Below are 55737 nucleotides of genomic sequence, written 5' to 3'. Positions count from 1 at the left end.
GTTCGAGGCCGATGGAACGTATTATCAAACCGAAGCGCAGAACTCGAGCTGGAACTTTCGCGATCCCAGTCCGTTCATTGATCCCAATGACGGCAAGTTGTACATGGTGTTTGAAGGCAATGTCGCCGGTGAACGCGGCTCGCACACAGTAGGGGCTGCCGAACTTGGCCCTGTGCCGCCGGGTCATGAAGACGTGGGGGGTGCCAGATTCCAGGTGGGTTGTATCGGTCTGGCGGTTGCAAAAGATCTCAGTGGCGAAGAGTGGGAAATACTTCCGCCATTGGTGACGGCCGTCGGCGTGAACGATCAGACAGAGCGCCCGCACTATGTTTTTCAAGACGGCAAGTATTACTTGTTCACCATCAGTCACAAGTTCACGTATGCCGATGGTATTACAGGGCCAGACGGGGTGTACGGCTTTGTCGGCGAACATTTGTTTGGTCCGTACCGGCCAATGAACGCTTCCGGCCTTGTGCTCGGTAATCCGCCCGAGCAGCCTTTCCAGACGTATTCGCACTGCGTCATGCCGAACGGTCTGGTAACTTCTTTCATCGACAGCGTGCCCACCGAAGGCGAGGATTATCGTATCGGCGGGACCGAAGCGCCGACGGTGAGAATCCTGTTGAAGGGGGATCGCTCGTTCGTGCAGGAAGAATATGACTACGGTTATATTCCTGCGATGAAAGACGTGCAACTGAGCTGACACGCCGCTCCCATACGATGCCTGAAGAACGCCTGTGAGAGCAGGCGTTCTTCGTTCACTCAGAACCCTGTACAAAGGAGAAACCACAATGGCAACTGCGAACAAAAACCTCAAGGCGACTTGGGTCGCGACAGTTACGAATCTTGACTGGCCGTCAGTCTCATCTGTGGCCATCACTGATGAGGCTGCACGTGTCAGTAAACAGAAAGAAGAATTGACCGGCATTCTTGATGAGATTGTGGCAATGAAAATGAATGCCGTCATATTCCAGGTTGTTCCCTGCGCAGATGCATTCTACGCATCAGATCTGCTTCCATGGTCGAAGTACCTGACGGGTACGCTCGGAAAAAACCCCGGCTTCGACCCACTGGCTTATGCTGTTGAGCAGGCGCATGCTCGTAATATTGAGCTGCACGCATGGGTGAACCCGTACCGCATATCGATGAGCGCCAGCGATGGCACAATGGAAGAACTGAATAACTCATCATCTGACTCGCCAGCCAGCGTGTTTAATACGCATCCTGAGTGGACTGGGGCCGCAGCGAACCGCTTTGTTCTCAATCCCGGCATACCTGAAGTTCAAGCGTGGGTTGGTAGTATTGTTGAAGAAATTGTCACCAAATACGATGTTGATGCGATTCAGTTCGATGATTATTTTTATTATGAAACCGCGGATTCCCTGCTGCAGGATGATGCCACCTATCAGAAATACAATACGAACTTTACCACGAAGGCCGACTGGCGGCGGAATAACACTTATTCGCTGGTTGATACATGCCATAAAAAAATAGCCGCCGTAAAAGCGGATGTCTTGTTTGGCGTCAGCCCGGCAGGCGTCTGGCGGAATAAATCTGACGACCCGCTGGGGTCTGATACGCAGGCCGGTGCGTCTAATTACGATTTTGCGTATGCAGACACACGGAAATGGGTCATTGACGGCATCATTGATTATATCGCCCCGCAGGTATACTGGCCGTTTGCTCGTGAGGTTGCGTGTTATGATGTCATCACACAGTGGTGGGCGGATACCGTCAGCGGAACTGGCACAGCGTTATATATTGGTATGGCTCTGTATAAAGTGGGAACGGCATCAGAAACCGAGCCCGACTGGACTGTCGAGGGGGGCGTGCCTGAAATTACCCGTCAGCTTGACCTGAATGATTCTCTGACTGAGATTTCCGGGTGCATGTTATTTCGACATATGTTTCTGCGGGCCTCACAGACTCAGCAGGTGGTCGACTACCTGAAGCTTCGCTGGGCTGACGTCTAATATTGTATTGTCGGGGGCTTGGGGAATAACGTAACAGAAAGTGCACTTAAGCCCAGCCTGTCCGTCCCCCCTAATGCAGCCTGGCCAATACGATAAAACCACGTTTTATGATACCGCTTCAGCGAGCGCCACGACAGGTGATATCACCCTGAAAAGCGGTGCCATAAACTCGTTCAGAAAATCAAAGTTCGCTAATCCCCGCAATCTGAGAGGATTAGCAAACTCTAACCATGCCTTACGTTGGTTTTCAGTTCCATTGCTTGTTGCCGCTGATGCAGAATTGACCCATGTGTCGAAATTTCGCTGACCCAAGCTTCTACTCCGTAAAGCGTTAGCAGGTCTGACTTTGGGCTGAATACTTATGGGGCAAAGCCAAGTCGTCACATGGGTCAATTCTGCATCAGCGGTAACAGCCTGGTCAACAATGCCCACAGCATCGCGCAATTGAGTTACGTGCCGGCCTGATACGGGAGAGGTGCGTCCAAAATCTGGAAAAGGTACAGAAAAGTCGCTTTCAATCCATTTTTCGGCGTGGGTGATGGGTGAAAAAAGCTTTTTGCCGACATCGACGCCACGTTGGCATCACACAGAGGGTGCCTTTTTAGGAGGATTACCCTGTATAGGAATTATTGAAATTCCTATACATGAACCCTCTAAAAAACTGCCCCGACACCGCCAAAGGCCCCGTCGGTGCAGCTACTCACTCGTTCACATCAGCCATTCAGTTTCGGCGGTCGATGATGTAGAGCATTTTGCCTCGCTCCGAGACGGCGTAGTCTCTGGCATCCTTGCGCAGGACCGACACGCTGCCTTGGTCTTTCTGATACGCCTCGTTGATGTCGGGGATATCAGCGATGGCTGTTTCGATTCTGGCGCGTTCGTCTTCATCGACTTCGGAGGCCTGAACGAAAACGGTCACCAGCTCCTTGCGCGCTTCGGTCACTGACAGGTGGACCTGCATTTCCAGCGATCGGCCCAGTGTCTGTTTAATGGCTTGCTGAATGATGCCCAGCCCGATGAGGTTGCCCATGAAGTTGAAGCTCATGTCCTCCCGCTGGATATCTGTCAGGTAGAGCTTGTCGCCTTTCATTGAAAGGGTTGCGGTGTCTCCTAGGCGATACCTCAGCAGCGGCGTGAAGTTCTCTCGGGTCAGCGAGGTGATGAGGATGCTGTCGCCTTCTTTTTCGATGAAATACTTGTCGGACAGAAACTCATATTCCGTGTGGCACGGGCTGTTGGTGAAACCCAGAATGCCGCCCTCGGAACTGCCATACACACCGACAATGGAAACCTGTTCGCCAAAGGCTTCCCTGATGATTTTCTTCTGGAAGGTTTTCAGGCCTTCGCCATTGAAGACGACCTTTTCGATGTCAATGTGCACGCCGTGCTGTTGCATGGCGTCGATGAACTGCAGGATGGTCGATGGTACGCCAAGCAGTACGTTGAGCTTGATCGAGTTGAGTGCCTCAAAGTGACTCTTGGTCAGCAGGGTAATGTCGCCCACCGACACTACATGCGCACCGCAGTTGCCGGCCATCATGGTGGTGATATTGTTCAGGGCAGAAAACAGGTTGATTGTGAACAGGTTGGCGCAGCGATCACCGGGTTGAATAAAGCCGTTGCTGCGGAAGACGTTGGAGCGTGAGCTATCTTCATCGACTTCGCAGTCGTAGTAGTAATAACAGCGCTTGAGGTTGCCGCTGGTGCCACTGGTAAAGCCGATCAGGCAGTTTCGCTCGTTGCGTTCCAGACAGCGTTCGGTCTGCGCCGTGAAGCCTTCCTTGTCCATGATCGGTACATGTGTTCTGAAGTCCTGGTAGGTGAAACCTTCAAAATCATTGTTCTGGTGGGTCTTAGCGGCAGTATTGGAAATTCTGCTCCATTCCTTTTCTACATCGTAGGCAGTCATGCGAGTCCTCTATAGTCTGTTTTTTTGATTTTCTGCACATCCTGCTCCCCCCCCCCGACAGCCAGGCTAGGGGGAGGCAAAACGTGGACTATGAGTTACCCCGGTGGAGGGATCGGTTCCCTATTGAATGAATTTCGATGTCCAACATCTTTTTCATGAGCAGATGCGCGAGCCAGCAGGCACAAAAGGCCACTATGGTGTTACCCATCAACTGCCCGAGCATTACCCCGACGCTGCCAAATTTATGTGCCCCATACCACACGAACGGCATGGTTCCCAGGCTGGCGCGCAGCCAGCCGAACAGTGTGACGTACGCAGGTCGCCCCATACTGAGGAAGACTGAGGTGGCAATAAATTGCAGCCCAATCAGCGTCCAGAGGACGCCACCCCATCGACAGAACGCGAAGAACACGACCAGACCTTCACCGGCGACATGAAACAAGCTGGCTAATGGCTCAGCGAGCAGAATGAGTAACAGCGAGGTCACTGAGCCGTAGGCGATCAACAATCCGTACGTTATCTTTATGGCTTGCGACACGCGAGCAGTGTTCATTGCGCCCAGGTTTTGCCCCAGTATAGGGATCAGCGCACCGGGCAAGGCGAACACGACACAAAAAGCAACCTGAATAACCCTGTCGATCACCCCGATAGTCGCCAGCGCCTGAGACCCGAACGGCGCCATCGCAGCCATTACGTATGCCATGCCCACTGGAGTCGCCAGGTTGCCAATCACCGCTGGCAAGGCGGTTCGCCCGATATTTCTGATGTCACCTGACAGGTTCTTCAGGCTGACCCGACAGGTCAGATGGGCGACTCGGTGAACGTAGTAAAACCCCAGACAGGCCGATACCAGGCTCGATATCAGGTAGGCGATGCCAGCCCCCACCAGGCCCAGATCGAACACCAAAATAAGCAGCGGATCTGCGATGGCAACGGCGGCCGTCGCCGTCAGCAGGGTCCACATCGCCTGTTTGCCGAAGCCTGCACTGCGCAGTATCTGCACCCACAGCTGCTCGACAGCGACCAGCACCGAAGCCGGAAGGGTTAGCCACAGATACTCACGCGCCGCTGTAAAACTGTTGCCCTCTGCGCCCAACATGCGGATGGCTTGGTCGAGAACTACCAGCTCAAGCGCAGCACCACAAACGGTAGCCATGCTGCCAAGCAGCACACCACTACTGGCGAGGCGTCTAGCTTGATCCGGCACGCCGCTACCCAGGCTTCTCGAAACCGTTGTCGAGACCGCCACGGCGATGCCCAGGATCATCGAAATGAGGAAAAACATCAGGGTTTTGGCTACAGCGAACGCAGCCAGCAAACTGTCGTCACGCAGCATCGCGATGTAAACCACGGTCAGCACTTCGATCAGAAAGATCGACAGCAGGCTGGTCGCACTGGTGCTGGTCATGAATACTACATGCCGCAACATCGACCCCTTGGTGAAGACTGCTTTGGTAACTGCCATTGATCCTTCTCTTCTCACTGATTTCAGATGAGCAACGGCATTGCGTCACCTAAAGCCCTGTACGAAAAGTGGCTGCGCATCCGTGATGCTGCGTTAAAAACAAGCTCGGAATACTCATACAATCCGTAGAATCCGCTTCCTCGCCTTTTTTGCCTTGCATGAACCCCATGGACTTTTCGTACATGGCCTAATATGTGGTCATCAGCGCTTATGGGTTCCGAAGAAAGATTCAAAACTGGCGGATATGTCGCTCAAGAAGCTCCACGCTGATGTGGACATATGGCCATCCTGATTTGTCATTGCTTCCGCATAAATGATCTGTTGGAGCAATTCGACGCTAGGCCAATCAGGTCAAAACGCTGCTCACTAACGTGTTCATCCGCCTGCGCTTGAGCTGCACGAAAAAATGCTCGCGGCTGACTTGCCGATCTGCTTCGCTCATTTTCATTCGCAGCTAATGTGAGCCAGAGGACTGCGTCAGTCGCAGTTAATCTGAGCCGAAAAGTGCGCTGATTGCGAGCACGGCCGTTTTCGATTGCAAACCGCTACATCTAGGCCGGTACCGGCCCAGGACAGGACAGCCCCAACACAAAACAGCTTCAGACCGTTGCTTTATCATCGAGGCTGGCCGGGATATCTTTACGATACACTTGGCCAGGCTGCTAGGGTTTGTCTGAAAAGTCAGCCCGCAAGCATTTTTCGATGCAGGCCAGTGTGACCATGGCTTTAAAGCTGCTGGCCAGTTTGTCGTAACGCATAAAGATCCGACGTTTTTCCTTAAGCCAGCTGAACACCCGCTCAATAACGTTGCGTTTTTTGTACTGAGGCCTGTCAAACAGCCGAGGCAGGCCGGGTCGAGGCTTGCGATGCATCTTGCGCAGCGGAATCACCGGCTGCATGCCGTAGCGGTCGCAGTACTGACGTATAACCTGGCTGTCATAACCCTTGTCGGCAAGCACATAACGACAACGCTTGCGCGGGCGACCCCTGCTTCCAGGAAGGCTGATCTGATCCAGCAACGGCATGAAGTAGCGCGAGTCAGCCTGCTCGCCGGGCGACAGCATAATGGCCAGCGGGATGCCATGACTGTCGCAGGCGAGGTGTATTTTGGTGGTCAGTCCGCCCCTGCTTCGGCCGAGACAGTGGTGTTGCGGTTCCTGCGGGCCCCTTTTTTTCCAGCACCGCTGGCAGCCCGGCTGGCCCGGATTGACGTGGAATCGACCATCCAGGTATCCAGATCGATGAATCCGTCCTCTCGCAAACGAAGATGAAGGTGGCGCAGAACCTGCTCGAACTTGCCGTTGTCACGCCATTGCCTGAAGCGCTGGTAAACGGTCTTCCAAGACCCAAAACGCTCTGGAAGATCCCGCCATTTGGCGCCAGAGCACAAAATCCAGAAGATTCCATCAAGCATCTGACGATCATCGCGCCTTGGCCGCCCCATGTGTTGAGGAGGCGAAATAATGGCTTCAATGATCGCCCAACGCTCAGATGAAATTTCATAACGGTCTGTCATGACGGCTCTCCTGGCAACCAGAGGGCATCATTCTGGCGAAAGCGACTTTTCAGACAAACCCTAGGAGCGACGGGTTAAGAATACCAGCCTGTTTCAGTAGCATCTATTTCGAAAAATTCGCATTTAATTCGAAAACCTACACATGCTGATAAGGGTTGTGTAGCGTTAACAGCAAATCAGTCGATGACACAGCCCGCTCTGTTACGGGACCAATAAGACTGAAAGCTTTCGGCGGTGCACAGGTCTTTGAAAGCGTAGGTTTTCAACAGCCAGCGGGACGCCGCACTTTCAGGGTTCAGAATGTCGATCTTTTCCCGGTTGTGCAGACCGTCCTGATTGGCGAAGGTCAACAGGTCGCCAGTCAGTATGCGGTGGCGCTTGCAGTGCGAACGTGTCATTGCATTTTTGAATGCGATGAACGCATCGCGTGCTTCGACAGGGGCTTGTTCGGCAACGCAGGTCATGGTGTCGAGAAAGCGGATGGAATGGTCGTTGCTCAGAATGGCATGTTTTTCAGAGGTGCTGAGTTGCTTGTTCATGTCACGGGAAAAGATATCGAACACGGTATAGAAATGCGGCTCACGCAAGCAGGCAATGTGCCGGGGCTCCAGGTTTCTGACGATGTCGACACCATCGATATAACCGGTATAGATCAGGTCATCTTCCGGGCAACGCATGCCCAGCAACGTGATGTAGTCGGCCCTGACTTTATGCGCGGTACGATCATTGTGGAACACCAGTTCACTGTCACTGAAGCCGGTCAATTGCCCGCTGTACTTCTTGATGGCAATAACATCGGTGAAGAAATCACCTTCATTTCTGGTCTCATAAGACAGTAACGGTGTGCCGGTAAGTTGCGCAAACAGCTCAAGAAAGGCCTCACTGACAAACTGTGTTTTCTTGACGTGTTTATCCTTTACCGGATCCTCCGGATCAAGCTCGGGAATCAACCTGTCCATAGGGCAGTTGCGAATAACGTGAATCCTTTGCTGATGATTCGCTCTTTCGCTGCGGATAATCTGACAGGCACTCAGGAAACGAGCGGGCACATCGGAGTGCAAGCGCCGTATGCCTTCCGAGAAACCTGTGTAGCTTTTATAGGGGGATAAATCTAGCGGTTCCAGAAGATTCAGCAGGTGTGCTTTCTCTTCAGGCTCAAAAGTAAATAGCGGGATCATGCCTCTCCTCCATGGAAAGAGTTCAGTTCAATTAAGAAAGCGTCAGGCCGGTGGCGTCTATCGTCAGTGCGAGGGCGTGCCGCTCAAACTAGTTGGCAACACGGTTTACAACAGCGGTCAGCAGGGGAATCGGTCTCAGGTTGAACGGGGTGCCAGTGCATAGCTTTTTTCAACGCGCGGGAACAACGGCACCGTCAACAGCGCGCAGAAGGCTGCTGCCAGCCACACCACTCCCCAGGAAAAGTGAGTCATGAGAGAGGATGCAGCGATGGGCGTTGCGAACAGCACCACAAACACGCAGGTATTGCCCATGGCCAAGGCTGTACCCGCCCGACTCGCACCCGCCAGTGTGGCAAGTTCGGTATAGGCGACACCGTGCCAGGCGGACACGCTGATTCCAGCAATGATCATGACGCCGATAATCAGACCGCTGGCCAGCGCAGTTTCACTCAGGCCATAAAACCCCGCTGCCGACACCAAGGTGCCCAGCGCCAAAAAAGTCAGGGTGCTTAACCAGGCACACGTCTTGAGGTAGGCACGTCGGTTTTTGTTTTTGTCGGTCCAGCGTCCGCTCCATATTCTGCTGACAATCGCGCCGACCTGGATAATCGCCAACGTGGTTGAAATCAGCGTGATGTCCATCTTGCTGAAATCATGGAAGAACACCGCCGCATAGGTGAGGATCGCGAATTGAGGCGCGCATAACAGACCGATGGCTAATACGATGCGCCAGACCCTCAGATCCTTTAACGGGCTCGCACTTGTCTCCATGCTCTGTTTTTTTGCAGCGCTGCTGGAGAAGTCGGGTTCATAGAGCCAGAACCCGGCGAACAACGCCGCTATCAGGCAGAACAAGGCTGATGCAGTAAAGACCTCTACAAACCCGTAGGTATAAGCGAGATAGGGCAGCACGATGGCCCCCAAGGCGTAACCGCCCGGAACGGCCGTCTGGCGAATGCTCATGGCCAACCCCCGTTCACCCTCTTTGAACCAGGCCATGATCGCTCGCCCACTGGCTCCGTTGACGCTGCTGCCAAGCAGGCCCACTACGAACAGGCCCAACGCCAGCAATACGACCGTCGGTGCGTAAGAGGCCAGCATGGCCGATATCAGCAATGCAATCCCCGAACTGAGCAGGCCAGTCAGCAGTACGGGACGGTCTCCCCAGCGGTCAGTCAGCAGCCCCCACGGGATCTCGCTGATGGCGATACCCAATCCTAAAACGCCGAGTACAAGCCCCAGCTCGCTGTTATCCAACTGGTAGGTGGCACGCATATAGACCGCCGTCGCGGGCAGCCCCCCTACGACGCTTGAAAAGCTCGCATTGGCGGCCACGCCGACGCCAAGCGCTTTCCAACGGTGACCGTTATCGACAGTCATAAGTATCCCACTATTTAATTGGTTGTGGGTCGCAAGATTCTCATGAGAGTATCGTCTCGAATATCAAATTATTTTGCGTGTTCGTCCCAAAAAGCAGGATTGTTATGAGACCGGTGAATTTCGATTTGGATGTCATGCGCAGTTTTGTAACAGGGGTCGAATTGGGCAGTTTTGCCAAGGCCGCGCAGAAACTTGCCCGCTCTACGTCAGCCATTAGTGCCCAATTGAAAAAACTGGAAGCTCAGGCAGGCTCTCCACTCTTCAAGAAAGCCGGACGCAAGCTGGCGTTGACGGACACCGGGGAGGTGTTACTTAACTATTCCAAGCGCCTCTTGAGCCTTAACGACGAGACCATAACGGCAGTGTCGGAGCTCAAACTCAAGGGCTGGGTACGCCTCGGGCTTCAGGAAGACCTGGGCAGTTTCTTGCCGACAGTGCTTGGACGATTCGCCAGAGCCCACCCCGATGTTCGAGTCGAGGCACGTATTGCACGTAATGCAGATCTGTTGAACCGCATCGAAAATGGTTCTCTCGATCTTGCGGTGGCGTGGGGGGGGTGTAAAAAAGAATGGGTACCAAGAAACGATCGTAGAGCTGCCCATGCAATGGATCGGATCGTCACACCGGTATCTGGACTGGCGTGTCGAGTCAGGCAACCCACTTCCTGTGATTGCATTTGATGCGCCTTGTCCCTTCCATTCAAAGGCCACTGACGCATTGAACCTTGCCGGGATCCCTTGGCATCTGTCCTTTACCAGCTCGAGTCTCAATGGTCTGTCTGCGGCCACCGAGGCTGGATTGGGCTACACCATCAGAACGGCTCTTGGTCTTCAATCGGGCACTGAGCTTCTGAATATAGAAGACCGGGGTTTGCCGGCTCTGCCTTCGATAGCCCTGACGTTGCACAGGCACGAGGCGAATCCCAATCCTCTGACCGAGCGATTGTCGAGCATGGTGGTACAAGCGATCAGAAGCGAGATCGCCTGATCGCAATGGCCTGACGACCGGCGAAGATATCAGGCCAGGAATTACTCGGCCTTTTCAACACCGCCAGCCTTCTCTTCCAGCTCGGCCATCTTGGCCTCCAGCGCTTCCAGGCGGGCGCGGGTGCGGGCGAGGACGGCCATCTGGCTATCGAATTCTTCACGGCTGACCAGGTCCAGTTTGCTGAAGCCGCTTTGCAGCAGGGCCTTGAACTGGGCTTCGAATTCGCTGCGGGGTACTGGCGTTTCGCCATTGAAAAGACGGGAAGCGTGGCCGCTGAGGGCGTCAAGAAAGGCTTTGGGCGCGAGCATGATGATTTTCCTGAATCAGAAGCCGGCAGTGTAACACGCAGTGTCTATAGTCAATTTGACGGGGCGAGTCGCACGCTTATGGAGCGCTGCGGCGTGCACATGAGCACCATTAGTGTGCATTACCTTGGTCGCGAAGCCGGTTTGACCCGGCAAAACCTGCCCAAGAGCCTGTATTCAATGAATATTCACGAGATGGCAAGCTTTCTGCTTAGTGGCTTATGACCCATGCACTGATGCAGTCGCTGTGACGAATGCAGTGCGGCAGGCGGAGCGGGGAAGTGTTTCGTCAGAAGCGGTTTTCTGGAGTTGGCCTGGCCTGATCAGGCGGCCGACACGTTACAAAGCCAGGCACTGCGCTTAGACTTGAGTCGGGTTTGTTTTCCAGGGGCAAGTCCACCAAATTCGGGAGAAAGTTTTCATGAAGCTAGTCACTGCCATCATCAAGCCGTTCAAACTGGATGACGTTCGCGAGTCGTTGTCTGAAATCGGCGTGCAGGGCATCACCGTCACTGAAGTCAAAGGCTTCGGGCGTCAGAAGGGTCACACTGAGCTTTATCGCGGTGCTGAATACGTCGTCGACTTCCTTCCCAAAGTGAAGATCGATGTCGCCATTGATGACAAGGATCTGGATCGTGTCATCGAAGCCATAACCAAGGCCGCCAACACCGGCAAGATCGGTGACGGCAAGATTTTTGTGGTCAATCTGGAACAGGCCATTCGCATCCGTACCGGCGAGACCGATACAGACGCTATTTAAGCCGCCAAACCCAACGCCCCAGGAGAAAACAATATGACTCTGCGTCAATTCGCAGGGCTCGGTGCCCTGTTGTCCCTCGCATTACCTGGTCTTGCCCTGGCGGCTGACCCAGTGGCCGAGCCGGTGCTGAACTCTGGCGACACTGCATGGATGCTGACCTCGACCGCTCTGGTCCTGTTCATGACCATCCCCGGTCTCGCGCTGTTCTACGGCGGCATGGTTCGCTCGAAGAATATTCTGTCCGTGATGATGCAGTGTTTCGCCATCACCGGTCTGATCAGCATCCTGTGGGTCGTGTACGGCTACAGCATTGCGTTCGATACAACCGGCATGGAAGCGGGCGTCGTCAACTTCAATTCCTTCTTTGGCGGTATGGGTAAAGCGTTCCTGGCAGGCATCACGCCAGCAAGCATTACCGGTCCTGCGGCGTTGTTCCCTGAGGCGGTGTTCGTCACCTTTCAGATGACCTTCGCGATCATTACCCCTGCCCTGATTGTCGGCGCTTTCGCAGAACGCATGAAGTTCTCAGCAATGCTGGTGTTCATGGGTATCTGGTTCACTCTGGTCTACGCGCCAATCGCCCACATGGTCTGGGGTGGCGTCGGTGGCCTGATGTGGGACTGGGGCGTTCTCGACTTCGCTGGTGGCACCGTGGTGCACATCAACGCCGGTGTAGCCGGTCTGGTGGCCTGCCTGGTACTGGGCAAGCGTAAAGGCTTCCCGACCACGCCGATGGCTCCGCACAATCTGGGTTACACCCTGATCGGCGCAGCAATGCTCTGGGTCGGCTGGTTCGGTTTCAACGCCGGTTCCGCCGCTGCGGCCAACGGCACTGCCGGTATGGCGATGCTGGTGACTCAAATCGCTACCGCTGCCGCCGCACTAGGCTGGATGTTCGCCGAGTGGCTGACCCACGGCAAGCCAAGCGCTCTGGGCATCGCGTCGGGCGTGGTTGCCGGTCTGGTCGCTATTACCCCGGCTGCCGGTACAGTCGGCCCGATGGGCGCTCTGATCATCGGTCTGGCGGCAGGCGTGATCTGCTTCTTCTGCGCTACCAGCCTCAAGCGCAAGCTTGGCTACGACGACTCCCTGGATGCGTTCGGCGTTCACGGTATCGGCGGTATCGTCGGCGCGATCCTGACCGGCGTGTTCGCAGCACCTGCACTGGGCGGCTTCGGCACTGTGACTGACATCGGTGCCCAGGTCTGGATTCAGTTCAAGGGCGTCGCGTTCACCGTCGTCTACACCGCGATCGTGACCTTCATCATCCTTAAAGTACTGGATGCAGTGATGGGTCTACGCGTCACCGACGAGGAAGAGTCTGTCGGTCTGGACCTTGCGCAACACAACGAGCGTGGCTACAACTTGTAAGCAGCCGCAGATGCAAAAAAGAATGCCCGGTCTCCGGGCATTTTTTTTGTCTGACGTTTGCGGATATACCGCGGATTTTTGCTGTCATTGACTTTGCCCGCGTCAATGATTTCGGCACCGTGACGCAGCGCAGGTAACGATGTATCGCCAGTCTTCGTCAACTTGCAGGGAAGCCGGTTTATTGCGCGCGTTGCTTTTTTCTCAGTCGAGTTAGAATGCGCGCCGAAGGTGCGGAGAACGGTATGTGGCATCAATCCAGAATTGCCTTGCGGGCCAGGCCCCGCGGGTTCCATCTGGTGACTGACGAAATAGTCGCGGGTTTGCCCCCGTTGCGCGATTGTCGTGTCGGGCTACTGCATGTGTGGCTGCAACATAGCTCGGCTTCGTTGACCATCAACGAAAATGCCGATCCGGCGGTACGTCGTGACTTTGAGCGTTTTTTCAACCGTCTGGTGCCCCAGGGCGTGGACGGCTACGAACATGACGACGAAGGCCCTGATGACTTGCCAGCGCATTTCAAGGCCAGTCTGCTGGGCTGCCAGTTGGTTCTGCCGGTGACGGCAGGGCGACTGGCGCTGGGCACCTGGCAAGGTATTTACCTGGGCGAACATCGAGACGCTGGTGGGTCTCGTAACGTCCTCGCCACCCTTCAGGGTGAGTGGATATAACCGCTGGAGTCAGCGGTTATGGAATTTTTCCGATCGCCTTAGCATTTCCGGGCGGTTGGGCTATAACTAATCAGCTTTCGCAAGTCATGAGGTAGAACATGAGCGACGACGACGATACTAACGACGATCTGGTAGACGATCTGGAAGGCGAAGACGATGGGGAGCTTGCAGCAACCTCCCCGGAAGACGACGCAGCCGAGCCAGACGATTCCGACGTTCCGGCAGCACCCGCAAAAGGCAAGGCCAAGGCCGCTGTCTCGGTCGATGAACTGCCTAGCGTAGAAGCCAAGAACAAAGAGCGCGATGCTCTGGCGCGTGCCATGGAAGAGTTCCTGGCGCGTGGTGGCAAGGTGCAGGAAGTGGAGGCCAACGTGGTCGCCGATCCGCCCAAGAAGCCTGACAACAAATACGGTAGCCGCCCGATTTAAGGCTGCAGACGCTGTATGAGAAAAAGCCCGCCGTCGCTGCGGGCTTTTTCTATTGAGCGAACATCAGACCGTTTTCAGGCCCAGCGTGCCAGGACTTCCGGCAGCTGCGACAGGTTGTGGATCTCGGCATCCGGCAGCCGGTCTGCGTCCCAGGCCTTGCCTTGCGGGTTGTACCAGATGGCGCGCATGCCCGCCTGCTGGGCACCTGCGATATCGTCTTTCGGGTGATCGCCTACGTGCACGGCTGCGCTGGCATCGACTTTTGCGCGCCGTAACGCTTCCACAAACGGTGCCGGGTCGGGCTTGCCGATACCCATGTCCTCGGCGCACAGCGCGAAGGCAAAATAGTCAGCCAGCCCCAAACGACGCACATCGGCATTGCCATTGGTAATCACGCCCAGCGTGAAGGTCTTGGCGAGAATTTCCAGCATGGGTTGCACCTCAGGGAAAATCTGCACTTGATGGCGGCCATGCAGGAAGACTTCAAAGCCGCGGTCGGCAAGGTCCTGCGCCTCGTCCGGGTCGTAGCCGGCATCTTCGAGCGCATGGAACAGCACGCGGCGTCGCAAGGCGCTGATGCGGTGCTTGAAGGACGGGTCTTCAGCCACAAGGCGCGAGCGAATTTCCCACAGGTGCTCGACAGGAATCGCCCCCAGCTTTGGCGCGTGTTCGGCCAGCCAGTCACGCAGTGTGACTTCGGCACCAGCAATGGCAGGGGCGGTGTCCCAGAGCGTGTCGTCAAGATCAAACGTCACCAGCTTAATCATCTGCAGCTCCTTTACGTTTGGCTCGGGGATGGGCGCTGTCATAAACAGTAGCCAAATGCTGGAAGTCCAGGTGCGTATATATCTGCGTGGTCTTGATGTCCGCATGACCCAGCAGCTCCTGCACGGCGCGCAAGTCCTGTGACGACTCCAGCAGGTGGCTGGCGAACGAGTGACGCAGCATGTGCGGATGCAGGTTCTGCCCTAACTCCCTCTCACCAGCCGCCTTGAGCCGCACTTGAATCGTGCGCGGGCCGAGGCGCTTGCCTTGCTGGCTGACGAACACGGCGTCGTCCTGCGGATTGGTCAGGGCACGCAGCGGCAACCATATTTCCAGCGCCTGGCGAGCCTTGCTGCCGACCGGCAGTACGCGGGTCTTGCTGCCTTTGCCCAGGACCTGCACCAGACCGTCGCGCAGGTCCAGTTGGTCCAGGTTCAGGCCCGTCAGTTCGGACAGGCGCAACCCTGATGAGTAAAGCAGTTCCAGAATGGCTTGATCGCGATGAGCCAGAAAATCATCTTCAACGCCACCGTCCAGTAATTGTGCGGTGCGGTCGGTGTCCAGCGTCTTGGGCAGACGCCGTTCGCCCTTGGGCGGTGACAGGCCGTTTGCCGGGTCGTGCTGGCAGATGCCTTCGCGATTGAGGTATTTGTAGAAACCGCGCACCGCCGACAGCATGCGGGCCAGACTGCGTGAAGACTGGCCCTGTTGGTGCTGGCGGGCGGTAAAGCTGCGCAGGTGCTGGATATCCAGATCATTCCAGCTCGACAGTTGCGCCTTCTGGCAATATGCCAGAACCTTGCCCAGATCGCGTCGGTAGGCTTCAAGCGTATGAGGCGACACCTGGCGCTCACTGCGCAGGTGCATGCAGTAGGCGTCCAGATGCTGTTCCATGGCTAGCGAACCGAACGTAAAGAGTGAGCGAAACGCGGCAGCAGGCGGCTCAGGACGTCGGCGATGTAACTGAGGAACAGAGTGCCGACCGAGCTTTTGTAATGCTGCGGATCACGGCTGCCGATGGCCAGCACGCCATGCAGGCCCAGGTGATTAAGACTGGCGATGGCGGTAGAGCCGACTTCCTTGCCTTGCTCTGCGCCAAACAGGAACGCCAGTTCATGCTCACGCAACGCGCCGCAGATGATCTTCTCGCCAATCAGGCCGCCGATTGCTTTCTGTGCTTCGGCGCTGCTGACCCATCGCCCCACTTGCATCGGGCTGTCACTGAACAGGATCAGGCTGACGAAGGGCACCTGAAAGTCCTGACGCAGGCTGTCTTCGACAGCGATGACCAGCTCGTCCAGGCTGGTGGCATCCATCAGGGCGAGGTTCAGGCGTCGGGTCTTTTCGAACAGGCGGTCGTTGTCCCGTGCGACGTCCATCAGCTGCGACAGGCGATGACGCATTTCGATGTTGCGCTCGCGCAGCAGCTTTAGCTGACGCTCGACCAGCGAAACGGTATTGCCACGCTGGTGCGGGATGCGCATCGACACCAGCAGCTCGTCGTGCTCGGCGAAAAAGTCCGGGTGCTCAAGCAGGAAGGCGATGACCGCCTCTGCTTCAAGGTCTGGCGCTGCGCTATCGACAGGCGATTCGCAGGGTGTGCCTGTTGAAGCGGGAGGTTGATCGGTCATGGCAGTTACTCACTCAAAGACGAACTTGGCCTTCATAAACCCTGACGGCGGGGCCGGTCATCATGACAGAATGTCCCGGGCCAGCCCATTCGATGGACAGGCGACCTCCGGGCAGGTCGATCAGCAGCGGCGAATCCATCCAGCCCTGGCTGATGGCAGCAACCGCTGCCGCACAGGCACCGGTGCCACAGGCCTGGGTTTCCCCGGCACCACGCTCCCAGACACGCAACTGCGCACGCTGACGGTCCACCACGTGGAGAAAGCCCACATTGACCCGTGCCGGAAAGCGCGGGTGATGCTCGATCTTTGGCCCCAGCTCGTGGACCGGCGCGTTATTGATGTCATCGACACGCAGTACGGCATGCGGGTTGCCCATGGACACAGCAGCCAGTTCGATATTCTGCCCGTCTACTTCGACGTTGTAACGGGTGGCCTGCTCTGCGGCCTCGAAAGGTATTTCTTCCGGGACAAACCTGGGTGGCCCCATATCGACGCTGATCTGCCCGTCGCTGCGGATATCCAGCTCAATGATGCCGCTCTTGGTCTCGACGCGTATCTGCTTCTTGGCCGTCAGGCGCTTGTCGAGTACGAAACGGGCAAAGCAGCGCGCGCCGTTGCCGCACTGTTCGACTTCGGAACCATCGGAGTTGAAGATTCGGTAGCGAAAGTCCACATCCGGATTGTTCGGCGCCTCGACCAGCAAAAGCTGATCGAAACCGATACCGGTGTGGCGGTCGCCCCATTGTTTGGCATGCTTGGGCAAGATGTGCGCGTGCTGACTCACAAGGTCCAGGACCATGAAGTCGTTACCCAGCCCGTGCATCTTGGTAAAACGCAGCAGCATGGGATTACTCCGGCAGCAGGCTTTCGCCAGCGAACAGCTCGGCCACGGTTTCGCGACGACGCACTTCAAAAGCCTGGGAACCGTCGACCAGTACCTCAGCAGCACGGCCACGGGTGTTGTAGTTCGAACTCATGACGAAGCCATAGGCACCGGCCGAATGGACCGCCAGCAGATCGCCTTCGGCCAGCGCCAGCTCGCGCCCTTTGGCGAGGAAGTCGCCGGTCTCGCAGATCGGCCCGACGATGTCGTACGCACGAGGTTCGCTGTCACGCGGACGCACTGCTGTGACGTCCATCCACGCCTGATAAAGCGCTGGGCGGATCAGATCGTTCATCGCCGCATCGACGATGGCGAAATCCTTGTGCTCGGTGTGCTTGAGGTATTCGACGCGGGTCAGCAGCGCGCCTGCGTTGGCCACGATGAAGCGCCCCGGCTCGAACAACAGCCCCAGATCACGACCAGCCAGTCGCTCACGCACGGCTTTGATGTAGTCGGCCGCCAGCGGAGGCTCTTCGTCGCGATAACGCACACCAAGACCGCCACCCAGATCGATATGGTGCAGGTGAATGCCGCAATCGCCCAGGCGATCAACCAGGTCCAGCAGGCGATCCAGCGCATCAATGAACGGCTCGAGCGTGGTCAGTTGCGAGCCGATATGGCAGTCGACCCCGATCACCTCCAGGTTTGGCAGTTGCGAGGCGCGAATGTAAACGTCTTCGGCATCTGCAATGGCGATGCCGAATTTGTTTTCTTTAAGGCCGGTGGAGATGTAAGGGTGAGTGCCTGCATCCACATCCGGGTTGACCCGCAGCGATATCGGCGCACGAACGTCGAGCTCGGCGGCCACTTCCTGCAGGCGCTCAAGCTCGTCGGTGGATTCGACATTGAAGCAGTGCACACCAACTTCAAGAGCGCGACGCATGTCTTCACGGGTCTTGCCGACGCCGGAAAACACGATCTTCTCGGCTTTGCCGCCTGCGGCCAGCACACGCTCCAGTTCGCCGCGCGAAACAATGTCGAAACCGGCGCCAAGACGCGCCAGGACATTTAGCACGCCCAGATTGGAGTTGGCTTTTACGGCGAAGCAGACCATATGCGGCATGCCGCTCAGCGCATCGGCGTAGGCACGGTATTGCGCCTCTATATGAGCGCGCGAGTAGACATAGGTCGGCGTGCCGAAGCGCTCGGCAATGGCAGACAATGCTACCCCTTCCGCGAACAGCTCACCGTCGCGGTAGTTGAAGGCGTCCATTGAACTCCCTTAAAGGTGCTTGTGCGATTGCGATTTGGCTTGTTCATCCGGAGTTTTGGTGTCATCCGGCAGATACAGCGGGCCTTTCTGGCCGCAGGCTGTAACAAGACAAGCGACCGCGACAAGCGCAGCAAGCGAAGAGATCAGGCGCTTCATGGCGAAATCCTTTGTAAAAGCATTAATTGCGCCCGAGTATACCGACCACCCGGCAGCTTGCCTATGCGAGCGGCGTCCCGTCTGGCGTGCCTTTGACGTGAAAGCCGCAGCAGAGCGGTGGTTGATCGGGATTAAAGTGCTCGTGCATCGTCAATGATGAGTAAGCTTTGCATTTGCCTGGCTGCGTCCGTATCTTGCCCCTCTGCGCTATTTGCAGACACTTATCGAGGTTCCCGCAATGAGTTTGACCGAAGCCCGTTTTCACGACCTCGTCGATGCGACGCAGCAGGTGCTGGAAGATGTTTTTGACGAGAGCGGCCTGGATGTCGACCTGGAAAACTCGGCCGGCGTCCTCACCGTCAAGTTCGAAAACGGCTCGCAACTGATCTTCAGTCGTCAGGAGCCGCTTCGTCAGCTGTGGCTGGCAGCCCGCTCCGGCGGTTTCCATTTCGATTATGACGAAGAGAACAGCCGTTGGGCATGCGACACCAGTGATGAGCTGCTCAGCGAAATGCTTGCGCGCATCACCCTTGAGCAAGCCGGTGTCGAACTGGATTTCGACGAGATCTGATCGTGAGCCAGTCCCCCGTTCGACCGCCCAAACCGCTTTTCAGCAACGTCAGCCCGGCTGTACCGTCGCCCTGTATCAGCCTGTGCCGGCTCGATGAGCAGAAGGTTTGCCTCGGGTGCTTCCGTCATGTCGAAGACATCCGCGAATGGCGCTCGGCCGATGACCATCGTCGTCGACAGATTCGCCATGAAGCGGAACAGCGTCGAGCCAGCGCGGGCCAGACCGCAGGCTGATGCCGCGTCGGGTTGTGTATTTACTGCGCTGTGTTAGTGTCGGCCCCTGCTTCTCCAGATTGAGAGGCCCGTAGAACCCCGCCCACCCCGGCGGGGTTTTGTTTTATTCATGGAGAATAAAGGAGTCTGCCCAGACCATGACCACAGCACCTTCGATCATCCTCACCCGCCTCGACGTACAGCGTCTCGAGAGTTTTATCGCCAGCCAGGACGAAGACACGCCGGGCATCCAGGCGTTGCAGGCCGAACTGGACCGCGCCGATCAGGTAGTGGGCCACGATGAAGTGCCTGCGGGCGTTGTGACCATGAATTCGCGTGTGCATTGCCGTGAAGAAGTCAGCGGCAAGGATTACCATCTCAAGCTGGTTTATCCACAGGATGCAGGCGCAGACGGCACCGTCTCGGTCCTCGCGCCAATGGGCTCGGCGTTGCTGGGTTTGCAGGTTGGCCAGCACATCGACTGGCCAGCACCGGGCGGCAAGACCCTCAAGCTGACCTTGCTGGCGGTGGAGTATCAGCCGGAAGCAGCGGGCGAGTACGAGTAATCGAAGGCGCTGCATCCGTAAAGCGCCTCCGCATTCAAGAGCGGACGCAGAGCGTCCAGAACGGCATTCCCACGCTGGAGCGTGCGGAACGATAGGCGCACCAGAGAATACCTATCGTGCCAATGCTCGGCGTTGGCATGCATTTCGTGACGCTCTGCGTCACAACTCTGCGCCACACCACACATTCAGGATCGGACGCGGAGCGTGCGGAACGAGAGGCGGCCCACAGAACACCTATCGTGCCAATGCTCCGCGTTGGCATGCATTTCGTGACGCTCTGCGTCACAACTCTGCGCCACACCACACATTCAGGATCGGACGCGGAGCGTCCGGAACGAGAGGCGGTCCAGAGAACACCTATCGTGCCAATGCTCGGCGTTGGAACATTAGGCGCGCGGGGCAGAACAAGCGTACGTCAGGCCTGGTCCATCGCCTCGTTCAACAGCTTTTCCAGCTCGGCCTTGTGATGCAGGAAGAGGATGCTTTGTCCATGCCGGTCATCCAGCAGCCCGGACAGGTCCAGGTCGGTGATGTAACAGCGATAGCGCTGGGGTTCCAGGCGCTTGCCGAGAATTTGCCGGGCAACGGCGGCATACAGCTGATCGCCATATTCCAGCTCGGAAAACTCGCAGTTATCGCAGTACAACGTGGCGCTCAGCTGTCCGGGCGAGGTTTCTTCGATGATTGCCTGTACGTCATAAAACGCCTTGTCCGCCGCAGTCGGTGCCAACCGATGTTCGACACGCCGGGCAAGCCCAGGGCCAGAAGGCAGCACTTGGTAATAAAGGGTTTCCAGCGAAACCGGCTCGGACGGGTCGTCCAGCGGCAATGACGCGCCTCGGCGATAAACCAGCGAGTGAAGAAAACGCTGCAGTGGCGTCAGCAGGCTTTGTTCGTCGTGATACGGCAGGCGCTGGTGCCAGAGCGAATTGTGTTCGTCCAGCACATACACGTCGGCATCCGGCTCGTTGATTCGGTAGAACCCCTGAATGCATTCAGGCTGACCAAGTGGCAGGATCAGGGCCAGATCGTGGCCATCGAGTGCCTGTGGGTCCAGATGCAAAGGGCTGTACAACGGCAGCTCTTCACCCAGGTACTTGAACAGGCCTGGCAGGCTGTTGACCACTACATGACCGACCTGCCCGGGTTTGATCTCCAGCACGTGATACTGCTGCTGCACTTGAATCAGATAACGATGGTTCAACCGCCTGGCGAGTAATAACCGGGCCGTGCTGATCAGTTCTTCAACCCGCTGAGCGATGGCAGGTGCCCGGTTATGACAGAAGCAGCGCACGCGAATCTGCGGCTGCTTACCGCTCTGCGGCAGGCTGCCGAGCAGTTCGCTCATGCAGTCGAGCAGGGCATGCGGGCCGTCATAGCGGCTGACCAGCGTTTCGTTCCAGGTATTGAGGGTGATCTGGTCCAGCGTCAGCACCAGATTCTCCCGGACACCCGCGTAACTGAGCGAGTCGGTGCGCTCGGTGGTCATCAGAATATTAAGGTCGCGGTGATGCCTGAGCGGGTCGACACCGACATTGACCAGCAACAGTATCTCGCTGGGTGTACTGGGCATGAGCAGCTCATCGTCGCTGACCTCGGGCAGCGGCAGTTCAATACTCTGCTGCAAGGCACCGAGCAGGTTGAACAACTCGAACTCGCTCAAGTCACTGGTGCCCGGATGCAGCGCCACGCGGGTCGTGGTGTCGATCACGTTGTTGCGGTGGCACCAGGTCAGCAGCTCGAGCAATTCCCGGCTGCGCTTGATCGGCGGAAAGTTCGGCCACTCGTGAATACCCAGGTTGCCGTTGTACAGGGCCCACTGATGTTTGCCTGGCTCGCGCTTATCAGGGGAATGCACCAGCGTCAGCGTATCTTCTGCAAGGTCCGGAGCGATGCCCGGATTGATGAACTCGACCTTGCCCGCCTTGCGCTCGAAAGCGGCATACAGGCGCCGACCGAGTATGGTCAGGTCACGAGCATTGAGCGCGTCGGCGGTGCTTTGCGTGCTGGCGAACCGGGTCTGAAAGCGATAGCTGTAATTGAGCTCGTTAACCAGTGCACGACGCTCGCTGGCCACCTGGCGCACTTTCCACTGGCTGCGGCTGTCGAGCAGCGCCAGTTGTCGTTCATCCCAGCCCCACTCAGAGGTCAGGCGCTCCAGCAGCAGGCGTTGCCAACCGGTGTTGCGCTGACGGCTCGAGCCGGTGAGCTTTTTGTTGACCTTCAGGTACAGGCTGCGCCGCACCAGTTCGAGGCGCTCTTGCTCGTTGCGTGCCTGCAGATGCTCTTCGATACGCCGGTACACAACCACGTACGGGTCCAGCTCATCCAGGTCCAGTTGGTTGGCAAACACCGCTTGCTTGAAACGCAGGCTCAGGCACTGCACGCGGGGATGTTCACTGGAGTAAACCTCGATCAGCAGCAGCTTGAGAACAGACTTATAGGGCGACTCGATACCCTTGAACAACTGCCACAAGCCGGCACCGATAAATTCCGCCGCAGGAATGTGCGACATTGGCCCGAGGTCGAGCACTTCGCTGGCGCGGATGAAGCGTTTGCTCAGCAGGGTATGGGTGTAATCCTCATAGTTCTGCTCTTCATAGACTGGCACCAGCCACCACATCGGGGTGCGCCCTGCGAGCCAGATCGCCGTGCGATAAAACTCATCGAGCAACAGGTAATGCTGGGTAGTGCCGCAGTCGTCAGAGCTGAGCTGCGAGTCGCGGTCCCCGCGCTTGAAACGTTGCGGGTCGATCAGGAAAAAGTGCGCTTCTGCCCCCATAGTGGCGGCCCAGGCTTCAAGGGCATGGCATTTCCTGCGCAGTTCGGCGATGGCCTCCGGCTCCAGTTCGCTGTCGTGGCAGACCCATACGTCCATGTCGCTTTGTTCAGCCTGGGCCAGCGTACCGAGGCTGCCCATCAGGAACAGGCCGTGAATCGGCTGAGGAGCGTTACCACGCCGGACCTTGTAAGAGAAGGAGCGTGTCAGGCGTTGCGCCTCGGCCAGCGCCAGCGTGTCCGGTTCGTACTGCGAGACGCCAGCAGGCGTACCACCGGAAACGTAACCGGGCAGCAGAGGGTGGTTGACGTGAAAGAACAGCGGCAGCAGGGTCAGAACGCTTTGCTGGCGGGTCGACATGCCTTCGAGGGCACGCGCATATCGCCCGTCATTGAGTGACAGGAAACGGTTGCGCAACTGGCTGAGAACCTTGCGGTCGATGCCCTCATCCAGGTCGGGGCGAATTTCAGGATTACGCGTCATCGCAACTCAAGGCATCTGGCCTGTGCAGGCGTGGAATTACTGAGCAAAGATGGCGGAGAAGGTTTGCAGCCGAGAGAAAAGGATTCAGTCGGGTTGTTATTCTGACGCCAGAATCCTGTATCGACCGGCGTTCAGATAAGTGAAGGGCCTGCCACGCTTTTTTGTGCGCAGGCCCTGCGCCTGTCAGGCAGCTTGTTTGGAAACGTTGAGGATGGTCAACAGTGATTGGGCATGTTGAGCGGCCTCAAGCCCGAGGCTGGTCAGATAACCGCCATCGACCTGGGTCGTCAGTCCTTTATCGAAGAGTCTTTTTGCTGCTGCAACGGCAGTGGGTGCCGCTACATGGTGGACTTTCAGGCCTTCCTGGGTGTTTCCCAGATTGAACAGTGCAAGGATTTCCAGTTCGGCAACCAACTCAGGGGTATACGACATAGGTACTCCAGACTTTTTGTAGTAGTACGACCTCGCCGGCTGGCGGGTGTGCTCTGGAATCGACGTGTCCAATCTGCGCTCGTCGGTTCTGGATGACCGTTGAAGCCGGTTTGGCGTGGCAGCCCCGGAGGATCATGCGGCAGCGGGGCATTTGCAGTGTAGTCAGCGTCTGGAGTGTTTGCAGCATATATCTTGCTGGCACGACCTGACCGCAAGGTTACTTTTCCGGGGGCAGATCGGGCAGGGCCCGCAGGGCTGCTTCGTACCATTGCGTATCGAACGGACGGTCCTGCTCCAGCAAGGCGTCGATTTCGATGGCCAGGACGTGCGCCATCATTTCGAGAATGTCTTCACGCTCGTACTTAACCAGGGTAAGCATGTTGAAAACAGCCTTGGCCGCTGGCGGATTACCGGATTCGATCTGGTTCTCGATGGCTTCGATCAGGGTCGAGGCGGCAAATTCTTCTTCGTCATTGTCGAGTGCGTCGTTCATGTTCATTCCTCTGGTAAGGCAGGCAGTCTAACCGGCGACCTGAAAACAACAAACCCCGGAGGTCCGGGGTTTGTCAGCACATTGGCGAAGATCAGTCAGCCGTCGGCTGGCCCATCGGTACAGGTTCCTTGCTGCGCCAGTGCGGCAGGGAGTTCCAGTAGCGCTCGCCCTTTTCATCGTCGTACATGCCTTCCCAGCGCGAGATGACCAGTACGGCCAGCGCGTTGCCGATCACATTCAGGGCCGTACGCGCCATGTCCATGATCCGGTCGACACCGGCAATAAACGCCAGGCCTTCCAGCGGGATACCGGCGCTGCCCAACGTTGCCAGCAGTACCACGAAGGAAACACCCGGCACACCCGCGATACCTTTGGACGTGACCATCAGGGTCAGAACCAGCATCAGCTGCGCGCCAATCGACAGGTCAATGCCATACAGCTGGGCAATGAAGATCGCCGCAATGCTCTGATAAAGCGTAGAACCGTCGAGGTTGAACGAGTAGCCCGTCGGCACCACGAAGCTGCAGATCGCCTTCGGCGCGCCGTAGGCTTCCATTTTCTGGATCACGCGTGGCAGTACGGTTTCGGAGCTGGCGGTGGAGTAGGACAGAATCAGCTCGTCCTTGAAGATGCGCATCAGCCTGATCACCGAGAAGCCGAACGCCCGAGCGATCAGCCCCAGCACCACGAAGGCAAAGAAGGCGATGGCCACGTACACCAGAATCACCAGCTTGGCGAGCGGCAACAGGGAGGCGAAACCGAAGTTGGCGACGGTCACCGCAATCAGCGCGAACACGCCGATCGGCGCGTAGTTCATGATCATGTGCGTGACCTTGAACATGGTTTCCGAGACGCCCTGAAACAGCTTCACCAGAGGCTCACGGACCTCTGCCTGCAGGCTGGAAAGCCCGAGACCGAACAGCACTGAAAAGAAGATGATCGGCAGCATCTCGCCACGCGCCATGGCAGCAAAGATGTTGGACGGGATCAGGTTGAGAATGGTCGCGATAAACGCGTGATCATGCTGAACTTCGGCCGTTGTCTGCTGGTATTTGGAGATATCCACCGTACCCAGCGTGCTCATGTCGATACCCGTGCCCGGATGGAACACATTGGCCAGCACCAGGCCCACCAGAATGGCGATGGTGGTCACGACTTCGAAATAGAGGATGGTCTTCAGACCGATGCGCCCCAGTTTCTTGGCGTCGCCCACACCCGCGATGCCTACAATCAGCGATGCGACAACGATAGGGATAACGATCATCTTGATCAGACGAATGAAGATATCGCCCGCAGGCTGCAGGAGATTGGTGATCCACCAGGCCTTCTCGGCGCTGAAATGGTTGAGCAGCGCACCCACCGCGATACCCAGTACCAGTCCGATAAGAATCTGCCAGGCCAGACTCAGCTTTGCCTTCTTCATATTATTACCCTTGTTCAAAGTGGCTTGGGCAAGTCCAAGACCGATGCGCCGAGCGTGCTTTTCAAAGCAGTTTCAGGGCAGGGGATCCCTTTGGAAATGTCCCGAGAAGGTCACCGCAGACGAGCATCCCGGCTCTGTAGCAGGCGAAAAAAGTCGCAACTATTCCCATGGCACGCGCATACGTCTAATGCCGTAAACGACTACCTCATGCTCAATCGGCATACAAATAAGCAGAAATGTGTTGATTTATGTCGCGAGGCGAGAGGGCGATTCGGCGCGAAGGTGGCTAAAACGTCGTCTTCGGCCTGATGGAGAGAAGCGGGTTTGCAGAAAGAAGATAGCGCTGCTGAATCGATTACTCGGCGCATTTAACAGATGTACGGTAGTGAAGTGCCCAGGCCAGCTTATCCGCAGACAAGCTCATGGCCTGAGCGATTGAGTCGAGTCGCCGCCCTGTCAGCCTTTTCCTTTGGTGCGGGTCATGTGCGGGCCGCTGTTTTTCTCCAGATACTCGATAATCATCCCGGCCACATCCTTGCTGGTGGTGACTTCAATGCCTTCCAGGCCAGGTGACGAGTTGACCTCCATCACCAGCGGGCCGTGATTGGAGCGCAGAATATCCACACCCGCCACACTCAAGCCCATGACCTTGGCTGCACGCAATGCAGTCATGCGTTCTTCCGGGGTGATCTTGATCAGGCTGGCACTGCCGCCACGGTGCAGGTTGGAGCGAAACTCGCCCGGTTTGGCCTGACGCTTCATCGAGGCGATGACCTTGTCACCGACAACGAAGCAGCGAATATCGGCACCGCCCGCTTCCTTGATGTACTCCTGCACCATGATGTCCTGCTTGAGACCCATGAAGGCTTCAATCACCGATTCGGCTGCCGTAGCGGTTTCGCACAGCACCACGCCGATGCCCTGAGTGCCTTCCAGCACCTTGATGACCAGCGGCGCACCGTTGACCATCTGGATCAGGTCGGGAATATCGTCAGGCGAGTGGGCAAAGCCTGTCACCGGCAAGCCGATGCCCCGACGTGACAGCAGTTGCAGCGAGCGCAACTTGTCGCGCGAGCGGGCAATGGCGACCGACTCATTGAGCGGAAACACGCCCATCATTTCAAACTGACGCAACACCGCACAGCCATAGAAAGTCACCGAGGCACCGATGCGCGGAATCACCGCATCAAAGCCCTCCAGAGGTTTGCCGCGATAGTGGATCTGCGGCTTGTGGCTGGCGATGTTCATATAGGCGCGCAGGGTGTCGATCACCACCATCTCATGGCCACGCTCGATGCCAGCTTCGACCAGACGACGGGTGGAATACAGACGCGGATTACGCGAAAGCACAGCGATCTTCATGCAACACCTGAGGAAGTAGAGGCCGGGAACACCGGCTTGTCTTGTACGTAAGTTATGCCCGGATTGACCACCAGTTGGCCGTCGATCAGCGCTTTGGAGCCCAGCAGCAGTCGATAACGCATCGACTTGCGGCAAGCCAGTGTGAATTCCACTGGCCAGATACGATCACCCAGGGCCAGCGTGGTGCGAATGACGTAACGCACCTGCGCGTGGCCGTTGGAGCTTTTAATGGTTTTCATGGCGACCAGTTGCGCCTCGCAGCGGCGATGCCGCAACTGAACCACAGTGCCCAGATGCGCGTTGAAGCGCACCCATTTCTGGCCATCGCGCTCAAAAGGTTCGATTTCGGTGGCATGCAGGCTTGACGTGCTCGCACCGGTATCGATTTTTGCACGCAGGCCCGCCACCCCCAGGTCGGGAAGCGCTACCCACTCGCGCAGGCCGATGACTGTCAGATGGTCGAATGTTTTCAATGCAATTCCGTATGTCTCAAGACTTCTGCCAGACGTCAGGTGCTATCTGCGCTAGGGCTTTGAATGCAGGTTTGGCGAACAGATAGCCCTGCATCAGGAAAATGCCGCAGTCGGCTAGAAAGTCCCGCTCCTCAACCTGCTCTATACCTTCGGCAATGAGCTTAATCCCCAAGTCCGAACACATTGTGACAACACCCCGAACAATAGCCTGACGCGCGCGATCACGATGAATGTCGCGAATCAGGTTCATGTCGAGCTTTATCAGGTCTGGCTGAAAGTCCGCGAGCAGCGTCAGCCCGGAATACCCGGCACCGAAATCATCGATGGCGGTCATGAAGCCGAACTCGCGATACTCGCGCAGAATATTGCTCAAGTGCCCGTTGTTATCCACATGCTCGCTTTCGATTGTTTCGAAAATCAAACGCTCGACAGGAAAGTCATGCTGCCTGGCGGCCTCCAGCGTGCTGCGGATACACAGCTCGGGACGATACACGGCGTTGGGCAAAAAGTTGATCGATAAACGCTCGTTCATGCCCAGTTTCGCGGCACCGGCGATGGCGGTGGTCCGACAGGCCTGATCGAAGCGGTAGCGGTTCTGGTCGTTGACCTGACTCAGAACGGACATCGCACCTTCGCCATTGGGGCCACGAACCAGCGCCTCGTGAGCGAAAATCGACTGGTCGTGAAGGTTCACGATCGGTTGATACGCGTAGTCAAACGAGAAATCCAGTTCCGGACTGCCCGTGCATCCGGCGCACCCTTTTCTGGGGGCGGTCAACGAAGTTGGAAAATCTGTCACGTCGCGCTCCATGTAGGGGTCGGGCAATGAAAAGGGGAATAGCTGTTTTTGACAAGCAAGGATCGGTTACTTCATGTTCGTGTGGGTATGTACACATCAGGCGAGCGACGCAGTCGCGTTTCCTGATGAGCCCGATAACGTTCAGACTGCTGCACTGATGAGGAATTCAAATGGCGCAAAAGCCGGAAGAAGATGACAAGGTCCGTCTGGATAAATGGCTGTGGGCCGCACGTTTTTTCAAAACACGCGCATTGGCCAAAGCAGCTATCGAAAGCGGCAAGGTGCACTGTCGCGGCGAACGTTGCAAGCCCGGCAAGGAGCCTCGTCCAGGCGACGAGTTTCAGATTCGCATGGGCTTCGATGAGCGCACGATAGTGGTCGAGGCGTTGTCCACCGTTCGCCGGGGTGCGCCTGAGGCGCAGACGCTGTATAGCGAGACACCGGACAGCATCGCCAAAAGAGAAAGCGCGGCCGCTCAGCGCAAGGCTGGCAACCTGGGTGTAACTACCGACGGAAAGCCCACCAAGAAGCAACGCCGGGAGCTTTTTGGTTTCCGTGCCAGCCACAACAACGACTGAAAACAGCGCATGGCGGCTCCGGCGATCAGCCCGAACGGCCAACCCGCTTGGAAGCGCACCGGATAGCTCCTAAAATGCCGGTCAATCCGCATGGCCACGGCGCTTTCGAGTGCCGGACGGTGCTTGCTCAGCCGCGTGCCATCCAATGTCATTACTTCAGATACCTTCCCTATGCATGATTTACCGGACACCGATTTCACCCAGCGCTTCATCTTCGACGAAAGCGACGTTCGTGGAGAACTGGTAGCCCTTGAACGCAGTTATGCCGAAGTACTCGCCAAGCACCCGTACCCGGAGCCGGTCGCGCAGTTGCTGGGAGAACTGATGGCTGCCGCCGCTCTGCTGGTCGGTACCCTCAAGTTCGACGGACTGCTGATTTTGCAGGCGCGCTCCAGCGGCGCTGTACCGCTGCTGATGGTCGAATGCTCCAGCGAACGTGAGCTGCGCGGCATCGCCCGCTATGACGAAACGCTCATCACGCCAGACGCTGGCCTGCAGGACCTGATGCCTGACGGTTCGCTGGCATTGACTGTCGACCCGCACAAGGGCAAGCGCTATCAGGGCATCGTGGCGCTGGATGGCGTCGACCTGTCGGAAAGCCTCTCTAACTACTTCGTGATGTCCGAGCAGTTGGGCACCCGTTTCTGGCTCAAGGCTGACGGTCATCGCGCCCGCGGCCTGCTGCTGCAGCAACTGCCTGCCGCACAGATCACCGACCCGGAAGAGCGCGATGCCAGCTGGGAACATGTCATTACCCTCGCCAGCACCCTGACTGCCGAAGAAATGCTCGGCCTGGACAACCAGACTATTTTGCATCGCCTGTATCACGAAGACCCGGTGCGCCTGTTCGACGCCCAGCCAATCTGTTTTCGCTGCAGTTGCTCGCGCGAGCGCTCGGCCAACGCATTGGTCAGTCTTGGCCTGGAGGACGCGCAGCAACTGGTCATCGAGCACAACGGCAGCATCGAGATCGACTGTCAGTTCTGCAACGAGCGCTACCTGTTCGATGCCACTGACGTTGCACAGCTGTTTGCTGGCGGCGGTGTCGATTCGCCATCTGACACGCGCCATTGATCAACGCGTAAAGCCCCTCAGAATACGGTATGGGCCCTTGTAATGCTGTTCTGACAGGAGGGTCCTACCATTTCTGGGCATTTCTGGCATAATCCGGCCCACTTTTACGCTGTAGTAGTGGTTGTTTTTTTACTACAAAACCGTTTGGAGCACTCGGCTACAGGCCGACGGGGAACCTCATGACGCAAATCAACAACGCTGTGCACACCGATCTGAGCACCGACGAACTGGTCAAGGAAGCCCTTGCCCGTAACGAAGGCGTACTTTCCGACACTGGCGCACTGGTTGTGGAGACAGGCCATCGTACTGGCCGTTCGCCGGTCGATCGTTTCATTGTTGAAGAGCCGAGCACCCAGGACGCCATCGCCTGGGGCCCGATCAACCGCAAGTTTCCGGCCGAGAAATTCGACGCCTTGTGGAACCGTGTCGGTGCATACCTGGCCGAGCGCGAGCGCTTCGTTTCCCACGTTCATGTAGGCTCCGATCCTGCGCACTACCTGCCCGTCAAGATGACCACCGAAACTGCGTGGCACAACCTGTTCGGCCGTTGCCTGTTCATCAACCCTGAACAGTACAACCCGGCTGGCAAGGACGAGTGGGAAATCCAGAACGCGCCATGGTTCGTCTGCGACCCTGAGCGTGACGGCACCAACTCCGACGGCACCGTGATCATCAACTTCGCAGCCCGCAAGGTGCTGATCGCAGGCATGCGTTATGCCGGCGAAATGAAGAAAGCCATGTTCTCGGTACAGAACTTCCTGCTGCCAGCTTCGGACGTGCTGCCGATGCACTGCGCCGCCAACATGGGCGAAGAGGGCGATGTAACCCTGTTCTTCGGCCTGTCCGGCACCGGCAAGACCACCCTGTCCGCCGATGAAAGCCGTTACCTGATCGGTGACGACGAGCACGGCTGGGGCGAAGGTGTGGTGTTCAACATCGAAGGCGGTTGCTATGCCAAGTGCATCGACCTGTCCGAGAAGAACGAGCCGGTCATCTGGAAAGCCATTCAGCACGGCGCCGTACTGGAAAACGTCGTACTCGATCCGGTCACCAAAAAAGCCGACTACGCCGACAGCAGCCTGACCCAGAACAGCCGTGCGGCCTACCCGCGTGAACTGATCGAAAAACGCGCACCGAAAAACCTCGGCGGCGAGCCAAACGCCGTGATCTTCCTGACCTGCGACCTGACCGGCGTCCTGCCACCGGTTTCGATCCTCAGTGAAGAACAGGCTGCCTACCACTTCCTGTCGGGTTACACCGCACTGGTCGGTTCGACCGAAATGGGTTCGGGATCGGGCATCAAGTCCACCTTCTCCACCTGCTTCGGCGCCCCGTTCTTCCCGCGTCCGGCTGGCGAATACGCTGAACTGCTGATCAAGCGCATCCGCGGCTTCAAATCCAAGGTCTACCTGGTCAACACCGGCTGGACCGGCGGTGGCTACGGTGTAGGCAAGCGCTTCAACATCCCGACCACCCGTGGCGTGATCGCAGCGATCCAGAGCGGCGCACTGATCGGTGCAGAAACCGAGCACCTCGACACCATCAACCTCGACGTACCGAAATCGGTACCCGGCGTCGACACCGGCCTGCTCAACCCACGCAACACCTGGGCTGACAAAGCTGCCTACGACGAAGCCGCCAAGACCCTGGCTGGCCTGTTCGTGGAGAACTTCAAGAAGTTCGACGTGAGCGATGCCATCAAGGCTGCGGGTCCGAAGTTGTAATAGAAAATATCGAAAATAAAACCGCCTACTAAGGCGGTTTTATTTTATCTGAAAAACCTAGTTATAAATTCTTTTGTAGCGTAAACCAGCCTTGATTGAGAAATAGCCATTAAAATCATAATAGCCATAGTCAAAGTATAAATGGTGATCGCATAGGACTTTGAGCGATTATATGCCTTAACCGCATCTTTAAAGGGTCGCGTTGATAAATCCTTAAACTCTGAAATTGGAATTAGATAATTAACTTTTTTACTCCACAAAAATCTAGACCTTGTCAGGGATATTATGTAGGCGCGATTTGTACTTATTGTTATTGATAGGCTCGCCGCCAGCCAAAGAACACTAAATACTAATAGAAAACTAGACTCGATTGACGCTTCCTTCACCGCAAGTATTTTTATACTTACAGTCCCAATGGCAATAGCTATATCCCTGAATAACGTCGACGTGAGAGCATGTGTGCGATCAATTATCTTCGAGGACTCTTCAGCAATAATTTTTCTTAAATCCGCAATGGCTTTTAGTGTCTCGGATGATTTGCTATGCAAATGAGCCTTGTAATCGTTTTTTGAATTTTCCAGCACCCTAGATGCCACTCGGTTAAAAAACTCAGGCCAAGTTTCAAGCTTTCTACGTCGCTCGCTAGCTATCCTGGAAGAAAAGCTATGACGTATATCTACTTCTCGATCGACATCCAGTATCCAACTTGTACTTTCCACAACTTTTAAAGTATCAAACGGAATTTTGTCGGTTTTTTCGTCGTATTCTATTTCTAGTTTTTGAGGACCAGAGAAAACCAAGTTCAAAGCTAAGTTTTTTTTCCAAACCTCAGTGCAAAAAATTAAGCTTGAGCATGGAATAGCTATTTCCTCCCAAACGCGAAAAGCTTCACTTAATGCATCAGGCCTAGTACGAAGAGTCCAGAACTTTAGATGCTCAACTAATGCACCACCTGTGGAGTCACGGATAAAATTCCTAGGATCGATAAGCAAATGGCTTATATCATCGGCACTCTGATCCTCACTCCATATTTTAAAATTGCAGCTTCGCGAGGAAAACTCTGAAAATACAAAAAACAAATAAATAATATTGCTTCTTTGAACCTTGTCATTTTTTAGCGATCTTCGCAGACCGCTAACTGTAAAAAAAACTGTAGAAGTCCCCCTAGGCAGCTTTGATGTTTTGAGATTGGCACTAGAGCCAACCAGCTGTCCGCTAGCGTCGGGCAGAGGGAATTTTTCACCTTCCTCGGTTCTGCATTCAAGCGTAAAAAAATTTTTATATGAGTCAGCAAAATCGTTTAATGTACAAATATCACTTGCAGACAATGCTGGAAGCTCAAATATAACTTGCTCATGGCTTTCAGTCGACGAGATCGAACGCGCTGTTAATAAGTTAAAGTCTTCCATTGAATTCGTCATCTACAATATATTGCAGGGTGGAGACAATGATTTTCTTTGTACTGTCTGAATCATCAAATTCAATATCGCCGCTATCGACATGTTCTTGGGTGTATATAATCTTCACACCTTCATATGTTTCCTTTATCTTTTTTGTAGATTTAGGATAATAATTTTCAGGTATTTTTATTATCGAGGCACTAATTTTTTGCTTTTTAAGCTCTTTTGTAAAGCTGGACAATATTTTTTCGTCCGAATGAAGCTCTCCAAACATAGCAGTCAATAGGTTTTCTGGATGCTCGGGGTTGAATAATTTTATAGATGATATAGCTTCTTTAGCTGTTATCTTCAAGCTGCTAATTATTGACGATGGGACTATGTTCTTATTAGACTTGGCAGTGTTTGAAAGCGCAGTTAATAGTCGATCAGTCAATGTCTCGTGCGTGAATTCTCGTGACACGTCAAGAAAAGCTTTAAACTTTTCTGTGATATCACCATTTTTCTCACTCCGATCAATGCATATCAACTTCCCAGTATCTCCGTTTATTTTTATAAGTGCAGATTTCTGTAGCGCTTTTTTGTCCTGAACAAAAGTATTGAGAATTAAATCTAAGATTGGCTTTGTTTTTCCGTCTTCGGTTTGAAGGGTTTTATACGAAATAACTTTAATGTCATCATATTTTATAATTGCAGCGTACCGCTCTTAATCGCTTTTTATCTGCAGCAACATGAGTACACCAGGGATAAGACGTTTATCACTCTCATAAAGCTTTTGAAAGCGTTCTGCGAGAATCTGCGAGCAATCTACGAACGCATGAGGACTATCAAGCGCCTGTTGAATTTGAGTTTGCACACCAGATGCGGGGTTGAAGTTATAACTTGTGCCTTGCGATGTTTCGATGAGTCTAGAGATGAAAAACTCAGAGTGTACGCTGGGGTCTTCAACTTCTGTAAGGATTTTTGGAGCTTTTAAATCAGGCCCAATTATGTGAAAAATCACTCGCTCTACAGTCGAGATCTGACTGATATTAATATCTTCGGTAGTGCTCATTATTCAACCTTCGTGGGCATTTTTTAAACAGCGCCTCGTTTGGGGCGATTCGTTCCGCTTCGTTAGCGAGAGTTGGATCCAATAGTAATCCTAAAAGGCAGCTAATCGCCACTACGTATTGATGTCGCTGTTTTCGCCAACGACGGTCTCTTTTCATTGGTATGACGGGCCTGTGAAAATGTCACAAATCCGAAAGACATCTCTCTATCCCTTGTGCGAAATTTCCTAGATCATCCAGCCTGCTTGCGCTTGGTTTCTCCTGGATCTAGCCTGCGTCTCGTCACTGCACATTCAGTGACCGGGCGTGAGAACCCGTCCTTGAGTAGGCGCATCACTCTGCCAGCTATCGTCGATTTCTATTGGCGCATGCTTCATGGCGGCTGTGTGCAGGCAGACCCCGGTCTGGCCGGATGCCTACTGTTCGGTTTCTCACCCTGTACATAGCTGCCACCTTTTTGTTGTGTGAGAACAACGAAAGATGGCTTTCAGTACAGTAGGAGCAAAGCCATGGTCAAACTCACTCCAGACCCTCCCTCCAATCTTGAAGAAACGCTTATACGCATATCCGACTTGATGCGTTGCGCTGCAGCCACGGCGCATGAGGCCGGTGATCAGCTCAATGGGCAGGGCCGAGACCTAACGTTAACCGTCATCTATTTGCTTGATATGGCGCAGATGTTGATCGAGCCATCAATCGCAGGTGTCGGAAGGTGTCCACCGCCGGGGTTGGAGAAGCAAGACTGATCGCCTGATTCAAAGGCAACCGTCTTAGGCGTAAGGTCGCCGAAGCCATGTTGTAATTAAACATCTTCGTATCCGTCCCCACATGCGGACCCCGTAAATGCTCATGAAGACGCTCCGACTTGTCGGGGCGTTTGCTTGTCTGGAATACTCATTTCCATTTGTGACGATGGCAAGGAGGTGGTTTGTGACAGCGACCGGAATTCAGGTACGTCGTTTTGTGCCGAACGATGAGCAAGGTGTGTCGGCATTGATCCTGCCCATCCAGCGTGAAGAATTCGGTATCCCCATCACCGCCGAGGATCAGCCTGATCTGAAGGCGATTCCCACGTTTTACCAGACCGGCACAGGTGATTTCTGGGTCGCGGTGCAAGGTGATCAGGTCGTCGGCAGCATCGCGCTCAAGGACATCGGCTCAGGGCAGGCAGCGCTGCGCAAGATGTTCGTTGCCGCGCCGTTTCGCGGCAAAGAGTTCTCGATTGCAGCCAGGCTGCTGGACCGTTTGATCGAAGAGTCGACTCGCAAAGGCGTGACCGAAGTGTTTCTGGGTACAACCGACAAATTTCTCGCCGCACATAGATTTTATGAGAAGCACGGTTTCCAGGAGATCGCAAAAGAGGATCTGCCTGCGAGCTTTCCGCTAATTGCGGTGGACAGCAAGTTCTACGTGCTGGGTCTGAACCCTGAGTAAAGCTGTGGCCGCAGCTCAGCCCAACGGATTAAACCCGCTCGCCGCACTGCAATAGCGTTGGCGAGTGGCGGATTCAGCGAGACGCTTGCACTGCTCCTTGAAATACACCTTGGCACCCTTGCGACACTCCCGGTATTCAATTGAGCCTCTATGCCAGTTACGGCACACGCTGGTGCCGTCGATTTGAGCATCTGTAACGATCCATTCAGCGTGATAGGTGCGCTTCCTGTCCCACTGCCACACAACGGCCGACTCAACGAATTGCGCCGCTGCGAGCCTTGGCTGCGGCCTTTGCTGTTGTGCCTTGTAGTGGCTCATGTAGCTCGCAGACACCATGCCCTGTGCGGTTGAATTTCGAACTGTCTCTTGGCCTTTGCCAAATCGACAGGTAGCGACTGTTTCGTCGATGAGATTATCCGGTCCCATGCACTCAGACAGCGTTTGGGGGCGGCCCGGCGTCTCGTGCAGTGGTAGCGGAGCAACGGCTGAAGCGTCGGCATCGACGAAAGCAGAAGATAGCGCAGGCGCGGCATCGATTGTTTTCGGCAAATGCCGGTAATGAAACAGGCCGTAAGCGCACAGCCCCATCAGTAAAAGCACCATCAATAGATAGTGCTGGAACGTCGGAGCACTCCTTGACTTGCGGCGCTGAGCACGCGCAATTGTGTCTTCCTCGTCGACACTCAAGTTCTCGGAAGCGTTACGGCGATTCTTCATGTCTTGCAATCAAGCCTCCTGAATATCTGACTGGCTTTTCAGCGCGTTGAAAATGTCCATGGCCGAGCTGTCGTCCGATGTGATGAGCGCGGCGTAATTGGCGGGGTATTGTGCTTTTTCTATGGGTGGCAGCTGGTCATAGTGGGCGAGAAGCATGACCAGTGTTTGAGTGCTTTTGCCGGTTTCGTTGTATTCGTCGGTATACCTTTGGCATATGGCCCTTTTCCATACTTGCTCTTGAGAGTAGTTTTCGGAGTACGCGGCCTTTCTTTCGTTTATTGTGAAGTCGCCACCCTCGTCATAAATAATCAACCTCAGTTGATCCTGAGATAAACCCGCGAATGGATTTTTTCCTGCTCCGTTGTTGAACGAAGTCGCTTGCACGGCTCTTTCGAGCAATGCAGGGTCGTCCGTATCCGGAATCTCTGCGTCGTGCAGTTTTCTATTGGCGTAATAGCTGTTGCCTGCAACTTTATCACTAATATTTTTTGCCAAGCCCCCCAGGTTTTTGAGGTCATTACTGCTGTCGCGAGCCTGAGCTCGTGCTGCGCTGCTACTTAATTGAGCGGACAATGTCGAGAAGGTGGCGCCATCAATGGCGAGTGCAGAATCAAGTTCTTTTAGGCTGGAGATTAAAGGCGTGGCGGAGGTGCTTTTCTCGACAGCTTTTAGTGCGGTTTTATTGGTGAGGTGTGTGAGGGATATCGTATCAATCATGCTGCGTCCTCGCGGCAGGGGCCAATCCATGGCTTTATATTCACTCTTTGTATCGGCCCAGCCAGACACCGCTTTAGTTTTCCGCTGAAAAGCGTGCGTATCAAAATGCGACACGCACGCTCCGGGGGCTTATTTCATAGTGAATTCAGCAGCCCACGCGTAGGTGGACAGATTGGTGGCGCGAGACGTCGCCGCGCAGACAGCGCCGCCTTCAGAATTTGCAGTCCGGTTCCATTTCGGCACCTTGGCCCCGCCTGCACCGGGAAGCTTTATAAAGGTGGTCGAGAATACGCAAACCTTGGACCCCATGACGTAGCGAACACTGGCGTAGCTGGTATCCGGCGAGAGAGTGCTTTGCATCGAGTAAGTATCTGAACCTCCCGGGGGACTGCAGAGTTAATCGGTGATTTAGCATTCAGCCGGGCAGATATCTCATTACGCGTAACGGGTTTATACTCCGCCACCTCGGAGCCCAGGTTTTTAAATGTAACAGTAACTGCTGGTCCCGCTTGCGCCGTAACGCTGGTGCACAGTGTTGCAAAAGCAAGGGAAGCCAATAAGGTCTTGTTGGTTTTCATAGGGAATAATCCTTGAGTTAAATGAGTAATTTCATATTGATTTTGAATAAGGTAAACGCGAGACGAAACGGGGCAGCGGTCGTTCGTGCCCATACGGATCGTTCAGCTTATAGCGTGTCGCGGAGGGTTAGGAAGTCGTGCGCACAGTGAATGCGTCGGTCAGATAAAGTATCTCCAGTCAACATGATAGATAAAGGTTAAGCGATGCATAAAGCGCATGACTGCCTTGATGGGCCCGTCAGGAGCAAGTTTTAACTTGCTGAAATTCGTTGTTGTTTTTTAACACAAGCGACACGGAAGGCAAGTAGGAAACTTCTGATTCTTCGTGCATTGGCGAAAGAAATTTTTAATTCTTGTCTTTTAGCGCTGCATTGGATTAACTGCGCTGGCGAGAGCTAAACATGTAAGTATATTGCGCCCTACAAGGCTGAAGGGCGCAATAACTTTCTTCACGTCACCGCATAAAACTTGCGCACATACCCCGTGCTGGTCCATTTGCAGGGCGCGCCCTGGGCGACGAATACGGTATCGCCGGTATTCACACTCAGGCTCGGGCCGTTTTCCAGGCTCAACACTACGCTGCCTTCGATCAGGTTCATCAGTTCATGGATCTTTTGCGGCCGCGAGATGCGCTCGTAGGGGGTGGAGTCCCACACGCCGATGCGCAGGGTGCTGGCGCTGTCTTCGAAGAGGTTGTTGCTGCGGCATTGCGGCAGTGCGCTGATCATGATCGCCGGGTCTGGCGGTGACGACGGCGTGAGCATGGCGAGGCGGTCGAGCGCGGTGACACCGGGTTTGTCGGGGCCATTGGCCTGAGTGGATACGCAGAACGCCCAGAGGCTGTCCGGTTGCGCTTCGATACGTACTTGCGTGCCACGACCGATCACGGCACTTTCGCCGGTGCTGATGGTGATGCTGCCGGTGCCAGAGGTCAGCGTTACGCTGCCGCGATGCATCACCAGCATTTCGGTGTAGGGGTAGGCCTCTATCGAGAGCGCCGTACCCAATTCAACGATGCCAGCCGCAATACCCTGTTCATCGACAAATGCCGTGCGGCGGCCACTGTCGAACGGGTCATGCGCATCAATGGGGCCGGTGGTGAATTCGGTATCTACCGGGCTGAGGTCAGCGCGGGCCAATAGCAGGACTGTGGGGTGGGGCATTGGGTTGGGCTCCTGGATGAGAATTTATGATTCATCGATGATCGTTCCAACGCGGTGCGCTTGGCGTTATACCCAACTCTTGTGGGAGCGGACCGGGCGACGCTTCGCTCGTTCGCGAAAGGGCCGGTATATTCTTCGAAAATATATCGCCTGAATTACCGTCTTCGCGAACAAGTTCGCTCCCACTGCAGGTTTCTGCCCAGCCTGCCACTGCGGTTTCAGCCCCGCTTTTAGAGCTCATCCGCACTTTTGTGTAACGCTGAGCGCAGAGCGTTGGCACGATGATGTTTTTCCGGGCGATCAGCCGATCGCCTGGGTAATCAGCGCAAACTGGCGCACGCCCTGGCTGGCTTGCGGAACTGCGCCCATGCTCATGCAGGTCACGCTATCGACACGCTTGAGGCCGGCTTCGTCCAGCCAGTCGGCCAGGCCGCAGTCGGTCGGGATGTCGATGCGTACAAAGGCGTAAGGCACTTTGGCCAGCAGTTGCTCGATCATGTGCCTGGCCTGTTCCACCGTCTGGGCGACGACAGGGCCGATGCACAGGCCACGGCCGAACGGACGCAACAGGGCAAAAGCCTGCAACTGGCCATCGCGTTCGATGCCGACTGCGTGCTCAAGGTTATTCAGCACATCGCCCAGCGTTACCGAACGGTCCATACCCGAACCGGCATTGGCCAGTTCCAGCACGCGAGCATGGTCAGCCTCGCTCAACGCACGACTGCTTTCCTGTGCTTTCAATGCGGTTGTGTCAGGCAGTTGTGCCTGCCCCTGACGCTGTTGAACCTCCCCAAAACTGACGAAGCCCATTTTTTCGTACAGCGGGGCGCCGGCAAGTGTTGCATTGAGGATGGCGGTGCGTGGCGGCACGCAGCCGACAGCAAGCTCCATCAATTTGCGGCCAATGCCCTTGCCTTGATAGTCGTCGCTGACAATCACCAGACCGATAGTGGAAAACTCGCCCTGATGGCAGGCGAAGGCACTGCCGATCAAGCGACCGTTGTGTACTGCAACAAAGCCTTGGGCGACCCGTTGCAGCATGGCCCAGTCTTCCAGTCGATGCGGCCACTTCAGGGCAATGGATAACTCATGAGCGTTACCGACATCGGCTGCGTTCATGGGGCGAAATTCAAAGTCGAGGCGTTGCTGAGCGAGCATGACGTGTCTCCGTCCAGAAGGATGCACCGGCAAATAAAAGGCTGCGGCAGGCTTGCTGTATCCCACCTGCTGCGGGCGCTGACAAGAGGTCTGCAAGCATTCGGCAGATTCCACAAACCGCCGTTCTCCAGACCACAGTTACTGCTTAAATCGGGTGGGCACCCGGCAGCAAATGCTTGTGGTTTTTCTTCGGTTTCAGGCTCTTTATATAGCCGCCGGAATTTGCTGCTCACAGATCACTGGCGCGGCGCAGTTTCTGCGGTGCAAACCCGCGTGTTTGAGCCCGAGCGCCCTGAAAAGGGTCAAAAAAGCGCCGAAAACCGGGCTCTGCCCAAGGCTGGAGCGCCCCGCAAAGTCTGCTGAGCGCGCACCTCAAAACGGTGGTTTCTATCAAGCAGCCATCACTTTTAACGCCATATGCTGATTTCACGGTGTTGTAATGAGGTTGTGCTGCAGCGTGCATCACCGCCCTTGGAAATGAGGCCGGATTGCTCGTCATGCCATGACCTCAACGAACTTTCAGGACCGCACACAATGAGCTTTCTTCGACCAAAATTCATTACGTTCGACTGCTACGGCACGTTGACCAATTTCCACATGGGCACCATGACGCGCGAGCTCTTCGCCGACCGCGTACCGGCCGAACAGATGGATCAGTTCGTCAAGGATTTTTCGGCGTATCGTCTGGATCAGGTCATGGGTGACTGGATGCCGTACGACGAAATTCTCAAGGTTGCACTGGCTCGCACCTGCAAGCGCTGGAACGTTGAATACCGCGAAGAAGGCCAGCTGTATTACGACGCCGTGCCGACCTGGGGCCCACACGCCGATGTGCCCGCCGGTCTGTCGAAAATCGCCGACAAGATCCCGTTGGTGATTTTCTCCAACGCCAGCGACAGCCAGATCATGTCCAACGTCGAAAAGCTCGGCGCGCCGTTCCACAAGGTGTTCACCGCTGACCAGGCCAAGGTCTACAAGCCACGTCTGGCTGCGTTCGAATTCATGCTCGACAACCTGGGTTGCGGCCCGGAAGACATCTTGCATGTGTCTTCAAGCTTCCGTTACGACCTGTTTTCCGCACACGACATGAAAATCAAGAACAAGGCATTCGTGGCTCGCGGTCATGAACAGCCAGCCAACAGCTTCTACGAATACCACCAGATCCCGGACATTGGCGGGCTGGCCGGGCTGGTCGGCCTCTAAACCGGACAACTCGCGCAACACCGGCATTTTTCAAGGTGCTCTTCTATGAGTGACAAGGGGAACAGAATGCGCAGTGAGTCTTACTGGCTCGATACGGCTCCAGACTTTACCGGCGCGCAGGACGGCGCAGTGGAGGGGCAGGCTGACGTTGTGGTGGTCGGTGGCGGTTTCACCGGTCTTGCGGCGGCGCGTGCATTGGCCTTGAAAGGTGCCAGCGTGGTGGTTCTGGAGGCTGGCCGGGTGATCGGCGAAGCGTCGGGCCGCAACGGCGGACAGTGCAATACCGGTGTGGCTCAGGACTACGCATCGTTGAGCGCGACCCTGGGGGCCGATCAGGCCCGCGAGTATTACAAGGCTTATGAAAGTGCGGTGCAGAGCGTGGTCACGGTGATCGAGCAGGAAAACATCGCCTGCGACATCAAGCGTAACGGCAAGCTCAAGCTGGCGGCCAAGCCAGGACATTACGAAGGACTGGCGCGTACCTGCGAGCTGATTCGTCGTGAGGTGGATGCCGACGTAGAGTTGCTGTCCGCAGAGGACGTGCGCGGCGAAATCGATTCAAACGAATTCCACGGCGGCCTTTTGCAGCGCAACGGTGTGCAGATGCACGTTGGCCGTTTCGGCCTGGGCCTGGCCGATGCAGCCGTGCGCCACGGCGCAAAGGTGTATCAGGGTGCCACGGTGAAGGACTGGAAAGCCAACCGTGGCGGCTTCGTAGTCAACACCTCGAAAGGCTCCATTCAGGCCGGGCAGGTGTTACTGGCGACCGGTGCCTGCCAGCACGGCGGGTTGGGCTGGTATCGCCGACGCATCGTGCCGGTCGGCAGTTTCGTCATCGTTACCGAAGTGTTGCCGCAGGCGCTGATTGACCAGCTGTTTCCCAACCAGCGCGCTTACGTGACCAGCCGTTTGATCGGCAACTATTTCCGTCTGACCCCGGACAACCGCCTGCTGTTCGGCGGGCGGGCACGCTTCGCCATGTCCAATAGCAGTTCCGATGCCAAGAGCGGCAAGGTGCTGCAAGCGGCGATGGTGCAGATGTTTCCGCAACTGGCGCACGTCAAGGTCGACTACTGCTGGGGCGGACTGGTGGACATGACGTCCGACCGTCTGCCGCGTGCAGGCGAACACAACGGCGTCTTCTACTCGATGGGCTACAGCGGCCATGGTGTGCAGATGTCGGTGCACATGGGGCGGGTGATGGCTGAGGTCATGGAAGGCAAGGCGTTGGCCAATCCCTGGAAAGACCTGAACTGGCCAGCCATTCCCGGCCACTTCGGCAAGCCGTGGTTTCTGCCGCTGGTAGGCGCGTATTACCGCTATCAGGACAGCCGCCACTGAGTTTTTGTTTAACCGTCGTGTGTGCTTGAAGGACGCTCCGGCCAACCGTGAGCAACTCGGAATTTTCCCTTTTCGACAGGTAGAACTGATATGGCTGACAAAAAAACCGACTCCCAGCTGATCACAGGCCAAGACAGCCTGCGTGTTTTCGAAGGTCTCAATCGTGGTCTGTCGCGGCGCGATGCGCTGCGTATGCTGGGTGTTGCAGGTGTGGTTGCGGCGGGCTCCACCAGCCTGTTCGGCGCAGCGGGCAAGGTTTTTGCCGATGACGCCGATGCGCCTGTCAAAGGCAAGCCAAGCGGGCGCATTCGTGTAGCGGGCATGTCCAGCTCCACCGCTGACACACTTGATCCGGCCAAAGGCGCGCTGTCTACCGACTACGTTCGCCATTTCATGTTCTACAACGGTCTGACCCGTTTCGACAGCCATCTGGTTCCGCACATGGAGCTGGCCGAAAAGATCGAAAGCGACAACGCCACGGTCTGGACCGTAACCCTGCGCCAGGGCGTGACCTTCCACAACGGCAAGGCATTGACCGCTGGCGACGTGGTGTTCTCCCTGTCGCGCCACAAGGACCCGGCCACCGGTTCGAAAGTCCTGCCGCTAATGGCGCAGTTTTCCGAGATCAAGGCCACCGGCCCGCTGGAAGTACAGATCACCCTCAGCTCGCCAAACGCCGAATTGCCATCGATCCTCGCGGTTTCGCACCTGCTGATCGTGCCCGAAGGCACCACTGATTTCAGCAAGGGCATCGGTACCGGCCCGTTCACCGTCAAGGAATTCAACCCTGGCGTGCGCTCGGTCAGTGCGCGCAACCCTAACTACTGGAAGCCAGGCCTGCCGTACCTGGACGAGATCGAATTCATTGCCATTGCCGACGAGCCGTCGCGGGTCAACGCGCTGCTGTCCGGCGACGTGCACATGATCAACGAGGTCAACCCGCGTTCGACCACACGCATCGCGGCCAGCGCCAAGCACCGTGTTGTGGATGCGCCGTCCGGCAACTACACCGACCTGATCATTCGCCAGGACCAGATGCCCGGCAAGAGCCCGGAATTCACCGAGGCCATGAAGTACCTGCTGGACCGTGAGCAGGTCAAATCGGCCGTGTTCCGTGGCTATGCCCGCGTCGGTAACGACCACCCGATTGCGCCCGGCTCGCGTTACTTCAACACTGACCTGCCGCAACGCGCCTATGACCCGGAAAAGGCCAAATTCCTGCTCAAGAAAGCCGGCATGGAAAAAATCACCATGGCCGTAGCGGCATCGCCTGCTGCGACCGGTTCGGTGGACATCGCCGTGCTGCTGCAACAGTCGGCCAAACAGGCCGGGCTGACGCTCAACGTCAACCGCCTGCCGAGCGATGGTTACTGGTCCAACCACTGGATGAAGCACCCGCTGAGCTTCGGCAACATCAACCCGCGACCGAACGCCGACGTGATCTTCTCGCAGTTCTTCCAGTCCTCGGCACCGTGGAACGAATCCGGCTGGAAAAACGATCAGTTCGACCAGTTGCTGCTGCTGGCCCGCGGGGAAACCGACGACGCCAAGCGCGCCAAAATGTACGGCGACATGCAGACCCTGGTAAGCCAGAACTGCGGCATCGGCATCCCCGTGTTCATCAGCAACATCGACGGCGTGGACAAGCGCGTTCAGGGCTATTCCAGCAACCCGCTGGGCGGCTTCATGGGCTACATGTTCAGCGAGCAGGTTTGGCTGGACGCGTAAATGCAACGCTGAACCGAGCAGGAGGATGCAGATGAATAGCAACACACTCTGGTTGATCGTGCAGCGCTTCGGCGCGGCGATCGTGACGTTGTTGATCGTTTCCATCGTGGTCTTCGCCATTACGGCGGTGTTGCCTGGAGACGCGGCACAACAGGCCCTTGGGCAATTCGCGACGCCTGAACAGGTCGCCGCATTGCGTACAAAACTGGGCCTGGATCAGCCAGGTGTGGTGCGTTATCTGCATTGGTTGACCAACCTGCTCGGCGGCAACTTCGGTGAGTCGGTGTCCAACGCGATGCCGGTGTCCGAGCTGATTGCCGGGCGCTTTCCGAAAACCCTGATGCTGTCGGCAACCACCGCGCTGGTCTCGGTACCGCTAGCGCTGGCACTGGGCATTGGCGCAGCGATGTACCGCGGCAGCCGCCTTGATGGTGCGCTGAGTTTCATCACGCTGACCCTGGTGGCGGTGCCAGAATTTCTGGTGGCAACCCTGGCGGTGCTGATTTTCGCCGTTAACCTGGGCTGGCTATCGGCGTTGTCGTATGGCGGTGACGTCAGCTCGCCGTGGCAATTCATGCGCACTTACGCGTTGCCGGTGATGACGCTGTGCTGCGTGATCGTGGCGCAAATGGCGCGTATGACCCGCGCTGCGGTCATCGACCAACTGGACAGCCCGTATGTGGAAATGGCCCGCCTCAAGGGCGTCAGCCCGGTGCGTATCGTGCTGCGCCACGCCTTGCCCAACGCTATCGGGCCCATCGTCAACGCGGTGGCGCTGAGCCTTTCCTACCTGCTGGGTGGAGTGGTTATCGTTGAAACCATCTTCAACTATCCCGGCATCGCCAGCCTGATGGTCGACGCTGTAACCAACCGTGACATGGCGTTGGTTCAAGGCTGCACCATGCTGTTCTGCTCCGCTTACCTGGGTCTGGTGCTGATGGCCGACCTGTGTGCAATTCTTTCCAATCCGAGGCTGAGAACCCAATGACTCAATTCATTGCGAAATCGACGCCTGAAGCGCCGGCACCGGTGCTGCGCAAAAAAGCGTCCCGCCCCACCTCATGGCTTGGCCTGCTGGGCGCAACGGTGTGCTTCATCTGGCTGATGGTCGCGCTGTTCGGTCCTTGGCTTGCGCCACATGCTGTCGGCGAAGTGGTTTCCGACAACATGTTTGAAAACATGAGCGCGCTTTATCCGTTCGGCACTGATTACCTGGGCCGCGACATGCTCAGCCGGGTGCTGGTCGGCGCGCGCTTCACGGTGGGCCTGGCGCTGATTTCGGCGGTGCTGGCGAGCGGCATCGGCACGCTTTGCGCGCTGTTGTCAGTGGTCGCGCCAAAATGGCTGGACGAAATCATCAGTCGCCTGATGGACGCGTTCATCTCGATCCCCAGCAAAATGCTGGCGCTGATCATGGTCTCGGCGTTCGGCTCGTCCGAGGTGCTGCTGATCTGTACGGCGGTATTGAGCTACACGCCGGGAGCGTTTCGTATCGCGCGCAGCCTGGCGGTGAATATCGAAGCGCTGGAATACGTGCAAGTGGCGCGCACACGCGGCGAGGGTCGTATCTACATTGCCTGCCGGGAAATTCTGCCGAACATGCTCAACCCGGTCATGACCGACCTGGGGCTGCGTTTTGGCTTCATCGTGTTAATGCTCAGCGGCATGAGCTTTCTGGGGCTTGGTGTGCAGCCGCCCGATGCCGACCTTGGCTCGCTGGTACGCGAGAACATCGGCGGACTGAGTCAAGGCGCGCCGGCCATCGTGATCCCTGCGCTGGCCATCGGCACGCTGACCATCGGTGTCAACCTGTTCATCGACCGGCTCGCCTCACGGCGCGGTCGCCGCTCGGGAGGGCATTGAAAATGAGCCAGTTGATTCGTGTGCAAGACCTGCGCGTGGTTGCCGATGGCGATCAGGGCGAGCTGGAAATCGTCAAAGGCGTCAGCTTCGCGCTGGAAAAAGGCGAAGTGCTGGCGTTGATCGGCGAGTCCGGTTCCGGCAAGACCACCATCGCGCTGGCACTTTTGGGGTATGCCCGACGCGGCTGCAAACTGGCCGGCGGTGTGGTTCAGGTGGGCGAGCACGACATGCTCAGCCTACCCGAAAGCCAGTTGCAGGGCCTGCGCGGCAACCGTGTTTCCTACATCGCGCAAAGTGCCGCGGCGGCTTTCAACCCGGCAAAAAAACTTATTGATCAGGTTATCGAGGGCGCGCTGATTCATGGTCTGGGCAGTCGTGCAGACCTGCAAGCCAAGGCCGTAGAACTGTTCCGCGACCTGGCCTTGCCCAACCCGGAAAGCATCGGCCAGCGTTACCCGCATCAGGTTTCGGGCGGTCAGTTGCAGCGCGTGATGGCAGCCATGGCGCTGATCAGCGACCCGTTGCTGGTGATCCTCGACGAGCCGACCACGGCGCTGGACGTCACCACGCAGATCGACGTGCTACGCGCCTTCAAGCGGGTGGTGCGCGAGCGCGGTGCGACGGCAGTCTATGTCTCTCACGACCTTGCCGTCGTGGCGCAGATGGCTGATCAGATCGTGGTGCTCAATGGCGGGCGGATTATCGAGCAGAGCAGCACTACAGCGCTGCTCAAAGGCCCGGAAGACGCCTACACCCGCAGCCTGCTGGCAGCGGCGCGGCCCGACAAAGTACTGAAACCGGCCAGCGAGGTGGTCAAGGACAGCACGTTGCTGACCATCAGGGGCCTGACGGCGGGCTACGGCAAAAAGAACCTGCAAGGCATGCCGATGATTCGCGTGCTGGAAGACATCGACCTGACCATTCGCCGTGGCCAGGCCATTGGCGTGATCGGCGAGTCCGGTTCGGGCAAGTCGACCCTGGCCCGTGTGGTCGCCGGTCTTCTGGACCCGGCGCACGGCAGCCTGACATTCGACGGTGCCGACTTGTCCGGCACCTTGGCGGGACGCACCGAAGAGCAATTTCGGCGCATCCAGATGGTGTTCCAGAACGCCGACACCGCGCTCAACCCGATGCACAGCATCAGCGCGATTCTGGCCCGCCCGCTGAAGATGTATTTCGGCCTGAAGGGCAAGGCCCTGCGCGAGCGCATCGATGAGCTGATGGACCTGGTGCGCCTGCCTCGCGAGCTGGCCGAGCGGCGCCCCAACGAACTCTCGGGCGGGCAGAAACAGCGCGTCAACCTGGCCCGCGCCCTGGCGGCCAAGCCGGACCTGATCCTCTGTGATGAAGTGACCTCGGCGCTGGACACCGTGGTGGGCGCGTGCATCCTTGAACTGCTCGGCGAACTGCGCCGCAAGCTGGGTGTTTCCTACCTGTTCATCAGCCATGACATTTCCACCGTCCGCGCGCTGTGCGACGACATTGTGGTGATGTACAGCGGCCACAAGGTCGAAGAGGGCAGCCGCGAAGCGTTCAGCCGTGTGCCATTCCATCCGTACACCGACCTGCTGGTGCACTCAGTGCCAGAACTGCGTCAGGGCTGGCTGGAAACCTGCGGTGTGACCAGCGGCAAGCTGCCACCCATCAGCGCCCCGGCCAGCAACCCCGAGCTGTGCACCTTCCTCAACCGTTGCCCGGCACGTGTCGAAGGCCTGTGCAACAAGACTGCCCCGAGCCGTCGCATGATCGCAGGCGGCAGCGAAATCCTCTGCCATCGCGACAGCGACGAGCTGCAGGCCGTGCAAGAAAACCTTAATCCTGTGACCGTGGGAGCCTACGCATGAGTGGCCGTTTTGTGAGACTGGGCGAACGTGATCGCCCGGTTGTGAGCCTGATGGTCGATGGCGCGCACATAGAAGCATTGCAGGGCGACACCTTGATGGTGGCGTTGCTGACCCGCAAAGCCACGCTGCGCCAGTCCGAGTTCGACTCCGGACGTCGTGCCGGGTTTTGCCTGATGGGCGCCTGTCAGGATTGCTGGGTCTGGACCCGCAGCGGCGAGCGCCTGCGCGCCTGCTCCAATGAAGTCCGCGACGGACTCGATATCGTCACCACCCAACCGGAGGCGAAATGGCCACTTCTTCACGGTTAGACGTTCAGAATCCTCCCAGCCCGAGAGTCGTCATCATTGGCGCTGGCCCGGCGGGCACCCGTTGCGCCGAAACCTTGCTGGCGGCGGGCATCAAACCGATTCTGATCGACGAAAACCGGCGCGACGGCGGGCAGATCTATCGCCGTCAGCCAGAAGGCTTCAAGCGCGATTATTCAGCGTTGTATGGCACCGAAGCAGCCAAGGCGCGTGACCTGCACGAAAGCTTTGATCGCCTGCGCGCACAAATCGACTATCGCCCCGACACACTGGCCTGGAACCTCACGCATGGCGAGCTGTGCTGTGCCAGCCAGGGCGTGCATACCGTGGTGGAATACGACGCACTGATCGTGTGTGCCGGGGCCACCGACCGGCTGATGCCGATCAAGGGCTGGCAACTGGCAGGCACCTACAGCCTGGGCGGCTCACAGATCGCGCTCAAGTCGCAGTCGGTGTCCATCGGCAGTCGCGTGGTGTTCATGGGCAGCGGACCGTTGCTTTACCTGGTCGCCAGCCAGTACGTCAAAGCCGGTGCCGATGTGGCCGCCGTGCTCGACACCTCGCCGTTCAGCAAGCGCATCGGCGCGATGCCCAAATTGCTCGCGCGCCCTGGCTTGCTGTTCAACGGCATGAAACTGCTGGCCCAGTTGTACAGCGCTAAAGTGCCGGTGCACCTGGGCGTGCAGCCCGAAGAAATTATCGGCAGCGAGCAGGACGGTGTGACCGGCGTGCGCGTGAAGCTCGCCAACGGTAACTCGCTGACCGTCGATTGCGATGCATTGGCGCTGGGTTATCACCTGCGCCCGGAAACCCAGCTGGCTGACCTGGCCGGATGCCAACTGCGTTTCGACGACGCGTCCGGGCAATGGGTGCTGGCGGTCGACGAAGACGGTCGCACCTCGGTGAACGGCGTTTATGCAGCGGGCGACGGCGCAAAAATCCGTGGTGCCGATGCTGCCGAACAGGCAGGGCGATTGGCGGCGATGGCGTTGCTGGACGATCTGGGCCGGCCTGTGGATAACTCGCGCCGCGAAGAGGTGCGCAAGAATCTGCAGGTCATGGACCGCTTCCGTGTCGGGCTGACCGAAGCGTTTCCCTGGCCTGCTGCCCAGGCAGCTGCGTTGCCCGATGAAGCGATTGTCTGCCGCTGTGAGATGATCAGCGCCGGTGAATTGCGCGGCGTGGTGCGTGAAAAAGGCGCATGCGAAGTCAACCGCGCCAAGGCTTTCAGTCGCGTTGGCATGGGCCGTTGCCAGGGCCGTTATTGCTCGCAGGCCGGTGCCGAAGTAATCGCTGCCCAGGCCGGTGTGCCGGTCGAGCAGGTCGGTCGTCAGCGCGGGCAGGCACCGGTCAAGCCGCTGTCGATGCTGGTGGACGAGGTGGTCTCATGAAACAACCGAAAGTGGATGTGCTGATTGTCGGTGGCGGCTTCATGGGCTCTGCGTCGGCGTTTTTTCTGCGTCAGCGCGGCAAGTCGGTGACCCTGCTGGAGCGCGACGTGATCGGCCAGTACGCCAGCGGCGTCAACTTCGGCAACGTACGGCGCCAAGGCCGGCACCTCGGTCAGCTGGAACTGGCCAACCGCTCCAGAGCACTGTGGCAGCGGTTGCCTGAGCTGATCGGCGAAGACCTGGAGTTTCTGCCCAGCGGGCACATGCGCGTCTGCTATCGCGAGGATGAAATCGCTGAGCTGGAAGCTTATGCAGCGGCCCCGGAGGCCCGTGAGCTGGACCTGAAAATCTACAGCGGCAAGGCACTGCACGAGCGTTTCGGGTTTCTCGGGCCGGACGTAAAGGGCGGCTCCTACGCGCCGCACGATGGCCACGCCAACCCACGTCTGGCTGCACCGGCTTTTGCGCGCGCAGCGATTCGTGCCGGGGCGCGCATCGAAGAGCGTACCGAGGTGGCCCATGTGGAAAAGGTCGGTAACGAATTTGAAGTCACTACCACTGACGGGCGCATTTTTACTGCCGATCAATTATTGATCACCGCAGGTGCTTGGGGGCAAAAACTCTCCGCGCAGTTTGGCGAGCCCGTACCGCTGGAAACCAATGGTCCGCAGATGGCCGTGACCGAACCGGTGCCTTATGCGCTGCCGACCGTCATCGGCGTGTTCACCAAAATCCCTCACGAAGTGATCTACTTTCGGCAGATCGCACGTGGCAACATCGTCATCGGCGGTGGTTTTCGCAGCAAGCCGGACATGGTCAACCGCCGCGCCTACGTCGAGCCGCGCAGCATCATCAATCAGGTGCAGCAGATGCGTCGGCTGTTGCCCGGTGTCGGCAACCTGAACATCATCCGCGTGTGGAGCGGCATTGAAGGCTACACGCCGGACTCGCTGCCAGTGATGGGCCGCAGCGGTAAGGTCGATGGCCTGTTCTATGCATTTGCCTTCTGCGGTCACGGCTTCCAGCTCGGTCCGGGCGTGGGCGACGTGATGGCTGAACTGATCAGCACCGGCACCACCAGCACCTCGATCAGCCCGTTCGACATTCGCCGTTTTGAAATCGTTACCGAACAAGCGAGTAAAGCCTCATGAGCCCCCGCGCCCTGGAAATTCTCAAACGCCTGATCGCCTTCGACACCGTGTCGTCGGAGCCGAACATGGCGCTGATCGAATACGTCCGTGAACTGCTGGCCAGCAAAGGCATCGAGTCGCTGATCGTCAAGGACAAGACCGGCAAGAAGGCCAACCTGTTCGCCAGCACCGGCCCGCGTGATGTACCCGGCGTGCTGCTTTCCGGGCACACCGACGTGGTTCCTGCTGCGGGCCAGGCGTGGACGATGCCGCCATTTCAGGCAACCCTGCGCAACGGGCGCATCTACGGTCGTGGCACCTGCGACATGAAGGGTTTCATTGCCCTGGCCATCGACGCGATGCTCGATGCGGCGGACATGACCCTGATCCGTCCGCTGCAACTGGCGCTGTCCCACGATGAAGAGATCGGCTGTGTCGGCGTGCGGCGGCTGCTGGATGTGTTGCATCTGGCACCGGTACGCCCGTTCCTGTGCGTGGTTGGCGAGCCGACCCTGATGCAGTTTGCCGTAGGGCACAAGGGAAAAGCGTCCTATCGCACCTTCTGCCGAGGCCAGGAGGCGCATTCGTCGCTGGCACCCAGAGCGGTCAACGCGATTCATCTGGCCAGCGATTTCATCGCCGAGCTGCGCAACAGCCAGAAGCAGATCGAGCAACAAGGCGCGCGTGACGAGGGTTACGACATTCCTTACAGCACCGTGCACATCGGCCGTATCGATGGCGGCAAGGCGCTGAACATTGTGCCCAACCTGTGCACCATGGAATTCGAATACCGCAACCTGCCGGGCGACAATCCCGACGTGCTGCTGGAGCAACTGCGCGAGCGCGCCGAAGTGCTGGTACGCGAGGCGAAACAATTGTCGGGCGTGGCCGCAATCGAAATCGAAGTGATGAACGAGTACCCGGCGCTGGAGACTCATCCGAGTGTTGAAGCAGTGCGCATGCTGCATGCATTTGCCGCACCGGGCACTCAGCACATCAAGGTCTCCTATGGCACTGAAGGCGGCCTGTTCGCCGGGCGGCTCAACGTGCCGGTGGTGGTTTGCGGGCCTGGCTCCATCGAGCAGGCACACAAGCCGGACGAGTTTATCGAGGAGAGCCAGATGAACGCGGGCGAGCGCTTTTTGCAAAGCCTGCTGGGTTCGTTGAAGCAGTAGAGGCTGCCGTCCGAGGGCAAATTTCAGCATCGGACGCTGCCGTTATCCTGCTTTCAGCATCCTGGACTGCGGCGCCTGCCTAGACTGGCAGGTATCCCGAAACAGGACTCGACCATGCTCAAGAATCAGTTGAAAGACCCCAGCCTGCTGGTAGACCGCGCCTACGTCGATGGGCAATGGATCAGCGCTGACGAAGGTGCAACGCTGACCATCAGCGACCCGGCGACCGGCGAAACGATCGCGCAGGTTCCGGCCCTGAATGGCCCTGAAACCCGTCGCGCCATCGAAGCTGCGGATCGTGCCTGGCCCGCCTGGCGCGCACGTCCCGCTGCCGAGCGCGCCGCTATGCTGGAGCGCTGGCATCAGGCGATGCTCGATAACGTCGAAGACCTGGCGCTGATCATGACCCTTGAGCAGGGCAAGCCGCTGAACGAATCACGCGGCGAGATCCGCTATGGTGCCAGCTTCGTCAAATGGTTCGCTGAAGAGGCGCGCCGCTCCTACGGTGAAACCATTCCCGCGCCCAGCGCAGACCGCCGTTTGATGACTCTCAAGCAGCCGGTGGGTGTGTGCGCCGCAATCACCCCGTGGAATTTTCCCAACGCAATGATCACCCGCAAGTGCGCGCCAGCCTTGGCTGCTGGATGCCCGATCATCGTCAAACCTTCGGACCTCACGCCTTTGTCGGCGCTGGCGCTGGCGGTATTGGCCGAACGCGTGGGTATTCCTGCCGGTGTGTTCAACGTCATCACCGGCATGCCCGCAGGCATTGGCGAAGAACTCACCGGCAATCCGGTGGTGCGCAAGATTTCCTTTACCGGCTCGACCCCGGTCGGCCGTTTGCTGATGCGCCAGAGCGCCGAACACATCAAGCGTCTGAGCCTCGAACTGGGCGGCAACGCGCCCTTCATCGTGTTTGACGACGCGGACCTGGAACAGGCGGTGACGGGCATCATGCTCAGCAAATTCCGCAACGCCGGGCAGACCTGCGTGTGCGCCAACCGGATTCTGGTGCAAGACGGCATCTACGACCGTTTTGCTGCACGGCTGGTAGAGGAAGTGAGCAAACTCAAGGTCGGCAACGGCTTGGAAGAGGGCGTGACCATTGGCCCGCTGATCAACCCGGCGGCGGTCAGCAAGGTTACCCGGCACATTGATGATGCGCTGAGCCAGGGCGCGAAGTTGCTGCATGGCGGCCGTCCCGATGGCACCAGTCAATTCGTCCAGCCAACGGTATTGGGCGAAACCCATGCGGGCATGCTGCTGGCCAACGAAGAAACCTTCGGGCCTGTTGCGCCACTGATGCGCTTCACCGACGAAGCCGAAGCGCTGGCACTGGCCAACGCCACGCCTTATGGCCTTGGCGCGTACTACTTCACCCAGGACCTGCGTCGCTCATGGCGTTTCGGCGAGGCGCTGGAGTTCGGCATGGTCGGCCTCAACACCGGCATCATCTCCATGGAAGTCGCCCCGTTCGGTGGCGTCAAACAATCCGGCCTGGGCCGCGAGGGCTCCAGCTACGGCCTGGATGAATACCTGGAAGTGAAGGCGTTTCATGTAGGGGGGTTGTAGCAGCGCAGTGCGAGGACGCTCCGCGTCACAGATCTGCGCCGCGCTGCTGGCTCAAGATCGGACGCGGAGCGTCCAGAACGGCGTACCGACGCGGAGCGTCGGCACGATAGTTGAGATTATCGTTCCTCACGCTCCAGCGTGGGAATGCAGTTCTGGACGCTCTGCGTCCGATCTTCAAAGTGTGGCGCGTTAATAACCCTGGCCGCGATCCACCTGCCCCTGCATCGCTTCACCACGCTCAAAGCGGCGAATGTTATCGAGCAGGCCAGGAAAGGCGCTTTCCGGTTGGGTCATGGCCGCGACATGCGGTGTCAGCATGATCTTCGGGTGTTGCCAGAACGGATGATCAGCCGGTGCCGGTTCCTGTTGCAGTACATCCAGCACCGCAGCGCTCAACTGTCCGCTATCCAGTGCTTCAAGCAGGTCCGCTTCCACCAGATGCCCGCCACGGCCCATGTTGATCAATGCTGCCCCCTGGGGCAGGCGCTCGAAAAGCTGGCGATTGAGGATGCCTTCGGTTTGCCCGGTCAGCGGCAACACACACAGCAGAATGTCGCACTGACCAAGAAACGCACTCAGCTGTCTTTCACCCGCATAACACGTTACGCCTTCTACCTGATGCTCGCTACGCGCCCAGCCCGACAGCCCGAAACCGAATGGTTTGAGGCTCGACAGAATATGCTGCGCCTGCAAGCCCAGCCCCATCACACCCACGCGACGCTTGTGCGCCGGTACCAGCGGATGAGCTTTCCAGACGCCCTCGACCTGCTGCTGCCGATAACGCAGCATTTCCCGGTGCAGGCTCAGTACCGCCAAAGACGCGTACTGACACATCCCGTGACTGATGCCGGGGTCCAGCAGACGAACCACCGGCAAGGACTCGGGAATACGGCTCAGGTCCAGTTGATCGACGCCCGCAGACAAGGCGAACAGCACCTTCAGGTTGGGCAGCAGCTCCTGTAGATCGTCAGGTGCCAGCCAGGCCCCCAAATAGTGGATATCGGCCGGGTCACCGATATCCGGCCACACACGCCATTCAATGTCCGGCGCATGCTCGGCAAACAGGACACGCCAGCGTTCGGCGCGTGCGGGGTCAGCTTTGTAGAGCAGGGCGGGCATGGGCATTTCCTGAGTGTGAAAGTGGAGCCCCATGATGCCGCAAGTCGGAAGCAGGATCTGTCGAAACAGCCTTTTGCAGAGCACCGGCATGACTGAAAAGCAGCGTTGCCCGGCAGATTGCGTGGTGCTCGCAAGGCATGAAGGAATCTGCCGTTTGCGAGGCGAAAAACAGTTGATCTGGACATCTGAGAGGGCAAGTTCGGCGTAGATCATTTCGCTGAACGCTTAACCTGAACAGCATCGCAGCCACCCCGCCGGCTGCCAGGCCCACGACAGGTAAAACCATGAACAGCAAAGTCGACGAAACACCTCATCTGCTCCGCCAGCGCGATCAGTTCGTGCCGCGTGGCATTGTCACAGCCCATCCGCTGGTCATCGACCGCGCGCAGGGTTCTGAACTGTGGGACGTCGATGGCAAGCGCTATCTGGATTTTGTCGGCGGCATCGGCGTACTGAACATCGGCCATAACCACCCCAACGTGGTCAAGGCGATACAGACGCAACTGACCAAGGTTACCCACGCCTGCTTCCAGGTGGCGTCCTATCAGCCCTATCTGGACCTGGCCAAACGCCTGAGCCATCTCATCGCGGGCCAGAGCGGCATCGATCACAAGGCCGTGCTTTTCACCTCTGGTGCCGAAGCGGTCGAAAACGCGGTGAAAATCGCCCGCGCTCACACCAATCGCCCGGCAGTTATCTCGTTCCGCGGTGGTTTTCATGGCCGTACACTGCTTGGCACCACGCTGACCGGCATGAGCCAGCCGTACAAACAGAATTTCGGCCCGATGGCCCCCGAAGTGTTCCACACGCCGTACCCGAACGAATTCCGCGGCGTCACCACCGAAGTAGCGCTGGCGGCGTTGCACGAGCTGTTGGCCACCCAGGTCGCACCGGAGCGTGTGGCGGCGATTCTGATCGAGCCGATGCAGGGCGATGGCGGCTTCCTGACTGCGCCGGTGGAGTTCATGAAGGCCTTGCGTGCGCTGACCGAGCAACATGGCATCGTGCTGATTGTCGACGAAATCCAGTCCGGTTTCGGGCGTACCGGCAAATGGTTCGGTTTCGAGCATTCGGGTATCCAGCCTGATCTGGTGACGGTTGCAAAGAGCCTCGCGGGCGGCATGCCGCTGTCAGGCGTGGTCGGCCGTGCCGAGATCATGGATGCACCGCTTCCGGGCGGTCTGGGTGGCACTTACGGTGGTAATGCGCTGTCCTGCGCCGCCGCACTGGCGGTGATCGACACATACGAGCAGGACAATCTGCTCGCGCGTGGCGAGCAACTGGGCCAACATT

Annotated in this window: 56 protein-coding genes and 1 pseudogene (2 of these 57 running past the window's edge); 29 read left to right on the top strand and 28 right to left on the bottom strand. The window is 57.3% G+C overall.

The genetic code is table 11. The features are described from left to right. Both LJU29_RS00530 and LJU29_RS00525 read left to right on the top strand, forming a co-directional pair. Positions 1-703 carry the 3' portion of a glycoside hydrolase family 68 protein gene (locus LJU29_RS00530; protein WP_057443805.1) on the top strand. It extends 593 nt beyond the left edge of the window, so 703 of the gene's 1296 nt are visible here — the last part of the coding sequence; its start codon lies off the left edge, out of view; the stop codon is at positions 701-703. Positions 704-791: 88 nt separating this feature from the next. Beyond that, on the top strand, positions 792-1973 hold the full coding sequence (locus LJU29_RS00525; RefSeq protein WP_257111524.1) for a glycoside hydrolase family 10-like protein: 1182 nt from the start codon (positions 792-794) through the stop codon (positions 1971-1973). A gap of 721 nt (positions 1974-2694) precedes the next feature. On the opposite strand, the gene LJU29_RS00520 is transcribed toward LJU29_RS00525, so the two are convergent. From LJU29_RS00520 to LJU29_RS00500, 5 genes are all read right to left on the bottom strand, one after another. After that, on the bottom strand, positions 2695-3882 hold the full coding sequence (locus LJU29_RS00520; RefSeq protein ID WP_054995849.1) for an AMP-binding protein: 1188 nt from the start codon (positions 3880-3882) through the stop codon (positions 2695-2697). 88 nt (positions 3883-3970) lie between these two features. Continuing rightward, positions 3971-5347 (bottom strand): MATE family efflux transporter, encoded by a 1377-nt coding sequence (locus LJU29_RS00515; protein WP_257111523.1) that lies wholly within the window; start codon positions 5345-5347, stop codon positions 3971-3973. Positions 5348-6009: 662 nt separating this feature from the next. Beyond that, positions 6010-6863 (bottom strand): IS5 family transposase gene (locus tag LJU29_RS00510; RefSeq protein WP_122320865.1). Its coding sequence is split into 2 segments (ribosomal slippage): positions 6010-6515 and positions 6515-6863, totalling 855 coding nucleotides; the frame shifts between segments, so codons are not numbered across the junction. Between the two features lie 176 nt (positions 6864-7039). Next, on the bottom strand, positions 7040-8041 hold the full coding sequence (locus LJU29_RS00505; protein WP_257111522.1) for a Fe(II)-2OG oxygenase family protein: 1002 nt from the start codon (positions 8039-8041) through the stop codon (positions 7040-7042). 135 nt (positions 8042-8176) lie between these two features. Then, positions 8177-9421, bottom strand: a complete 1245-nt coding sequence (locus tag LJU29_RS00500) for an MFS transporter (protein ID WP_057422381.1) — start codon at positions 9419-9421, stop codon at positions 8177-8179. Positions 9422-9525: 104 nt separating this feature from the next. Between LJU29_RS00500 and LJU29_RS00495 the strand changes: the two genes are divergently transcribed. After that, positions 9526-10101 carry a LysR family transcriptional regulator gene (locus LJU29_RS00495; protein ID WP_223886602.1) on the top strand — a complete coding sequence of 192 codons (576 nt, stop codon included), beginning with the start codon at positions 9526-9528 and terminating at the stop codon, positions 10099-10101. 348 nt (positions 10102-10449) lie between these two features. Here LJU29_RS00495 and LJU29_RS00490 read toward each other — a convergent pair whose 3' ends face one another. Next, positions 10450-10716 (bottom strand): accessory factor UbiK family protein, encoded by a 267-nt coding sequence (locus tag LJU29_RS00490; RefSeq protein ID WP_002555806.1) that lies wholly within the window; start codon positions 10714-10716, stop codon positions 10450-10452. Between the two features lie 99 nt (positions 10717-10815). Here LJU29_RS00490 and LJU29_RS00485 point away from each other — a divergent pair, with 99 nt between their 5' ends. From LJU29_RS00485 to LJU29_RS00465, 5 genes are all read left to right on the top strand, one after another. Then, on the top strand, positions 10816-10938 hold the full coding sequence (locus LJU29_RS00485) for a hypothetical protein (protein ID WP_255872753.1): 123 nt from the start codon (positions 10816-10818) through the stop codon (positions 10936-10938). A gap of 196 nt (positions 10939-11134) precedes the next feature. Continuing rightward, on the top strand, positions 11135-11473 hold the full coding sequence (glnK, locus tag LJU29_RS00480) for a P-II family nitrogen regulator (RefSeq protein WP_002555808.1): 339 nt from the start codon (positions 11135-11137) through the stop codon (positions 11471-11473). A gap of 33 nt (positions 11474-11506) precedes the next feature. Further along, on the top strand, positions 11507-12844 hold the full coding sequence (locus LJU29_RS00475) for an ammonium transporter (RefSeq protein ID WP_004663188.1): 1338 nt from the start codon (positions 11507-11509) through the stop codon (positions 12842-12844). A 242-nt stretch (positions 12845-13086) separates the two neighbouring features. Further along, positions 13087-13512: a secondary thiamine-phosphate synthase enzyme YjbQ gene (locus LJU29_RS00470; RefSeq protein WP_005759212.1), complete on the top strand. Its 426-nt coding sequence runs from the start codon at positions 13087-13089 to the stop codon at positions 13510-13512. 98 nt (positions 13513-13610) lie between these two features. After that, a complete protein-coding gene (locus tag LJU29_RS00465) occupies positions 13611-13940 on the top strand; it encodes a hypothetical protein (RefSeq protein ID WP_005743173.1) in 330 nt (109 codons plus the stop codon). A gap of 74 nt (positions 13941-14014) precedes the next feature. Here LJU29_RS00465 and LJU29_RS00460 read toward each other — a convergent pair whose 3' ends face one another. Genes LJU29_RS00460 through lptM form a run of 6 tightly spaced genes read right to left on the bottom strand, consistent with a single transcriptional unit; the run spans position 14015 to position 18588 of the window. Then, positions 14015-14707, bottom strand: coding sequence for an HAD family hydrolase (locus tag LJU29_RS00460; protein WP_005759209.1), 693 nt, complete (start codon positions 14705-14707; stop codon positions 14015-14017). Next, on the bottom strand, positions 14700-15599 hold the full coding sequence (xerC, locus tag LJU29_RS00455; protein WP_002555813.1) for a tyrosine recombinase XerC: 900 nt from the start codon (positions 15597-15599) through the stop codon (positions 14700-14702). The genes LJU29_RS00460 and xerC overlap by 8 nt, the downstream gene beginning before the upstream one ends. A gap of 2 nt (positions 15600-15601) precedes the next feature. Further along, positions 15602-16336, bottom strand: coding sequence for a DUF484 family protein (locus LJU29_RS00450; protein WP_002555814.1), 735 nt, complete (start codon positions 16334-16336; stop codon positions 15602-15604). Between the two features lie 13 nt (positions 16337-16349). Next, positions 16350-17180 carry a diaminopimelate epimerase gene (gene dapF, locus LJU29_RS00445; RefSeq protein WP_004659606.1) on the bottom strand — a complete coding sequence of 277 codons (831 nt, stop codon included), beginning with the start codon at positions 17178-17180 and terminating at the stop codon, positions 16350-16352. A gap of 4 nt (positions 17181-17184) precedes the next feature. Next, the gene (gene lysA, locus LJU29_RS00440; protein WP_005743170.1) at positions 17185-18432 is read right to left on the bottom strand and encodes a diaminopimelate decarboxylase; all 1248 of its coding nucleotides are present in this window, start codon (positions 18430-18432) and stop codon (positions 17185-17187) included. Positions 18433-18441: 9 nt separating this feature from the next. Beyond that, a complete protein-coding gene (lptM, locus tag LJU29_RS00435) occupies positions 18442-18588 on the bottom strand; it encodes an LPS translocon maturation chaperone LptM (RefSeq protein WP_002555817.1) in 147 nt (48 codons plus the stop codon). 238 nt (positions 18589-18826) lie between these two features. Between lptM and cyaY the strand changes: the two genes are divergently transcribed. The 3 genes from cyaY (at position 18827) to rnk (ending at position 19937) form a co-directional block, all read left to right on the top strand. Next, positions 18827-19159, top strand: a complete 333-nt coding sequence (gene cyaY, locus LJU29_RS00430; RefSeq protein ID WP_002555818.1) for an iron donor protein CyaY — start codon at positions 18827-18829, stop codon at positions 19157-19159. A gap of 2 nt (positions 19160-19161) precedes the next feature. Continuing rightward, complete coding sequence (locus LJU29_RS00425; protein ID WP_004659602.1) at positions 19162-19392, top strand: DUF1289 domain-containing protein; 231 nt, start codon at positions 19162-19164, stop codon at positions 19390-19392. Between the two features lie 137 nt (positions 19393-19529). Then, positions 19530-19937 carry a nucleoside diphosphate kinase regulator gene (gene rnk / locus LJU29_RS00420; protein ID WP_005743168.1) on the top strand — a complete coding sequence of 136 codons (408 nt, stop codon included), beginning with the start codon at positions 19530-19532 and terminating at the stop codon, positions 19935-19937. A gap of 415 nt (positions 19938-20352) precedes the next feature. On the opposite strand, the gene LJU29_RS00415 is transcribed toward rnk, so the two are convergent. The 7 genes from LJU29_RS00415 to rimA form a co-directional block, all read right to left on the bottom strand. Then, positions 20353-23199, bottom strand: coding sequence for a class I adenylate cyclase (locus LJU29_RS00415; protein ID WP_257111521.1), 2847 nt, complete (start codon positions 23197-23199; stop codon positions 20353-20355). A 183-nt stretch (positions 23200-23382) separates the two neighbouring features. Continuing rightward, on the bottom strand, positions 23383-23631 hold the full coding sequence (locus LJU29_RS00410; RefSeq protein WP_002555822.1) for a TIGR02647 family protein: 249 nt from the start codon (positions 23629-23631) through the stop codon (positions 23383-23385). A gap of 217 nt (positions 23632-23848) precedes the next feature. Then, a complete protein-coding gene (locus LJU29_RS00405) occupies positions 23849-24124 on the bottom strand; it encodes a hypothetical protein (RefSeq protein WP_005743165.1) in 276 nt (91 codons plus the stop codon). Between the two features lie 91 nt (positions 24125-24215). Next, entirely contained in the window at positions 24216-25547 is a 1332-nt protein-coding gene (gene gltP, locus LJU29_RS00400) for a glutamate/aspartate:proton symporter GltP (protein WP_002555824.1), read from the bottom strand. 456 nt (positions 25548-26003) lie between these two features. Continuing rightward, positions 26004-26909, bottom strand: a complete 906-nt coding sequence (gene rimK, locus LJU29_RS00395; RefSeq protein ID WP_003318100.1) for a 30S ribosomal protein S6--L-glutamate ligase — start codon at positions 26907-26909, stop codon at positions 26004-26006. Continuing rightward, on the bottom strand, positions 26906-27382 hold the full coding sequence (rimB, locus tag LJU29_RS00390; protein WP_002555826.1) for a retropepsin-like aspartic endopeptidase RimB: 477 nt from the start codon (positions 27380-27382) through the stop codon (positions 26906-26908). The genes rimK and rimB overlap by 4 nt, the downstream gene beginning before the upstream one ends. 16 nt (positions 27383-27398) lie before the next feature. After that, complete coding sequence (gene rimA / locus LJU29_RS00385; protein WP_002555827.1) at positions 27399-28181, bottom strand: S6 modification regulatory phosphodiesterase RimA; 783 nt, start codon at positions 28179-28181, stop codon at positions 27399-27401. Positions 28182-28351: 170 nt separating this feature from the next. Between rimA and LJU29_RS00380 the strand changes: the two genes are divergently transcribed. The 3 genes from LJU29_RS00380 (at position 28352) to LJU29_RS00370 (ending at position 31557) form a co-directional block, all read left to right on the top strand. Beyond that, complete coding sequence (locus LJU29_RS00380; protein WP_002555828.1) at positions 28352-28759, top strand: RNA-binding S4 domain-containing protein; 408 nt, start codon at positions 28352-28354, stop codon at positions 28757-28759. Between the two features lie 171 nt (positions 28760-28930). Beyond that, on the top strand, positions 28931-29833 hold the full coding sequence (gene hslO, locus LJU29_RS00375) for an Hsp33 family molecular chaperone HslO (RefSeq protein ID WP_004663183.1): 903 nt from the start codon (positions 28931-28933) through the stop codon (positions 29831-29833). 179 nt (positions 29834-30012) lie between these two features. Next, a complete protein-coding gene (locus LJU29_RS00370; RefSeq protein WP_257111520.1) occupies positions 30013-31557 on the top strand; it encodes a phosphoenolpyruvate carboxykinase in 1545 nt (514 codons plus the stop codon). Between the two features lie 44 nt (positions 31558-31601). Here the strand turns inward: LJU29_RS00370 and LJU29_RS00365 are convergent, their stop codons facing one another. The 3 genes from LJU29_RS00365 to LJU29_RS00355 form a co-directional block, all read right to left on the bottom strand. Further along, positions 31602-32966, bottom strand: coding sequence for a hypothetical protein (locus tag LJU29_RS00365; protein WP_257111519.1), 1365 nt, complete (start codon positions 32964-32966; stop codon positions 31602-31604). Continuing rightward, positions 32953-33390 carry a hypothetical protein gene (locus tag LJU29_RS00360; protein ID WP_257111518.1) on the bottom strand — a complete coding sequence of 146 codons (438 nt, stop codon included), beginning with the start codon at positions 33388-33390 and terminating at the stop codon, positions 32953-32955. Before LJU29_RS00360 ends, LJU29_RS00365 begins: the two co-directional genes overlap by 14 nt. 270 nt (positions 33391-33660) lie before the next feature. Then, a complete protein-coding gene (locus LJU29_RS00355; protein ID WP_257111517.1) occupies positions 33661-34008 on the bottom strand; it encodes a hypothetical protein in 348 nt (115 codons plus the stop codon). Between the two features lie 507 nt (positions 34009-34515). On the opposite strand from LJU29_RS00355, the gene LJU29_RS00350 reads away from it, so the two are divergent. Further along, entirely contained in the window at positions 34516-34752 is a 237-nt protein-coding gene (locus tag LJU29_RS00350) for a DUF6124 family protein (protein WP_057401471.1), read from the top strand. Between the two features lie 184 nt (positions 34753-34936). Continuing rightward, a complete protein-coding gene (locus LJU29_RS00345) occupies positions 34937-35440 on the top strand; it encodes a GNAT family N-acetyltransferase (RefSeq protein WP_257111516.1) in 504 nt (167 codons plus the stop codon). 15 nt (positions 35441-35455) lie between these two features. On the opposite strand, the gene LJU29_RS00340 is transcribed toward LJU29_RS00345, so the two are convergent. From LJU29_RS00340 to LJU29_RS00320, 5 genes and pseudogenes are all read right to left on the bottom strand, one after another. Next, positions 35456-36028, bottom strand: coding sequence for a hypothetical protein (locus LJU29_RS00340; protein ID WP_257112903.1), 573 nt, complete (start codon positions 36026-36028; stop codon positions 35456-35458). Positions 36029-36166: 138 nt separating this feature from the next. Beyond that, positions 36167-36874, bottom strand: a complete 708-nt coding sequence (locus LJU29_RS00335; RefSeq protein WP_257112902.1) for a hypothetical protein — start codon at positions 36872-36874, stop codon at positions 36167-36169. A 129-nt stretch (positions 36875-37003) separates the two neighbouring features. After that, positions 37004-37452 (bottom strand): annotated as a pseudogene (locus tag LJU29_RS00330) (hypothetical protein). A 449-nt stretch (positions 37453-37901) separates the two neighbouring features. Next, on the bottom strand, positions 37902-38615 hold the full coding sequence (locus tag LJU29_RS00325; protein ID WP_257111515.1) for a cupin domain-containing protein: 714 nt from the start codon (positions 38613-38615) through the stop codon (positions 37902-37904). Between the two features lie 300 nt (positions 38616-38915). Continuing rightward, positions 38916-39773: a GNAT family N-acetyltransferase gene (locus LJU29_RS00320; protein ID WP_257111514.1), complete on the bottom strand. Its 858-nt coding sequence runs from the start codon at positions 39771-39773 to the stop codon at positions 38916-38918. Between LJU29_RS00320 and LJU29_RS00315 the strand changes: the two genes are divergently transcribed. The 12 genes from LJU29_RS00315 (at position 39705) to LJU29_RS00260 (ending at position 53325) form a co-directional block, all read left to right on the top strand. Next, a complete protein-coding gene (locus tag LJU29_RS00315) occupies positions 39705-40136 on the top strand; it encodes a hypothetical protein (RefSeq protein ID WP_257112925.1) in 432 nt (143 codons plus the stop codon). The genes LJU29_RS00320 and LJU29_RS00315 overlap by 69 nt on opposite strands. A 171-nt stretch (positions 40137-40307) precedes the next feature. After that, a complete protein-coding gene (locus tag LJU29_RS00310) occupies positions 40308-40976 on the top strand; it encodes a haloacid dehalogenase type II (protein ID WP_002555961.1) in 669 nt (222 codons plus the stop codon). 66 nt (positions 40977-41042) lie between these two features. Beyond that, positions 41043-42317, top strand: a complete 1275-nt coding sequence (locus LJU29_RS00305; protein ID WP_005782355.1) for an NAD(P)/FAD-dependent oxidoreductase — start codon at positions 41043-41045, stop codon at positions 42315-42317. A gap of 90 nt (positions 42318-42407) precedes the next feature. Then, positions 42408-44045 carry an ABC transporter substrate-binding protein gene (locus LJU29_RS00300; RefSeq protein WP_257111513.1) on the top strand — a complete coding sequence of 546 codons (1638 nt, stop codon included), beginning with the start codon at positions 42408-42410 and terminating at the stop codon, positions 44043-44045. 31 nt (positions 44046-44076) lie between these two features. After that, a complete protein-coding gene (locus LJU29_RS00295) occupies positions 44077-45033 on the top strand; it encodes an ABC transporter permease (RefSeq protein WP_002555958.1) in 957 nt (318 codons plus the stop codon). After that, on the top strand, positions 45030-45908 hold the full coding sequence (locus LJU29_RS00290; RefSeq protein WP_257111512.1) for an ABC transporter permease: 879 nt from the start codon (positions 45030-45032) through the stop codon (positions 45906-45908). The genes LJU29_RS00295 and LJU29_RS00290 overlap by 4 nt, the downstream gene beginning before the upstream one ends. A gap of 2 nt (positions 45909-45910) precedes the next feature. Then, positions 45911-47752: an ABC transporter ATP-binding protein gene (locus tag LJU29_RS00285; protein WP_257111511.1), complete on the top strand. Its 1842-nt coding sequence runs from the start codon at positions 45911-45913 to the stop codon at positions 47750-47752. Then, positions 47749-48060: a (2Fe-2S)-binding protein gene (locus LJU29_RS00280; protein ID WP_257111510.1), complete on the top strand. Its 312-nt coding sequence runs from the start codon at positions 47749-47751 to the stop codon at positions 48058-48060. The genes LJU29_RS00285 and LJU29_RS00280 overlap by 4 nt, the downstream gene beginning before the upstream one ends. Beyond that, a complete protein-coding gene (locus tag LJU29_RS00275; RefSeq protein ID WP_257111509.1) occupies positions 48039-49448 on the top strand; it encodes an FAD/NAD(P)-dependent oxidoreductase in 1410 nt (469 codons plus the stop codon). The genes LJU29_RS00280 and LJU29_RS00275 overlap by 22 nt, the downstream gene beginning before the upstream one ends. Next, entirely contained in the window at positions 49445-50599 is a 1155-nt protein-coding gene (locus LJU29_RS00270; protein WP_004659574.1) for an NAD(P)/FAD-dependent oxidoreductase, read from the top strand. Before LJU29_RS00275 ends, LJU29_RS00270 begins: the two co-directional genes overlap by 4 nt. Further along, entirely contained in the window at positions 50596-51753 is a 1158-nt protein-coding gene (gene argE / locus LJU29_RS00265) for an acetylornithine deacetylase (protein WP_257111508.1), read from the top strand. The genes LJU29_RS00270 and argE overlap by 4 nt, the downstream gene beginning before the upstream one ends. Positions 51754-51867: 114 nt before the next feature. Beyond that, complete coding sequence (locus tag LJU29_RS00260) at positions 51868-53325, top strand: NAD-dependent succinate-semialdehyde dehydrogenase (protein WP_257111507.1); 1458 nt, start codon at positions 51868-51870, stop codon at positions 53323-53325. Between the two features lie 189 nt (positions 53326-53514). On the opposite strand, the gene LJU29_RS00255 is transcribed toward LJU29_RS00260, so the two are convergent. Continuing rightward, positions 53515-54444, bottom strand: coding sequence for a 2-hydroxyacid dehydrogenase (locus LJU29_RS00255; protein WP_257111506.1), 930 nt, complete (start codon positions 54442-54444; stop codon positions 53515-53517). Between the two features lie 284 nt (positions 54445-54728). Here LJU29_RS00255 and gabT point away from each other — a divergent pair, with 284 nt between their 5' ends. Then, positions 54729-55737 carry the 5' portion of a 4-aminobutyrate--2-oxoglutarate transaminase gene (gabT, locus tag LJU29_RS00250; protein ID WP_257111505.1) on the top strand. The gene runs 296 nt beyond the window's last position, so the window shows 1009 of its 1305 coding nt (coding positions 1-1009); the start codon lies at positions 54729-54731; the stop codon falls past the right edge of the window.

The sequence above is a fragment of the Pseudomonas ficuserectae genome (assembly GCF_024584585.1).
Classification (GTDB): domain Bacteria; phylum Pseudomonadota; class Gammaproteobacteria; order Pseudomonadales; family Pseudomonadaceae; genus Aquipseudomonas; species Aquipseudomonas amygdali.
This window is presented reverse-complemented; position numbering and strand designations above follow the sequence as displayed.

What these genes read in the sequence shown, in the direction of transcription:
- LJU29_RS00525 (WP_257111524.1), top strand. Translation starts at nt 792, where the DNA reads ATGGCAACTGCGAACAAAAACCTCAAGGCGACTTGGGTCGCGACAGTT.
- LJU29_RS00520 (WP_054995849.1), bottom strand. Translation starts at nt 3,882, where the DNA reads ATGACTGCCTACGATGTAGAAAAGGAATGGAGCAGAATTTCCAATACT.
- LJU29_RS00515 (WP_257111523.1), bottom strand. Translation starts at nt 5,347, where the DNA reads ATGGCAGTTACCAAAGCAGTCTTCACCAAGGGGTCGATGTTGCGGCAT.
- LJU29_RS00505 (WP_257111522.1), bottom strand. Translation starts at nt 8,041, where the DNA reads ATGATCCCGCTATTTACTTTTGAGCCTGAAGAGAAAGCACACCTGCTG.
- LJU29_RS00500 (WP_057422381.1), bottom strand. Translation starts at nt 9,421, where the DNA reads ATGACTGTCGATAACGGTCACCGTTGGAAAGCGCTTGGCGTCGGCGTG.
- LJU29_RS00495 (WP_223886602.1), top strand. Translation starts at nt 9,526, where the DNA reads ATGAGACCGGTGAATTTCGATTTGGATGTCATGCGCAGTTTTGTAACA.
- LJU29_RS00490 (WP_002555806.1), bottom strand. Translation starts at nt 10,716, where the DNA reads ATGCTCGCGCCCAAAGCCTTTCTTGACGCCCTCAGCGGCCACGCTTCC.
- LJU29_RS00485 (WP_255872753.1), top strand. Translation starts at nt 10,816, where the DNA reads ATGAGCACCATTAGTGTGCATTACCTTGGTCGCGAAGCCGGTTTGACC.
- glnK (WP_002555808.1), top strand. Translation starts at nt 11,135, where the DNA reads ATGAAGCTAGTCACTGCCATCATCAAGCCGTTCAAACTGGATGACGTT.
- LJU29_RS00475 (WP_004663188.1), top strand. Translation starts at nt 11,507, where the DNA reads ATGACTCTGCGTCAATTCGCAGGGCTCGGTGCCCTGTTGTCCCTCGCA.
- LJU29_RS00470 (WP_005759212.1), top strand. Translation starts at nt 13,087, where the DNA reads ATGTGGCATCAATCCAGAATTGCCTTGCGGGCCAGGCCCCGCGGGTTC.
- LJU29_RS00465 (WP_005743173.1), top strand. Translation starts at nt 13,611, where the DNA reads ATGAGCGACGACGACGATACTAACGACGATCTGGTAGACGATCTGGAA.
- LJU29_RS00460 (WP_005759209.1), bottom strand. Translation starts at nt 14,707, where the DNA reads ATGATTAAGCTGGTGACGTTTGATCTTGACGACACGCTCTGGGACACC.
- xerC (WP_002555813.1), bottom strand. Translation starts at nt 15,599, where the DNA reads ATGGAACAGCATCTGGACGCCTACTGCATGCACCTGCGCAGTGAGCGC.
- LJU29_RS00450 (WP_002555814.1), bottom strand. Translation starts at nt 16,336, where the DNA reads ATGACCGATCAACCTCCCGCTTCAACAGGCACACCCTGCGAATCGCCT.
- dapF (WP_004659606.1), bottom strand. Translation starts at nt 17,180, where the DNA reads ATGCTGCTGCGTTTTACCAAGATGCACGGGCTGGGTAACGACTTCATG.
- lysA (WP_005743170.1), bottom strand. Translation starts at nt 18,432, where the DNA reads ATGGACGCCTTCAACTACCGCGACGGTGAGCTGTTCGCGGAAGGGGTA.
- lptM (WP_002555817.1), bottom strand. Translation starts at nt 18,588, where the DNA reads ATGAAGCGCCTGATCTCTTCGCTTGCTGCGCTTGTCGCGGTCGCTTGT.
- cyaY (WP_002555818.1), top strand. Translation starts at nt 18,827, where the DNA reads ATGAGTTTGACCGAAGCCCGTTTTCACGACCTCGTCGATGCGACGCAG.
- rnk (WP_005743168.1), top strand. Translation starts at nt 19,530, where the DNA reads ATGACCACAGCACCTTCGATCATCCTCACCCGCCTCGACGTACAGCGT.
- LJU29_RS00415 (WP_257111521.1), bottom strand. Translation starts at nt 23,199, where the DNA reads ATGACGCGTAATCCTGAAATTCGCCCCGACCTGGATGAGGGCATCGAC.
- LJU29_RS00410 (WP_002555822.1), bottom strand. Translation starts at nt 23,631, where the DNA reads ATGTCGTATACCCCTGAGTTGGTTGCCGAACTGGAAATCCTTGCACTG.
- LJU29_RS00405 (WP_005743165.1), bottom strand. Translation starts at nt 24,124, where the DNA reads ATGAACGACGCACTCGACAATGACGAAGAAGAATTTGCCGCCTCGACC.
- gltP (WP_002555824.1), bottom strand. Translation starts at nt 25,547, where the DNA reads ATGAAGAAGGCAAAGCTGAGTCTGGCCTGGCAGATTCTTATCGGACTG.
- rimK (WP_003318100.1), bottom strand. Translation starts at nt 26,909, where the DNA reads ATGAAGATCGCTGTGCTTTCGCGTAATCCGCGTCTGTATTCCACCCGT.
- LJU29_RS00380 (WP_002555828.1), top strand. Translation starts at nt 28,352, where the DNA reads ATGGCGCAAAAGCCGGAAGAAGATGACAAGGTCCGTCTGGATAAATGG.
- hslO (WP_004663183.1), top strand. Translation starts at nt 28,931, where the DNA reads ATGCATGATTTACCGGACACCGATTTCACCCAGCGCTTCATCTTCGAC.
- LJU29_RS00370 (WP_257111520.1), top strand. Translation starts at nt 30,013, where the DNA reads ATGACGCAAATCAACAACGCTGTGCACACCGATCTGAGCACCGACGAA.
- LJU29_RS00365 (WP_257111519.1), bottom strand. Translation starts at nt 32,966, where the DNA reads ATGGAAGACTTTAACTTATTAACAGCGCGTTCGATCTCGTCGACTGAA.
- LJU29_RS00355 (WP_257111517.1), bottom strand. Translation starts at nt 34,008, where the DNA reads ATGAGCACTACCGAAGATATTAATATCAGTCAGATCTCGACTGTAGAG.
- LJU29_RS00350 (WP_057401471.1), top strand. Translation starts at nt 34,516, where the DNA reads ATGGTCAAACTCACTCCAGACCCTCCCTCCAATCTTGAAGAAACGCTT.
- LJU29_RS00340 (WP_257112903.1), bottom strand. Translation starts at nt 36,028, where the DNA reads ATGGGGCTGTGCGCTTACGGCCTGTTTCATTACCGGCATTTGCCGAAA.
- LJU29_RS00335 (WP_257112902.1), bottom strand. Translation starts at nt 36,874, where the DNA reads ATGATTGATACGATATCCCTCACACACCTCACCAATAAAACCGCACTA.
- LJU29_RS00325 (WP_257111515.1), bottom strand. Translation starts at nt 38,615, where the DNA reads ATGCCCCACCCCACAGTCCTGCTATTGGCCCGCGCTGACCTCAGCCCG.
- LJU29_RS00315 (WP_257112925.1), top strand. Translation starts at nt 39,705, where the DNA reads ATGAGCGTTACCGACATCGGCTGCGTTCATGGGGCGAAATTCAAAGTC.
- LJU29_RS00320 (WP_257111514.1), bottom strand. Translation starts at nt 39,773, where the DNA reads ATGCTCGCTCAGCAACGCCTCGACTTTGAATTTCGCCCCATGAACGCA.
- LJU29_RS00310 (WP_002555961.1), top strand. Translation starts at nt 40,308, where the DNA reads ATGAGCTTTCTTCGACCAAAATTCATTACGTTCGACTGCTACGGCACG.
- LJU29_RS00305 (WP_005782355.1), top strand. Translation starts at nt 41,043, where the DNA reads ATGCGCAGTGAGTCTTACTGGCTCGATACGGCTCCAGACTTTACCGGC.
- LJU29_RS00300 (WP_257111513.1), top strand. Translation starts at nt 42,408, where the DNA reads ATGGCTGACAAAAAAACCGACTCCCAGCTGATCACAGGCCAAGACAGC.
- LJU29_RS00295 (WP_002555958.1), top strand. Translation starts at nt 44,077, where the DNA reads ATGAATAGCAACACACTCTGGTTGATCGTGCAGCGCTTCGGCGCGGCG.
- LJU29_RS00290 (WP_257111512.1), top strand. Translation starts at nt 45,030, where the DNA reads ATGACTCAATTCATTGCGAAATCGACGCCTGAAGCGCCGGCACCGGTG.
- LJU29_RS00285 (WP_257111511.1), top strand. Translation starts at nt 45,911, where the DNA reads ATGAGCCAGTTGATTCGTGTGCAAGACCTGCGCGTGGTTGCCGATGGC.
- LJU29_RS00280 (WP_257111510.1), top strand. Translation starts at nt 47,749, where the DNA reads ATGAGTGGCCGTTTTGTGAGACTGGGCGAACGTGATCGCCCGGTTGTG.
- LJU29_RS00275 (WP_257111509.1), top strand. Translation starts at nt 48,039, where the DNA reads ATGGCCACTTCTTCACGGTTAGACGTTCAGAATCCTCCCAGCCCGAGA.
- LJU29_RS00270 (WP_004659574.1), top strand. Translation starts at nt 49,445, where the DNA reads ATGAAACAACCGAAAGTGGATGTGCTGATTGTCGGTGGCGGCTTCATG.
- argE (WP_257111508.1), top strand. Translation starts at nt 50,596, where the DNA reads ATGAGCCCCCGCGCCCTGGAAATTCTCAAACGCCTGATCGCCTTCGAC.
- LJU29_RS00260 (WP_257111507.1), top strand. Translation starts at nt 51,868, where the DNA reads ATGCTCAAGAATCAGTTGAAAGACCCCAGCCTGCTGGTAGACCGCGCC.
- LJU29_RS00255 (WP_257111506.1), bottom strand. Translation starts at nt 54,444, where the DNA reads ATGCCCGCCCTGCTCTACAAAGCTGACCCCGCACGCGCCGAACGCTGG.